Origin of the sequence: Sporosarcina koreensis (assembly GCF_042655825.1) — a bacterium.
In the GTDB taxonomy this organism is placed as follows: Bacteria; Bacillota; Bacilli; order Bacillales_A; family Planococcaceae; genus Sporosarcina; species Sporosarcina koreensis.
The window spans coordinates 115343-172352 of sequence record NZ_JBHSNP010000010.1; the positions used below are offsets into that span (position 1 = coordinate 115343).

Below are 57010 nucleotides of genomic sequence, written 5' to 3' on the forward strand. Positions count from 1 at the left end.
TACCCGATAATTGCCCCAGGAACTGTCTTTTTGCCAGGTCGATCCTTTAATGTCCAGTCCTTTATCGGGTTGAAGGTTGCCGATTTCCATCCCGATTGCCGCAGTTATGGGTTTCACCGAGGAACCGGGAGCATAGGCGCTTGCAAACCGGTTGAACAGCGGTTTCAATGGGTCTTCCGATAAGGCTGCGTAGCGTGCAGAGCTGATGCCTAACATGAACTCTGTCGGATCGAAACCGGGAGAGCTTACAAGAGCCAATGTCTCACCGGTATGCGGATCGACCGCTGCCGCTGTGCCCGGTTCCCCCTTCATGGAATCAAACAGCGCCTTCTGCAAGCTAGCGTCGATGGTCAGAGAAATGTTTTCGCCGTCCCTGGCGGGGGTTTCGACAATTGGAATCGGTGTGGCACCTACTGCCGGCTCTTTCTTATAGATTCGCACGCCGTCATGTCCCCGAAGCCTTTCTTCGAGTACTCGTTCCATGCCCTGCCTGCCGATCAGATCTCTTTCCGTGTACCCTTCGCTTTCCAGCTTCTCTAACTGTTCAGCCGTAATCTTTCCGATATAGCCCGTCAGATGCGCCAATGATTCGCCGAATGGATATTCGCGCATTTCAGCTTTCTGATAGGTGACACCAGGCAGTTCAATCAGCCGTTCCACGACATCTTTCGCACTACTTGGCAAGACTTTGACAGTAACAAAATAATTCGGTTTCACCCAACTCTGATTCAGCTGTTTATCTATAAAATCAACCGTCACGCCAAGCAATTCAGCTACAATCTTTTTGTTGGCACTGTCCGTGAACCGTTCAGGCACGATGCCAATCTCATAGCCGGCGCCATTAATGGCGATTGGTCGACCGTGCCGGTCCGTTATTTCTCCACGCTTGGAAGGGAGTGTCATGATGCCGACCGTATCTTTTGTGTCCAGTCCAGGGAGGATGAAGGAAGGATCCCACTCCGCATACCAGTTTTCTTCTGTTTGTTCTCCATCTTCGCGTACTTCGTGCACCATCAGCAGCTCTTTGTCGTACGTAACCGGTCCTGCTGCAGTATCCATGGAGATATGGACGGTGAATGAAGCGGGCTCTTCAATTGACCATTCCGTTTCTTCGGCGGGTTCGTCATAGGTCACCCGGATATTGGTGATGTCAAGGTCACGCTGCAATTTTTCCTGTCGGTCAATATAAAAGTCTGCTGGGAAATTAGCAATCGTGTCTGCTGAGAGATAGTCTTTATAGATTTTCCGATGTTCATTTTTCTGCCAAAGCTCCACATATTCCTGAAGACGTTCTTCCGGAGTTGGCTTCGCATCCTCTTTGGTGCATCCCGCAAAGAGGAGTGTCAGCATGCATAGTGTCAAAGCGGCTAGCCATTTTTTCATGCGCATCTGCATGGATGAGCCCTCCTTTTTTCAAAATGGGTTGGTAAGTTCGATTATTCCGTCTACTCAGTTATACGTTTTCGGTTATCTGAAAGTTTCAATGCCTTTTAATCGCACCTATCCATCGTCCGTCGCTGGATTGAAATGCATCCACCGGCCTAATTGTGCATAATGATTTATCTATCTTAAAGTGATTTATGTGTTAATGTATGTCTACTATAAATCCTTAGGCTCAATTCTTCAAAACTTTAAGTTCATTCAGAACAAATAGATTGAATCCTTTCTTTCGTAAAGGTAAGGTGAGAAATATAGCATAGGAGGGGTTAAGATGAAGTATCGTAAATTAAATAATGGCATTGAAATTCCAAGCGTAGGAAGTGGGACAAATACGTATGGTAAAGAGGGAAACCAATACTCAGGTGCCTTAAGAGGAGACACGCAAGAAATCGACTGGGCCATTGAAAACGGCTACCGTCATTTTGACTCTGCTCAATTATATTTAAATGAAGAAGTTCTTGGAAATGGGTTAAAGAAGTCATCTCTGCCACGTGAAGATTTCTTTATCACCACGAAGCTAAATACATTTGAAGGTTTCGGTGGTGCAGACTGGGCCCATGCTGAAATTGAAAAAAGCTTAGAGAAATTACAAACTGACTATATTGATTTGTTCCTTATCCATAAACCATGGGATGATCATGCAGAGATGTTGGAGGCATGGACTCTTTTAGAAGACTACTATAACCGCGGTGTGTTCAAGTCGATTGGTGTTTCGAACTTTGAAAAAGAACATCTTGATTTACTTCTTGAACAGGGCGGTATTATACCAGCTGTCAATCAAATTAAATCTCAAGTCGGGAATTGGAATGAAGAATTAATTGCTTATAATGAAAGTAAAGGTATTGCAACTGTCGCATGGTCTCCATTACGTGGTATCGATGAAAAAGCCAAGCAGGTTTTAGATGAAATCGGCAGCCAATACGGAAAAACATACACACAAGTTGTTTTACGCTATCAAATTGAACGTGACGTGATCGTCATTCCAAAGTCTCACAATAAAGACCGCCAAGCACAATGTTTGGATATCTTTGATTTTGAACTGTCTGCAAGCGATCGAGACCGTATTGCTGCCTTATAATGGAGTTTCGGGTACTCGGTTCTCATTGAACCTGGTACCCTACATTAATTTTCATTTACATTACTAAAGTATCAAAAAGGAGACTCCGATGACCCTATCTCACCAATTAAAAAAAACAATCCAACACTACCTCGATAAACATTACATAGAAGAACTTTCCCCAAGCTATCAACTAAAAGAGGACCCCCATGAGCTGTTTGAAGCGGAAATAATCATCAATGAAAGCCGCCGCAGTTTGGAGGACCTTTTGGAAAATATGGATGAGACCTTTTCGCAAATGCTACTGCGCAAGATTGATGAAAAAGGGATGACGGACAGCGAAACGTATAAGAGAGCGCGTATCGATCGGAAGCTTTTTTCGAAGATCCGGAATGATCGTGAGTACCGGCCGAGTAAACCGACCGTGCTTGCTTTTGCACTTGCGCTGCAATTGAGTTTGGATGAGACGCACGATTTGTTGCTGCGGGCAGGGTTCGCTTTGTCGCCTAGCAGCAAATCGGATTTGATCATCGAGTTTTTTATTGAACAAGGGAACTATGATCTGTTTGAAATTAATGAAGCGCTGTTTGCATTCGGGCAACATATGATAGGGGCATAAATTTGTCGCTTCATAAGCGACCTGGCCGTCATTTTGAAATGGTATTCTCAACTTACAATAAGGTTGAGGGGGAAAATAAGATGAAAACATGCACGACGGAACTGGTTTTATTCTGGATCGAAGCGGTTCAATGAGCGGGCTGGAAAGTGACACGATCGGCGGCTTTAACGGGATGCTGGCAAAACAGAAGAACGAGGCAGGAGAGGCGCGCGTCACGACTGTTCTGTTTGATGATGCCTATGAAGTGCTGCATGATGGTGTGGATCTTCAATCCATTCAACCGATAACGAGCAAGGAGTATTATGTAAGGGGTACGACTGCTCTACTGGACGCAATCGGGAAGACGATTCTCCGCATCAGCCATGCGCAAGAGAAACGTGCAGGGGATGTGTTGTTTGTCATTACGACGGATGGATTGGAAAATGCGAGCCGTGAATTCACCTATGAAAAGATCCGGGAACTCATTGACGCACGTAAAAGTAAAGAAGGCTGGGAATTCATCTTCCTTGGCGCCAATATCGATGCCATTGCAACCGCCAGCCAATTCGGTATTTCTAAAGACCGCGCTGCCAATTTTCACGCGGACGGAGACGGAACAGAACTGAACTACAATGTGATCAGTGAAACGATCAGTTCGTTTAGATCTCATAGCGAAATCAGGGAAGATTGGAAAGAGAAAATAGAAATGGATTTCAACTCGCGCTGTTTAAAGCGCTAATGCTCACATTTACATTCGGAGTATTAAGGAAGGCAGTCTAAGGCCGCGACGTCCTGTCGCAACGACTGCATGACCCGTATCCTGCGGGCCTCAATATTGTCATTTACCCATAAAAAATAATCCATCCTTGAGTGTCTAGCTCGCATAGGATGGATTATTTCACCTCGGGCTGATCCCCCTTGAAGGGAACCTGCTAACGCAATTCGAAGTGGATCAACATCAGGCCCTATATTTTATAGCTAACCCTTTTAAGAAGTTCCTAGCGTATCGATCCAGGCACGGTTTATAATTTTTGTGCCCTTCTTTTCTCAATACAGCGCTTAGTTCGCCCTTTGATATAATGACTCCTGCGTCTTCTAAAATCTCCAGCATATCCTCACCTGTTAACGCGAGTGCTATTTTCACTTTCTTTAGAAGGATATTATTAACATTTTCATTCGTCATTATAGATGCGGCTGGACCTTGAGGTTGTCCTGGTTTTGGATCTTGTTTTCCTCGTTTATAGATAATGAGGCCATTTAAAAAAGAATCCAACATCTGATTCGTACACTTCATTTGCAATTCATTTTCAGCTTCATCATCATTTGACTTTGTAAGCAACTGTAGTACATCTTCTTTTGTCACTTCAACGCCGCCAAGTTTAAAAATATCTACCATCGCTGTATTACTTAAATTTAAAGCATATCGTAAACGAATTAATCTATCATTATTATTCATTTGTAGGCCTCCTGTGTATAGTGCTGTAAATACATAATGACTATATCCTTATTATTGCCATTAGGATCACCACTTACAAGTGCAATAGGTGGTCTTTTTGTTTATTCAAATTGACCAATTGTAATGGCCCGATTACTCAGTGATTCGTTGGAAATTAGAACCTCCATCTTTAAACCGATCCAAGCATTCCTTGCAAATACATTTTACCCGAATATCTTTTTCCGGAACCAGTTCAAAAATTTCACTTGGAAACGTCTCTTGGTTGCACCAACAAATGCCCAGCGATTTATCTTTTCCGTAACAACAGTTATTCTTTTTGCCGCATAGCGGGCAATGCTCGTTTAGTTGGGGAGTCATTGTTTTTACACCTTCTTTGCAAGAATGTTCGAAATCCGAACATTCTATTATCTCTGGTAGTGACAGGAACGCATGTATGGTATAATGAAAATGTAATAGAATAGGTGACTCAAGGGTGGTCGGCCATTCCCCGTTAGAAGGGAGGTGGTCGTATGTCAGTATCTGAAGCGCTAATGCTCATGGTAACTTTCGGAGTATTAATCGTAGCAATACTGTCGTTTAACCATAAAAAATAATCCATCCTTGAGTGGCTGCTCATAATGGATGGATTATTTTCATACCCGAGCTGATCCCCCTTGAAGGGAACCTGCTATTACTTATTACAGACCGCCTAATGTTGGTAGCATTAGGTGGTCCTTTTTAGTTTATTCTTTTGAAATAATTATATTACATATATATGTTTAATACAAACCAAATGTTCTTGGCATTGTGGGTGCTTATTGCTTGTTATACTCTGGAGCCATCCGGAGTTTGAAATTGTACCGAGTCTTTTTCGCATTTTGTTTTGGTTCAACACGCAGAATAATATTATCTTTCGCATATACATACATTTCGGTTTTCGTTACTACGGTTGTCTTCTGAGGAAAGGCAAACGAACAACCAAGTATCAGCACCATTATTGCTAAGATTACTTTTCTCATCTGAACCACTCCTTACTAGAGTTACTTAAACTTTTTATCATATATTCCATTAAATAACACCGGTTATTCTGAATATAAAATTCATTTTTGGGATAATCTTCAATGGATGAAAAGACTTGGAGGTGCAGTAATGTTTGAGAAAAAATTAGCGCTTCATGAAACTTTGGAATTTCATGAAGTAATAAATTTTAAGACAGTATGTCTACTTAAATCTAAAATGATGCAAGGTATCGTTTTTGACCAAGATCTCAAAGCTCTAATGGAGAAGGACGTAAAACAATCTATACCTGCTTTAACTGCAATGATAAAGGTATATTCAAACTCTGAGTTAAAAGAAACGGGGATCGGTTCATATGAATGATTATTTAGATCCTATAAATTCTGTTGGAATGCCCGAACTTACTGATTCAGGTATTGCCCTTGAATTTTTGTTATCAACAAAAACTGGGGTTAGAAATCTTTCAATTGCATTGACAGAAACAACAACCCCTACAATTAGAAAGTTTTTACAGGAACAACTTGATGTAACCATTGCCTTATATTTCGAAATTGCAGATCTCATGATAAAAAAACAATGGTTAAACCCTTATGATTTGGAACTTCAAAAGCAATTGGATATTAGATCCGCTCAAAATGCAGTAGATATAGCTAATTTAAATCTCTTTCCGGGCGTTACAAATCGGAAAGGAATGTTTCCGAGCCCACCGAAAAAATAATGAATAAAGAAGGAGTTTTAAATAATGAAAGCCGTTACTTTTCAAGGCGTTAAAAATGTTCAAGTGAAAAACGTGAAAGACCCAAAAATCCAAAAAGCGGATGACATCATAGTTAAAATAACTACCTCTGCCATTTGCGGATCAGACTTACATTTAATTCATGGGATGATCCCAAACCTTGGAGAGGATTATGTTATTGGACATGAACCTATGGGAATTGTTGAAGAAGTTGGTAAGGATGTAACAAAAGTTAAAAAAGGGGATCGCGTTATAATCCCATTTAATATAGCATGTGGTCAATGCTGGTACTGTAATCATGAACTAGAAAGCCAATGCGACAATACGAATGAAAATGGTGAGATGGGCGCATATTTTGGCTACTCAGACACGACAGGGGGGTTCCCAGGTGGCCAAGCGGAGTTTATGCGAGTTCCATATGCTAATTTTACACCTTTTAAGATCCCGGAAAACAGTGAAATAGCGGATGAAAGTTTAGTGTTACTTGCTGATGCTGCATCTACAGCATTTTGGAGTGTAGACAATGCGGGAGTGAAAAAAGGGGATACAGTCGTAATTTTAGGATGCGGTCCAGTTGGTCTGTTAGCACAAAAATTCTCGTGGTTAAAAGGTGCAAAAAGAGTTATTGCAGTTGATTACGTTATGTATCGTTTAAAACATGCAAAACGTACGAATAACGTGGAGATTGTTAACTTTGAAGATCATGAAAATTGTGGCGAGTTTTTAAGAGAAATAACACAGGGGGGAGCAGATGTAGTCATTGACTGCGTAGGAATGAGTGGAAAAATGACTCCGTTGGAATTTCTTGCATCTGGTCTGAAATTACAAGGAGGAGCAATGGGAGCTCTAGTAATTGCAAGTCAAGCTGTTCGCAAAGCTGGAACTATTCAAATTACAGGAGTTTATGGGGCACGTTATAATGCATTCCCATTAGGTGACATCTTTCAACGAAATGTGAATATTAGGACAGGTCAAGCTCCAGTTATTCACTACATGCCGCATGTTTATAATTTAATTGCGGAAGGTAAGGTTGATCCAAGTGATATTGTCACTCATGTACTTCCTTTAGATCAAGCTAAGCATGGTTATCAAGTATTTGACACGAAAATGGAAGACTGTATAAAAGTTGTCCTAAAACCGTAAATGTAACGGGTTAGTTTTCGAGCACTTCTTATGAGGTGCTTTTTTAAATTTTGAAGAGAATAATAATTGAAGGATAGAAAAAATTATCAAGTACTAGGCATTTAAAAATTTTTTTAACATATATAGGTGATATTCGTTCGAATTTGATGAGGAGGATATCATGCAACCTATATTACCTATGGAAAAATATTTTGGGCAGTTTGAACTGGTACATGCTTTTTATGGGGCTATGCCTACAGGTGTCAGCGTTTCCGAAACTGGTCGTATTTTTGTTTGCTTTCCGAAATGGGGAGACAACGTTCAATTTACTGTGGCTGAAATTGTTGGGGGTGAATTGCAGCCTTATCCCAGTTTAGAAGCTAATTTGGTTGATGCTGGAAATATTACGATGTCTTTCGTCAGTGTCCAAAGTATCGTTGCTGATGGAAGAGGAACCCTTTGGGTACTAGACACAGGGGCACCAAATTTTTCTGAGCCTATTCAAGGCGGAGCAAAATTAGTTGCTGTTGATTTAAGCACGAATGCAATAAGGAGAGTATATACCTTTACAGAAGATGTTGTCTTGCCAACAACTTATTTGAATGATGTCCGTTTGGATTTTCGGGTTGGAAAAGCAGGCTTTGCATATATAACGGATTCTTCTTCCAGAGGGCCAGGGGGCATTATCGTCGTAGATTTAGAAAGTGGGAACGCGTTCAGACGGTTAAGTGGGGCAATATCAACTTCACCTGATCCCTATTTTTTACCGAAAGTAGAAGGTGAAATTTTGATGAATCGAAACCCGGACGGTTCGACTTTCCCATTTAGGTTGGCTTCCGATAGTTTAGCAATTTCTCCTGATGGAAAGGTTTTATTTTATGCTCCGCTAACCAGCCGTCTGCTGTTCTCGATCTCAACAGAAGCCCTAAGAGACAGAAGGATACAGGACATTAATTTATCCCAATATGTGCAGTATTGGGGGGAAAAAGGCGCGTCTGATGGAATGATCACCAGCGCAAAGGGAACCATTTATGCGGGAGACTATGAAAACAACAGTATCCGGAAGATATTGCCGAATGGCGTAATGGAAACCATCGCACATGACCCGAGAATTTTATGGCCGGATACTTTTTCGATTGGCCCCGATCAATACTTATATGTCATAGTGAATCAATTACATCGGCAGGCGAGATTTCATTATGGAAGAGACCTGCGGGAAAAACCATACAGTTTACTTCGTATGAAAATTGATGAATTCCATGCTCCAACCTTTTCATAATATTCTTAAACGAAGGTAGCTATCCCTCATGAGGGAGCTGCCTTTTTTGTCAGTTAAAATAAGAAACAGGTATCTGTGTAAGAAACGATTCAGATAGTAAACTATAAAAAGAACGCCCGTATGGACGTTCTTCAAATCAATAAATACTTTCTTGAATTTCTTTTACGTGATAATCATTAATTTCCACTTTTTCATCAACATATTGAGTAACTCCTGTTACTCTTACTACTTCCTCACCTATATTGAACCTGTCTCCAATATCTAGTTTTCCATCCCAACCCGGAAATTCATTTAGCAGTTCTGTTTCGGTGTACTCTGAAAACAATTCGCCGCTCCTGAAGAATCTATATTTACATTCCAATTTACTCCCTCCTCAACTCCATAATTCGACATGCAAGTAGAAACTCCTTCAATATAAGCCGCTCTTTAAAAAACTACACTTCTGCTATTTAAAATAGGAATAGGTATAAACAGTAAAAGGTCATTTACTATTTCTATAGTAAACGACAAATTAGGTTGATTACTCGTAAGAAATCTACAAAAAATTTAGAGAAAGTATGTAACATCTTTTCTATTATATGGTACTATCTAATTAATGAGAATTTTGTAATTTAGCTTTTTAAAATCGAAATGTGGAATCTGCAAAAGGAAAATTTCAGACTATCAACGTTATAGATTACCGAATAATAAGGTAGGAAAGGTTTGTTTAGCTTGCTGTGTGTATGTAGAAAGACGGGCTTATCGGAAGTGTTAAAACAGCACTGAACCTGAACGATTGAACTTAGTTATCTACTTAGCTCATGGGGTGAGTTGAATGTCTTTCATACTGTTGAAAATTACGGTCCCCGAATACTGGATAGTTGCTGCTTTATTGACGATTCTGATTTGTTTACTTGTAGAATGGTTTCGCTCTACAAAGCTTTCAGATAACAAAGTGATAACAGAGTTTGTAGATGCTATTGACCCGGAACAATTAACTTCATTTGTACCCAGTAGCAAAGATATAAGAGAAATCGAACAAAAGCTTCAAGAACAGCGACTGTATTTTTCGGGTCTAACGATTCGACAAGCGTTAACAATAGCTGTATCAGAAAGATTCCCCAATCGACCGAAACCGATTGAGCTACTAGATATTATGTCAGCTTATCAATTTGAAAATTATGTATCAGATTTTTTTCGGAGCAAAGGATATAGAGTAGAATTGAAATCGACGTCTGGAGAACACGGCGTGGATTTGATTTTAGTGAAAGAAGACAGAAAGATTGCTGTTCAGTGCAAGAGGTATCAACCGAGCAAAAAGATCAGCAATCGAGCAATTCAAGAAGTGGTTGCTGGCAAATTATATTATGCATGTTCGGAGGCTTGGGTAATCACCACATCATTCTATGCATCTGATGCAATGCAATTAGCACAGAAACATGAAGTTAGATTAATTGACCGTAGTAACCTTTTAAATTTCTTGATGGCCGATCTGCCGACATGAAGATTAAAATTCATTTTCAGCACTAGTAAAAAGATGCACTATTAATGACATAAACACCAACCCATCGACAAAAATGTCGATCAAGGGGAGGTGTTTTTTCGTTCTAATAAAATATTTTTCTTCTTTGAGTATCCTTTTTGTGAACACAGGTCTATAGATGAAGAGGTCGCTCAAGCGGGTGAAACAGCAGTCGAAGAGTACTGGTCGCGTCAATTGCGTATATGTTAAAGTGTAAAATGCCATAAACCCTTTATTCTCAAAGGCATACGGCATTTTAATTAAACTTTTAATCACGAATAAATTTTAGTTCTACTAGTGCCTGCTGCAAGGACCCTTTTGTCATTAGATCACTAAAGTCCAATCCAAGACTTACAGCAGTCAAAGCAACTTCAGGCCTAACACCTGTTATTATCGTTTTAACTCCCAGCAATTTTAGGGTAGAGCTCAAATTAAAGATATGTTGTGCCACCATTGTATCGACAATAGCTACCCCAGAAAAGTCGAGTATTAAGTAAGATATTTTTAATCTCCCTACTTCTTTCGTCGTATTCTCCATCAACATTAACGCCCGTTCAGTATCAATGTTACCGATTAATGGCAGTATGGCGATATCATTAGAAATGGAAACAATAGGTACTGATAATTCGATAAATGCTCTTCTTGCATTATCGAGATTGACTGTGTAGAAGTTAACAAAGGTTAAGCTAAAACAGTAAACAGCATGATCAAGCAAAGGGTCTATGATCTTAGACGCTGCTAACAATGATTTTACCGACATATCATGTGTTATTACCGTGTTTTCAATTACTTCATTGATATAGGTTCGATAAAGTGTTGTATCTTTCAAGGCCTCATCTAATGGTACTCCGAGTTTATATACATACTCTGAAGTTTCCTCTGCCCATTTTTCTATTAGATCATAGGCCATTTCCCTCTTTTCTGGTTTGGCCAAGAATTCTCCAAAGAGAGCTATAAAGTTTGCTCTCATCCTTATTATTTCCTCTTCAATATGTGAAGGAATTAATTGTCTTTGATCATCCGGAATCTCTGATAATCTTAGCTCATGGATTTTACGTGCTATATTAATTTTTTCTTCTAATAAAGTTTTTCCGAGTAACTCCATTTCATTTATCATTAGCTCATTCCCCCTAAAAGAAATATATATTTTATTTACCATTTTATTGTAATGCATTCAGAATATTTCTGCAAACTAACTATCAATCATACAAAGGTTTGTTACCTCCTTATTTATTCATGTTAACGCAGTACAATGGCAGCCCTGAAACGATTCCGAACAGTTCAGTGGAATGGGGAAGATCAGGTGGAGGAATTGCCCGTCGATCATTGGAAGGCTTTCACAATAAAAGATTCCGAAAAGAATATTCAAAAAATGATAAATGTGTTAAGGTTAATAAAAAAGTGGTTAACGATGATGCTCTTCAACATTGAGGGGAGAGGGAGGAAAAGAAATGTTGGAAACTAGGAAACTCCATGACTTTTTAATGAGTAAGGCAGAGCAAATGACGGAAGAGTGGTACGAAAAATTAGATAAAAATGATCCGTCAGGCGTGTATTCTTCGACCGATTCGTTGGAAATCGAGAAATTGAAAGGGCAGAATTTTGCGTTTCACGAAATTGCTTTTAGAATATTGATTGAAGAAGAATGTGAAGTTATGAAGCGGATGGAAAGTTGGATTTTGGAGACGACTAGCGACCCGGCACATGTAGGTACCCCTATTGAATTTATCATAAGAGAGTTTATGAGAACCCGCAATGTATATTTTGGTTTTATTAAAGAGTTTGTCGATGCGAATAAAGAGTCGATGACCATTGAATCAGCTTTACACTATTACGAACTGATTATAAAAATAACGGATCAGGCGATTGTTTGGTATACACATGAACGAAACAGGCATTTAAATGAAAAACTGCGATTCCAAAAAGAAGTGATCAATGAATTAAGTTCTCCGGTCATCGTGCTAAGTGAACATACAGCCTTACTTCCGATTATTGGAGAGATCGATGCTGACCGGGCACAATTACTCCTGGAGAACACATTGGATCAATGTGTGGCGAAAGGGATCAGCAGCCTATATATAGATTTGTCCGGAGTGGCAATGATGGATACGATGGTTGCCCAACAGCTATTTGGGCTCATACAGTCTCTAGAGCTAATCGGTGTCACAACAACATTGTCCGGCATCAGGCCGGAACTTGCCCTAACGGCGATCCAGTTAGGCATTTCTTTTAAAAATGTACGAATCACGTCAAAACTGTCGCAAGCGATACAACAGCGATACTAAGTATATCAATAGCAATGAGTGGTGCTCGCGATCAATACGCAAGCTAATCCCTCTATTCTTTCGAAACTTTCCGACAGACCTGTTCGTATAACCTAATACGTGGGCTCTGTCGTTTTTTGAATGCTATCTAATCGAATGGGGGATGGGTATGGGAATATCTAAAGGGATGATCATGGGGGTTTTCGCTGCTAGTATGGTTTTACTTGCAGGGTGTGAGGAGGAAGAGAAGGCCGTTGCCGACTTGGTGGCAACGGAAATTGTTGAAAAGGTCCATCCAGTAGATGAAACTGTGGTCGATGAGTACTGGTCGCAGCCGATTGAGTCGGAGATATGTCAAACAGTAGGGGAATGCCGCGATGTAGGGGATACATACGGAAGCGAGTTTTTTACTAGCTTTTCAGGTGATCTCAAAAATTCAAACAGTATGTCGTATTTGAATGTACAAGCGGAGGAAGATGAATCTGTTCTTGCTTTTGGTGCCAGCGATGAGGAGGACGAAAAGTCCCTCATCGCACGCTACGAGGTAATAGAAGATCAATTTGTTTTGACGCAGGGTGAAGAAGCGAGCATCTTCAATGGTATTGCTGATATTGTGCTTGCGTTATACGATCGAGATAAAGTGAATCTGCAAATCCTTGAATTTCAAGAGGACGTTTACCCGTATGTTAATAGTTATGAGGGGAAATTGGTGCTGCCTTCTAATTTGATACCGCATTGGCTTCAATCCTCCACGGTGGCAATACTGGTTCATGAGTATGGACATCTGCTGACATGGAATGAGGCGGATCTGGTAAATTCGTATACTTGTCCAGCGGATCAATTTCATTTAAAGCTGTACTGGGAGTGTTATAACGCTGACAGTTACATGAATCTTTATTATCAAGCTTTTTTGAAGGATTATGAAGAGCAGTGGTTAGATGCAGGTAATAAAACTATAAAAGAAAGAATTGCTTTTTACGAAAAGAACAAGGATTCATTTATTAGCACGTATGCTACGGTGAATCCATATGAAGATATCGCAGAGTCTTTTGCCCACTTCATATTAACGCCGTACAATGACAATCCCCAAACGGTGCCAGAGAAAAAAGTTAATTTCTTCTATCAGTTTCCGGAACTGGTCGAGTATCGGGCGTTTGTCCTTAAAGAGTTGAAAGATCGGAAAGACGAGATGTGGTCTTTTTATTGAAGATAAAAGAAAGTTGGACTGTGCATGGGTAGAAAACAAACACTCATTACTTGGGAACCTACTAATGAATTTAAAATAGAATTTATTGAAGTAGTCAAATTTGATATGAGATTAAGTGACAAGGGGCTAACGATAACTTTAGTTGATAAAATGAGAACTACAGTAGACATCACTTATGATAAGGGGATTAGATACTTGGGGGATTATATAGCATCTTTTCGTTATACAAGTGAAATACCGATGTCCATGCTTGCCTCACTTGCAGAGGAAGCTAGGGATACTAGTAGTCTAAAAAATTTCGAGTCTTGTTTCTATAAAACATTACACTCTGAGTATCTAGACTGGTTCAAGCCACACTTTCCCGACGGTTTAGCAGACGGTTTGGAACATCACATATTTCCGGTAGGGACAGGAATAGTCGAGGTGATTAGTGACTATGAACCAAGTGTTATTTTAACTAAGACCACTTAATAATTAGCAATCCAATTTAACCATAAAAAATAATCCATCTTTGAGAGACAGCTCATAACGGATGGATTATTTTATTCTACTAGCTGATTCCCCATGAAGGGGTATCTATTGCACATTACAGACTGCCTAATGTTACTAGCATTAGGTGGTCCTTTTTAATTTTTCGTTTTGTTTCAGGCTAAAGAGTAGCTTCTATTTCACATTCGCAGCATGGAGTTGTACTACATAAATTCGGGTATACTTCTCCGAAAAGGAGTTGCATGAGCTGATGACTGTGAAAAATTCAGAACGTTTTATTGTCGCTTATAACCGGATTGAAAAAATACTTGCTGAAAAAGCGGATAGCGATGAGTATTGCCCGTTTTATCGCCTGATTGATAAAGTGAAGATTACTAACTCTGTTGTTCGGAAATACGAAGACGATTTACGGGAGTTAGGGGATTTACGTAATGCGATTGTCCATAATCGAACAGACATCGACTATGTCATTGCTGAACCCCACGATGAAATTGTGGAGCGTATCGAACTGATTGAACAGAAATTAAGCAATCCCCTACGTGTAGGTGCTCTTTTCGGCTGTAAAGTACATACATTGCAAGCGGAGGATTCTCTAACTACAGCCTTAAAGGTGATGGCCGATAGCAGGTTCACCCAAGTCCCTATTTATCAAAATGGAAAATTCACAGGCTTGATAACGGCAGCTGACATTACCTATTGGTTGGCCGCCCATTCGACAGAAGACACCATTCCCCGGGAAATACCGACACTTTCCGAGGTTTACAATCATGAAAATCGTAACGAGTCGTTTGAATTTGTCGACAAAGACCTTTCTGTGTATGAAGCTGAAGATTATTTCAAACGGGCGATTACAAAAGGTGTGCGTTTGGAAGCATTGCTCATTACAGAAAACGGTCATTCTGATGGAGAATTAATTGGGGTCATTAGACCTTTTGATTTGTTGAAAATAAAATGATGACATGGAAAACTTGGAAGTATGAGCACCACCCATCGACAAAAAAGTCGGTTAAGGGTCGGTGTTTTTTTATGAGGAACAGCAGAAGTGGTATAATGGTATTTAGAAAAGTGCGAAAATATGAGTCGTGATGCACAGAACAGGAAGATAGGAGGGACAAAGAGTGGGTTTTCTGAAACTCAAATTTTATATAGAGGTGATGGCTATTGCTTTTGGTGTAGTCGGCCTGCTGTATATCGTACCCGTGCAAATTATTGTCGACGGCCAACCGAGAATTTTGACGGTCACGATTCTTATGTTCCTATGGTTTGTGATCATGACGCATAACATTACCTTTTATGAGCTGCTGGACAAGTGGTTTAAAAAGAAGTAGATGAGAATATAAAAAAAGAAAAGCCGGGGAAAACCAGCTTTTCGCAATAGTGCACTGCCAAACTTATTTCGGTGCCAACAGGTTAATTGTCGTGATGATGATCGGTGCGCTGAAGATGACGTCCATCAGGAACGCACCGACAATTGGAACGACTAGGAATGCGGTGCGTGAAGGTCCGAATTTATTCACAGTGGCACCCATATTGGCCATGGCGTTTGGTGTTGCGCCCAGTCCGTGGCCAAGGAAACCGGCAATCATTACCGCGGCATCATAATCCTTGCCGAGCATGCGGAACATGATGAAGACGGAGAAGCCGACAATGAAGACCACTTGAACGAGGATAATGCCGACGAGCGGGAGTGCGAGACCCGCGAGTTCCCATAGCTTAATGCTCATGAGTGCCATGGACAGGAAGATGGCGAGCGACACGTCTCCGATCAAATTGATTTCCTTCATGTTGATGGTTCCCGGCAAGAAACGGTCCACGATGTTGCGGATGAGTACCGCGACGAACATCGCACCAATGTATCCGGGCAAGACGAAACCGGTTGCTTCCGTGAACAAGTCGCCAAGGATTGTCCCGCCTGCCATTGATAGAGTGATCATCGTCACCTGAATCATGAAAGAATGCTGGCCGATCGGCTTTTCATCCTCTTCCACATACTCTGCAACTGTGCCTTCTTTCGGCTTCAGATCATATTTGCCGATCAAGTGCCGGGCTATTGGACCGCCGGACAGGCTTCCGCAGATCAATCCAAGTGTCGCTGCGGCCATCCCGATTGTTACGGCGGATGTGACGCCTAGACCCTCGATCGTCGTCCCGTATGCAGCCGCTCCTCCGTGCCCGCCGCTCATCGACACTGCGCCGCTCATGACGCCAAGCAGCGGATCGATATGGAACACTTTCGCAAGAGAGACGCCAATAACGTTCTGCATGAAAACGGTTACGCCGCACAGCAGCAAATAGATGATCAAGAGCTTACCGCCAAGCTTGATTAGCTTAAAACTTGCGCCAAGTCCAACTGTCGTGAAAAAGGCGACCATGAACAAGGATTGCAAGGAAGTATCCAAAGAAATTTCGACAATGCCGGACGATTTCAGGATGAGCGCGACAATCGCGAACAGTAGACCGCCGACGACCGGGGCAGGAATGAGGAACCGGTCAAGGATGCCGATCCGGTTGACGAGCGCCGTACCGAGCAGGTACAGGGCTGCCGCTAGAAATAATGTTGTTATCTGGTTAAGTTCAATCATGCAATTTCACCTTTCCTTTACGTTGAGAGGACGATTGGATGCTGCTATTTCCTCTCCATTAAACTGGCCATATCTGTGTACGATACCCGTTTCGGAAGTAAACAAGCATGGGCCCATTCTAAAAATGTAACAAATCTATAGACGACATGAAACAATATAGGAATATAAAATTGTCTTAGCAATTTTCTATAAAAATAAATAAATCGTGCTAGCACGGCTGCGACTGTGGGCTTGCACCCTAAATAAAAGATTGCTTGCACCACAACAACTATCAAGCGGCGAGAGGCTCTGCCAGGTATACTTTGAAACAGGAGGGGTTTACGTGGATGAGTATATTCAAGAGATGATTGATTGGATCGAAGGGCGGCTGAAGTGCCATTTTTCATTGGATGAATTGGCGGCACATATGGGCTACTCGCCTTATTACTGTTCCTTCAAATTTCATCAGTCGACGGGGATGAGCCTGCGGCGGTACGTTTTGCATAGGAGGTTGTACGAGTCAACAGGGGACTTGATGGAGCAGCGAAAGATCATGGATGTGGCTTTGGATTATCAGTATTCATCCCAAGAGGCGTATAGCCGTGCGTTCAAAAGCGAATTTGGCGTTAGCCCGCGCGAGTATCAGATGCAAGGAATGCCCATCCAGTCATTCCCGAAGATCTTCGTGAACCCCACAGAAAGGATGAGTGCGATGAACCGATGTAGAGAGCAGGAGGTTGCCCGATTGCAGGCCGAGTCCGGCGAATTATTTGAAAAAGATGTCTTGAACATATTGAATGGACAAATGATGTATGAGGAATTTGCCAGCAAGAAGCTGATGGGGGATGCAGCCTATGCGCCGTTCAATGAAGCGATGTGTGTTCATAAAACGGCAGATTTGGTGTTCGGAAAGGAGTTCATCGACATCCGTTCAGCAGGACATGGCGAAACACCGAAGGCTTATGAAGACCATGTAATTGCACCCTTGAAACCACTATTAGAGGGGGAGTACAACCATATTGTCCTCTGGTTCGGCGAGGACATGTTCTGCCAGATGAACATGTTGACGGTACTTGCCTTTCTAGAACAGAGCCGCTATCAAGGTAGGGTGTTCCTGAACAGTTTCCGGGAAGACGAATTCAAAGTGGAGCAGACCGAGCTCGTATTAGGGAGTTACGAAGACGCATACCGAAGTGTGCTGATCGAACATCGAAAGCCGAACGGCAACTTCCTTCCTATCCTGCACCAGGCAATCGGCTGGTACTTGGCCATGCAGCAAAAGACAATCCGGTCACCTGCTTCATCGGACAAAACCGGCAACTGCCGAATGGTGAATTGCTGCGAAAGCTGATGGATACATTTCCGATGATCGGCTATGGGGATTTGCAGTATATGGAACTGATGAATTGGGAACAGAAGTGAAAAGGATTCCCAACACCAACCTATCGACGAAAATGTCGATCAAAGGTTGGTGTTTTTTTGTGGAATTGATCAATTTCGGCGGGTTATTGATCATTTCCCAAGATTTATTGATCATTTCCCAAGTTATATGGTCATTTTGTGACTTTAGGCCCGGAAGGTTGAGGCGTTGTGTTGGAAGCAGTAGAATATAGTAGTGCATAAAAGGTAAGATTCAAAAAGTTATAAAGAGAAACAGCAAAGGCTTGCTGCAGAAAGGGGGATGATTGCATGGACCGGGAGAAATGGGGAGAACAGTTGCGTAAAAATCAAGAGTTATTCATTGGCGAGTCGACTGCTTTCCGTTCGGCCGTTTTAATTCCACTTGTCGAGGTGGAAGGGGAATGGTGTGTGTTGTTCGAAGTCCGTTCGTCGACGATGAGGAGCCAGCCTGGCGATATTTGCTTTCCTGGCGGCCGGATTGATCCTACCGATGAATCACCTCTTTTTGCGGCGTTGCGGGAAACGCATGAAGAGCTTGGGGTGGATTCCGATACTGTAGAAGTGCTGGGCCCGCTAAGTCCGTACATCGCATCTCCATCATTTGTTGTCTATCCATTTGCTGGAATCGTCGATTATAAGGAGATTATTCGTTCTTACAATCAATGCGAGGTTGAAGAAGTGTTCACCGTCCCGCTTGATTACCTGCTCGATCACGAGCCGTATATGCATCCAGTCATGGTGAACCCCGCACCCGATTCGAATTTTCCATACGATAAAATCCGGAACGGTACGAACTACCAGTGGAGGGGACGCAAGATAGAGGAATGGTTCTTCGAGTACGGAAACTATACGATTTGGGGACTGACGGCGAGGATTTTAAAGCATTTTATTGATATTATTCGTAAATAAATCAGAAGAATTGCATGGTAAGTGCTTCAAAAAGAAGTAAAAATCCCCCATCCAAAGATTGGATGGAGGACTGTGCCCCTCTCATATTACAATGGAGGGGCTTGAATGATAAATTATTATTTAACGTATCTTCTTGCACCCGCATACTCTTTTCCGTATCCAGCAGCTTCGATGTCATCGATACGGACGTGAGTTGATGAGTTTGGAGAATGCAGCATTTTGCCGTCACCAATATAGACGCCGACGTGGTGGACTCTTCCTTTCCCTTCTTGGTAAGCGAAGAAGACAAGGTCACCGGGCTGAAGATCCTTCCTTTCTACAGATGTGCCATGTGTAGCCTGTACGGAAGAATCTCTTGGGATGACAATGCCATTCGCATGATAGATTGTATGTGTGAATCCTGAGCAATCAAATCCAAAGCCTGATGTTCCTGCCCATAAATAAGGAAGGTTTAAAAACTTCATGCCGGTTTCGACGATATCATTGCCGGTTGGGGATGGGATGTCTTGTTCGTGGTTGTAGATAGCTACATCAGACTTTTTTAGCCACTTCTTGCCGTCACTTGGTGTAGCAACCAATACTTCGTTTTCGAATTCTTGCATAACAGGTAATCTGGTGTTGAAGCTAAGCTCAAGGAATTCATTCTCTGCTCTTTTTTCATCATATAACCAAGCTGTAGGAGAAGTGACGAGAGCAAACGGTCGGTGCAACTGATTTTCGAAGCTTTTATCCTTAGCCAATTGGACTGCAGGCATCCAGCCAGGATATCCAACTTCGCTTTTAGGGGTTGGGTGTGTGTGGACAGCTACCTTCACCCAATCGCCATTATTTTCGAGTACCGTCACTTTGGCCCCGTATAAGGCTTGTGTTTCCAGTTTTCCGACAAGACCAAGTTTGTCTTGATACGTCATACTCGTTGTCCATTTTCTTAAATCAACAGGATTCGTTGCAGAATACTTGTCTACTTCCCTTAGTAAATTCGGAGCGGTCCAAATTGTTGCCGCGGTAACATCAATGTAATACGTACCGCCGACTTCTTTGCCTTCCGCCGACGCACTGCCTGTCGGGAATAAATACAAACCCGATAAAACTACTACAACTGCGAGTAAGAACTTGAAGCATTTCTTCATTACAACCATCCCCCTTTTAGTTGGTAGTGACACTTCAATCCGTCATACATTACCAGTATATATCCAAGTCTTCCATAGTTAATAGATGAAAAATAACTACTTTTCAAATATACGCCCAAGTGTCTATTTTCTGATTAATTTATGAGAAAGAGGTACCAGCCAGGTGAACTGAAAAGAAAAAGAACGCTCGACGCGTTCCTTAACGGGTTCGGTTGATGGGGAGAAAACAGTAAAATACACAGGGTTCAGGGACACAATTCACATATGAATTGGTGTCCCTGTTTTGTTGTTGCATCAACATTTAGATGCTTTATATTGATGAATTGGTACCACAATTGGCGCAGGAATTAACGAAGGCACATAAATTTATGTGCCTTCGTTAATTCCTTCGTTAATTCCTTTGTTAATTCCGTTGTAAAAACACTTGCTAATTGGATATTGGAAAGAAAAATATAGAAGGGAGTTGAGAAATCTATGTTAAAATATATTGAAGATTGAGAAATAATGTTCATGAACTGACGCAATTGGTTAGTCGAATAAGGAATTTCTCTAATCTCGAAAGGATTTAAATTCAAAATAGGTTAAGGAGCTTGTGAATTATATGGAATCCATTAACAAATGCGAAGTGAAGCTACGAGATATCATAGAGGAAGATATTCCTATCTTTTTCGAACAACAACTAGATTCAACGGCGAACTATATGGCTGCCTTTACAGCTAAAGACCCCACTGATAAGGACGCATTTTTTGACCATTGGAAAAAAATTATCGCCGACGAGACCATCACAATTAAGACAATATTATTCAATGGCATTGTTACTGGACACGTCTCGAACTTCGAACAGTTCGGCGAACCCGAAGTAAGCTACTGGATTGGGAAGGAATATTGGGGGCAAGGTATTGCAACTAAAGCGTTGTCAAAGTTTCTGGAGTATATTATGGTACGCCCGCTCTATGCTCGTGCTGCTAAAGATAACCTCGCCTCCATCAGGGTATTGGAAAAATGCGGGTTTAAAATCATTTCTGAAGATAAGGGTTTTTCCAACGCAAGAGGCAAAGATGTTGAAGAATTTATTTTGAAGCTTGAACCTTGAACCTTGAACCTTGAACCTTATTACAAATAATTTAATATCTTAACACGATTGTAGGGGTACTTGATTAAGAAACCTTCTGTCATTTAACCATCTGGGGGCTTTACTTCATCATCAAGTACTTCTGCTCTTTTTTCTTATTGAACTAAATGGGCAGTTTAGTTGAAGAAAGCATGTAACAATTATTCAAAAATAGGAGGCTGTGATTATCATGAGAAACTGGATTTTAACACTTTGTGTGGTTGTAATGCCCACTTTGTTTTTGGTAGGTTGTAGCAGTGATGAAGAAAAGACAAATAAAGTCGATTCAACAAGCAGGACCATCTTGGATGAAATTGAAGTCCAAGCAAATGACTTATTGGAAAAAGACAAAGAGATTGCAGCGTTTACAATTGATAGTATCGAATATAGCCATGAGAATCAGGACTCCGATAAAGTGTACATTCTTTTATATTCAATGAAACCTTCAAATCCCGAAAGTTTCGTTTTAGCAGGTAGTGGTGTTATGGGAAATGACGGATGGATAAAGGAGCGAGTGTATTACGTTAATGTTAAAGATAGTGGCGAATTGATTTTTAGCACAAGTCCTTAATTAGCATCTACGTTCATCTTCAACTAACGGGTGCTTTACTTGAAGATCGTTGAGCGGCTTCAGGCAAATTAGATACTGGATTCCAATTTGTGGTTCTAATTGAAGATTAGTGATTCAAAAATGAACGGATTAGGTCACTAGACCATCCCTTTTTTTTCATTTTAGAGGAGGAAAGTAATTATGTTAGATGGTCTTTTTGATTGTAATCCAATTGCCATAATCCGTTTTGAGATTGACGACGAAAAAGAAGAGCATGGGGAGTATATGGGTGGATTTTCAACTTGGGTTCCCGATGAATTAACTGAACACCTTGAACATAATTTCGGTAAGGTCACACTTGTTCAACAAACCGAAACCAGGATTCGGTACACTTACAAGCTTGGGGAAAAAGGCGGGAATAGAGAAGGGAAAATACTTGTGACGTTTGATTACTTATGGGATCAGAAAGTGGAGAGGGTTAATAAACTTGTCCCCTATTGGATTGCAAAGGGGCGGCAGTAGCATAGGACAGTAATTAGGAAATTAATTCGTACGCCTAATTACCGAATGCTCAATTTTTCTTGGACAATCAACGGGTGCTTTGCTTCAAGAAGGAGTAGAAGATTTTTCCTTATTGAACTAACGAGGCAGAATAGTTGAAGAAGCTTTGTATTTTATTGTCAGAAATTGCCCAAAGACTTTAAATGGGAATAATATTATTATTGTATTTAAGATTAAATTATGTAATGCAGAGCGAGGGATTTATGGTTGTCTTCAAAAAAAGAATTGATAAAAATTATTAGTGCCTTGATGTATTTTTTAAAGCCCAATCCGCATTTTAATATTTGGATTACTATTACTTTATTAGGTCCTCTTTTAAATCTTTTCTTAACGTTATTTGGAAAAGAAAATCAGCATCCATTCTTTTTAAACCTAATATCTATTGTTTCAGTATTCATCATTACTTGGATATGGATTAAATATGCTAAGGAAGTAAAACAGTTTCGGCATAAAAATTTTCCGTTTTGGGAGGAACTTTCCCTTTTAAAAAAACAGGCTAAAGAATTAAGTCCTGTGGAAATTGAACAAAGGTTTAAAACAATTTTAGAAAGGTATGAAACTTAATTATTTTGTTTACTAAATATGGATGTTTGGCAACTGTACTCGTAGACAATTGATAAAGGAGAAATCCCATCTTATGTTTAGTTTCCTAAATAGAGCGAAATTAAAAAAAGACGATTTAAAAGGCATTGCAAAATTAATGTATCAGGATGTTTCGGATGATTCCTGGGAGAAAGAGAACCTTACTAAAAGAAATTTAGACTTCACTATTGAAAGCGTCCGTTATATTGATATGTATACAAATAAATTAATGAATACGGAGTTTGGAAATGAACTTTTAAATAAGCATTTTGACAAATTAGTGCTTCGTGTAGGTGCATATATTGGTGAGGTTATCAAAAATAATATTAGGCAAGACCTTTACTGGTATGAGTCTGATTCTGTATACAATTATTCTCCCAATTTTGATGGAGCGTATAGTATTACCAAAACACAGAGTGTTCTTTATTCTAAAAAGAGAGATATAGTGATAATACCTTTGAATATGGTTTCGCATTTTTTGAAAGGGAACTCCCAATACTGTAATCTTCTTACTTACGTAGAAGAAACGATTGAGCAGAATTCTTAATAGTATCGCTTTTTTTCATTGAAATAATTTTAAAATGATACTCAACTAACGGGTGCTTTACTTGAAGATTGAAGCTGCTTAGAAGGCTCTTTTACTTGTTCAACTAACGTGGCAGTTTAGTTGAATAAGGAGTTCCAACAATACCCCGTAAAAAAATTAAAGAATATATTATTGGAGGTAGACTTATGAAAAAATCTTTATTCCTTATCTTAACGTTAAGTTTATTTATAGTATCTGCTTGTACGGATACGAAAACACAGTCTTTAGAAGAGTTTTATAAAGATGCGAAAATTGAAAATGTAGATAAAGTCATCATTCAAGATGGTTCAACTGGTGCTTCAAAAGTGATTACTGAACAAGAGCAAATTGATGAATTTCTATCTATGATTAAAGATATAGAGTTTACTCCACAAGACAATCAAGAAAAACGGGTAGGATGGCGTTATAGTATCACCCTTTTTGATAGTGAAACAGAATTTAAATTTACAACACATCAAATTGGTGATACTTATTACGATTCGAATCCAGATATTCTTCCAGTGGTAGATGGCTACTACCAACGGTTGAAAATTGATGAAAAGTAGAATTTATTTAAGAGAACATCTTGCAAACTTTTCTTCTTCAACTAACGGGAGGTTAGCTCAAAAAAACGTACGGGTAACCTTATTGAAAAGTAAATAACAATCCGAATAGAAAATGGCAAAAGAGAGTATTTAATACTCTCCACTTAAAGTCGATAATCAATGATCGTAATATTGGAGCCTCTCCTTATTGGAGGTGCTTCAACTGTAACCTCGATCACAAGGACAAAGAGTTTTGTTTACATCCTTACTAATCATAAAAATTCAAACCACTAAGAAACGGTTGGCTCAATCACAGTTAATGTATTATCTGTGGAATTTAGATTTACATTAGCACCTATTGGAATAGCAGCTTTATAAAAGCCGTGACCTGTCGTAAGGTTGATTATCAGTGGTTTTCTTAAGGGGACTAATAAATTATTAATTAAATCATCATATGTTGTCCCATAAGATACAGGGCAATTCGTACATTCTCCTATAATAATACCAAGACAATCTTGAAATTTTCCTGACATTAATAATTGAGTTAGATACCTAAAAATCATTGTAGTTGGAGAGTGGGTTTCTTCTAAAAAAAGTATTTTTCCTTGTGTATTAATTTCATATGGTGTACCGAGTGCATTTACTAACGAAGTCATATTTCCACCTACTATTGGACCTGTTACATTTCCCGGCACTAAACTCCTTAGGGCTACATCTGGTGGATTTTGGATTATTCTGGGAGAATTCAACGTAGAAGTTGCTTCAAAAAATTGATTGAAGTTATAAGCGGGAGTTTCTAGTCTAAAGTCAATAAGCATTAAACTATGGAATGTTATTAAATTACTAAATTGATATAAACTATTTATTAATACTGTTAGGTCACTATAACCAGATATAATTTTAGGACTCTGTCTTATGACTTCAAAATTCAGATACGGAAGAATGGTCTGAACCCCAGTCCCTCCACGGGTGGCAAGGATCATTTTGACAGAAGGATCTAAGAACATATTCATTAAATCATCTGCTCTTTGTTGAGCTGATGCCGCTACAATGCCACCAGAAGAAAAAACATGTCTGCCAAAAACGACATTAAAGCCCATACTTCTCAAGAATTGGGCTCCGGTATTAATAATAATTGCATCAAGAGGGCTGCCAAGTGTAACTAATCCAATTGTATCTCCTCTTTGTAACAACGGGGGTCTTATTGCCATATTTTCCACACTCCCTCCACAATTAAAATTTATTAATAACAAGGTATTATAAAGTGATTTGGAATATGTCTTGTATGCAGTTATTTAAAGATGATTGAAGTTCTCGTCAAAACGAATATCAGTTTTAAATGGGAAGGGTGCTTTACTTCAAGATGGGGTAAAGCGTTTTTCTTCTTGGACTAACGCGGCAGTTTAGTTTAATAACCATAAGTGAAAATTTAATTAGAAATTATCGACTTATTACGGAAGGGGTGGATTTTTGTGAGATTAAAATACTTTTTCTTTTCTTTAATAGCTATTGCTTTTTTATCGGGTTGCTCCAACGATTCATCAGCTAATATTAACAATTCATCAGCAGAATGGGCTTTTAAATTTGTCGTTTGGGATGGTTATATTTATCGATTAAGTGATGAATATGTAGACGATATAGTTGAAGAAATCGGTGAAGTAACAAACCATTCAGTTATAGAGGACACGTACTCTGGAAACTTCTCGAATGTGTATGAAAAAGGTACAAAATATTACGCTATACAAGGAATAAGCACAGAAGAAGCAATTGCTATTGAAGAAGAAGGGAAGTATAGAAAAGCGATTAGGGATGGAAAGTATGGAGAAAAATAACTTTTATTTTTTACTAACGGGTGCTTTACTTGAGGATCGGTGGCTCAGAAGGCTTTTTTTCTTGCGGGTAGTGAAGCCAATAAAATAAAGGAGTGATTTCAATCTTTAGTAAAATATTTGTAAATAAAATCCTTCTTACCATTGCTGTCTTCTGTGTTTTAGTTTCCAGTATATTTGATACTATCCCCTGGATTTTAACTTTGTTTGGTTATAATGATTTCTACAATTCTCGAATTAGAGCAACTTATAATAGTACGCATCTCTATATACTCATCCCGCTATTAGGGACATTGTCTTTGCTTCCTTTATTAATTCAAAACTCCAAAAAAATAGGTTTATGGATTTTATTAATACTCCAATGGTTTATGTTTTTAGTTATAGTAATTTTATCTATTTTAATAGCTTTTAGAATAATACCTGGTGCACCATAAATATGGAAGTACGTTGAGTCCGCCCTTACTAATATTCAAACGAACGCCGGGTGCAATTTTAATCCGTTTTTGAAATCGAAATCCCAATGTATTTCACCATCCTATTGTTATTGCATTATTTTCCATTATACTAATCATAGTCTAGTGCCTGTTTGATTTCAAAATATCAAATTTCAATATCCATATGTATAGTGTGAATGAAATGCGAAGGGAGCCAATTGTGTTGAATTGGCTCCCTTCTTTTATAACTATTTATTCGACACTCACATTATCCATCCAGTCTTTCCCTTCCAACTGCCTTGTCACAATCATACTTGCGACGGTGTCTCCTGTTGCGTTGACCATTGTTGCAGGCGGGTCAACAACAACACCAATTGCTGAGATCATCGGCAATGCCTGGATCGGCAGACCGTATAATGTGACAATGACCATTTCACCGATAAATCCGCCGCCGGGAATTCCGCTCATCACGATACCTGACAGTAAGGAAACCGCAATCGCTGTTACGAATGTGCCGAATCCTGTGAAATCCATATTGAACACGCCGAAGACGAACGCGATTTTGAGAATGGCAGAAAGACAAGATCCATCCATATGAATGGTCGCGCCAAGCGGCAAGACGGTTTCCCGAATATCCTTTGGCACGCCGATTTGTTTTGCTGCCTGCAAGTTGATCGGGAGGGTTGCAAAGCTGCTTCCCGTGCCAAGTGCAGTTGCCGCTGGGGCAAGGATGTTTTTCCAAAAACGGACAACTCCTTTTTTCCCGCCTGCGATGAATGCGTAAAGCGTGAATCCAACCAGGAAGTATAGAAATGCAACAGGGTAATAAAGGATGAAGGCTTGCGCGTAATCACCAATCAGTTCCGCGCCAAAAGTGCCGATAAGCGCTGCAAAATAGGCGCCCAAGCCGATCGGCGCATAGTACATAACGAGTTGAATCACTTTCATGAAGATTTCGGAGCCGCTTTCTAAAAAGCGGGCAAATGGCTTACCGGCTTCGCCAGTCAACCCCGTCGAGATTCCTAATAGCACCGAGAACACAATTAAAGCAAGCATATGTTTACGTGAAAATAAATTTACGAAGTCCGGCACTGTAAAGGTATTGACTAATTGATCGGAAAGCGACAGTATTTCCGTGTCTTCTACGGCCTCGATTGGAATATTCACCCCGGATCCAACAGGGAAGATAAGAACGGCTACTAGCATCACAAGGGATGCAATAATTCCTGTAATAATAAATACCGATAGCATGGAGCCCATGATTTTTCCGAGCCGTTTCATACTGTCCATATTCGCGACAGCTGATGCAATCGAAAAGAACACAAGCGGAACAACAATCATGAACAGTAAATTTAAGAATAAATCCCCGAGCGGTTTAATGACGCTGGCCTTTTCTCCAAAAATAAGCCCGATAATGGACCCAATAATAATGGAAGCTAGAAGAATGAGTGGAAAACGATACGCTTTCAATTTTTTCGCCATGCAATTGCTCCCCCTTTGAATGATTTGTCTATGAACGCTTCCAGTGGAAGACTCCTTGAATCGTAGTCTCCGCCGGCCCGGTCATCCAAACATGATCATCGTCTGCCCATTTAATGCATAAATCCCCGCCGCTCAAATGGACAGTGACGTCGATCCCTCTTTCGATATAGCCGTTTAAAATTGCAGCGACTACAGCTGCGCTTGCTCCCGTACCACAAGCTTCCGTAATACCAGAACCTCGTTCCCACACTCTGTAATTCATTTCATTGCGAGAAAGGATTTCAACAAATCCCACATTCACGCGATCTGGGAATCGCGGATCTTCTGTAACGATTGCGCCCACCTCATGTAAAGGGGCCCCCTCAATCTCATCCACAAAAAACACAGCATTTGGATTGCCCAAAAATAATGCCGTCACTTGTAAGGTTTGTGAGGCAACCTGAAACTCTTCTGCAATCACTCGGTTATCGTCAGGACCGTGCATCGGAATTTGACTCCGGTTTAATAAGGGCGTCCCTAAGTCAACTGTCACTTGTTCTATACATTCTCTTTCGCCGTACACTTCGACAGTTACGATCCCCGCCTTCGTTTCTATCCGGAAGACGCTGCTAGAGACGAGATGATTTTCATAAACATATTTTGCTGTGCAACGTAAACCATTGCCGCAACTTTGTCCTTCCGACCCATCCTTATTGAAGATCCGCATACCGACATCCGCTACGTCACTCGGGTGGATCACAATTAGTCCATCTGATCCTATGCCTGTATTAACATTTGAGACGTCTATCGCCAGTTGATTGAAAGTCGAGGCGTCGAATTCATGTGTGATTGCATCGATATAAATATAATTATTTCCTATGCCATGCATCTTCGTAAAAGGTATTTTCATAGGCTCGCCTCACTTCCGATAGAGCGTTATAAAACAAACAAATCCTCATTGAACAGGGTAGGATTTGCATATAAGGACGGAGATCCACCCGTGTGGATAAACAGTACGTTGTCTTCTTTCTTGAATGCTCCTTTGCGAACCAAGTCGATAAGTCCTGCCATCACTTTTCCGGTGTAGACGGAATCGAGTAGGATCCCTTCCGTTCTCGCTAACATTTGTACCGCTTCGATCATTCCCTGTGTCGGAATGGTATAGCCTTCACCGACATAGCCGTCGTAGCAGTGAACACGATCAGCTAACTGGTTGTCCGCTACGTTTAGATAACTTGCTGTTTGCTGCACCAAATCCGTGATTTTCGGAATTTGTGTTTCGTTTGGTCTGGAAACATTGATGCCATGCACTTTAATCGGCGCACTACTTGCATGAAATCCGACAATCAACCCTGCCTGTGTTCCGCCGCTGCCGCTCGCAACGACTACATCGTCAAGTACAAGCCCAGTTTCAAAAGTTTGTTGAAGGATCTCTTGGGCGCACGCCACATATCCAACCGAGCCCAATTCATTCGACCCTCCGATAGGAATTACATAAGGTTTCCTGCCCGCTGCGGCTAATTCCTCGCCCAATGCGTGCATGTCCGCGATCATATCTGAGCCGTACGGCACAACCTTGATAAACTCGGCACCTAGTAATTTATATAGCAGGTTATTGCCGTTTGCATCCGGATCATAGGGAGTCGCAACGCCTTCCTCCAAAACGAGGTGGCATTTTAGCCCTTCCTTTACAGCGGCGGCTAGCGTGAGTCGGCAATGATTTGATTGGAGTGCGCCACCAGTGACGATCGTGTCTGCTCCTTTTCGAATAGCATCAGCAAGTAAGTATTCCAGTTTTCTCGTCTTATTCCCGCCACCGGCAAGCCCTAGTAAATCATCCCGTTTTATATAGATGGAAGGACCATCCAAGAGCTTGGATAGATGCGTTAACTTTTCGATGGGGGTCGTTGCATGCGTGTAACTTCTTCTTGGCAACTTTGCTAGTAACATTTCGGCATCTCCACCTTTTAAGTTAATCAATTAATTTTGCTCTGCATCTCATCTCCTTTTGATAGTTAAGTTAACTCAAAGTATCGACTAGACAAACTCTTCTGTCAATAAATTTCGACATTCTTCTACATAAGTGCATGGGGAAGTGCTCACAGGTGTACTCCAGTATATTTTATGGGTTTATTTAATATGCTTGGCCCTGTTGCAAGGGAAGGGGATACACAAAGTTATTCAGTGGGGGCTTGTCTGAAAATTAAACACTGACAATTTATTATATAGAAATATAATTGACAAATTAAAAACATTCGTCTATTCTGACGATAGTATACTGTATACGGTCGACGAGAAGTGAGGTGTCCATACTATGTCGCAGTTTGTTGTGAAAAAAACGACTTTGAAGGAACAAGTCTATGAATATTTGAAAAGCGGAATCATCATGGGGCAAATCGCACCGGGTGAGAGGCTGATTGAAGAGAAAATCTCTGAAACGTTGAAAGTGAGCCGGAGTCCGATTCGTGAAGCAGTCAGAATGCTAGAGAAGGACGGACTGCTGATTGTCAATGCAACCGGTGGGGTGAATGTCGTCAATCCATCGAGGGATGATTACCGGAATCTCTACGAAATCAGGGTGGAAATGGAATCACTGGCTGCCTATTATGCCGCGCATCGCAGAAATCAGGAAGAAATTGCTGTGATGGCATCCTTTGTACAGGAGATGAAAAAGGAAGTCACTGCGAATAATTTGAAAGAGTTGCTAGATGTCAATTTCAGATTCCATGAATCAATTGTCTGTGCAAGCAGGAATCCATTTCTCGAAACGATGACATTGCAATTGCGAGGGGTGAACAGCTTTTACAGAAAGTCGATTTTGGAAAAGAATCCGGGGTACGCGCAAGAAGCACTCGAAGACCATGAAGAGATCTTTACTGCGATTGTCGAACAAAACCCGGATAATGCCAGGGAATTAATGAGGCAGCATATCGAACATGACTATCAATTGTTCATGAAAATGGCTGCCAAGTAGGGGGAATTGCATCATGTTGAATAAAAGAAAACCTCTGGAAGGCGTAAAAATATTGGAATTGGGCAATTTGGTCGCGGCACCCTATGCCGGGAAGCTTTTTGCTGAATTCGGAGCAGAAGTGATTAAAGTGGAGGAACCTACGAATGGCGATCCCCTCCGAAATTGGCGGGTGATGCATGGGGATACGTCCGTCTGGTGGTACGTCCAGAGCAGAAACAAGAAATCGGTAACCATCAATCTGCGTGAACCTGAGGGGCAGGAAATCGTAAGGTCATTGATTGGCAAGGTGGATGTTGTTCTTGAAAATTTCAAGCCGGGCACATTGGAGAGATGGGGGCTAGGCTATGAGGACCTTCAGAAGGTGAATCCATCGATTATCCTCACCCGGATATCCGGATACGGACAAACAGGCCCTTATAAGGAAAAGCCGGGTTTCGGAAGTGTCGCGGAAGCGATTGGCGGTCTGCGCTTTTTGACAGGCTATCCGGATCGCCCGCCAGTACGTGCAGGCATTGCAATCGGTGACATGATTGCAGGCTTATATGCGGTGATCGGAACTTTAATGGCACTCCGTGCACGGGATGAAGACCCAGAAAAGAACGGGCAGGTCGTTGACGTTGCGCTCTACGAAGCGGTATTCAGCCTGCTGGAAGGCATTCTTCCGGAGTATGACTTAACAGGATTAGTCAGGGAGCGGACGGGAAGTACGTTACCGGGCATAGCCCCTTCGAACACATACAAATGCGCCGACGGAAAGCATATTGTTATCGGCGGAAATGGAGACCGTATTTTCCAGCGTCTTATGACAGCCATCGGCAGAGAGGATTTGGCGAATGATCCGCTATACGCGACGAACCAAGGCCGCGCGGATCATGCGGAATTCATAGATGGAGCGATTGAAGAATGGACGTTGCAGCACTCGATGGATGAAGTTCGGCGAATCTTGGATGAAGCGTCGGTGCCAGTAGGTCCGATCTATGGCATCAATGACATCGTGAATGACGAACATTATCAGGCCCGCGATATGTTGAAGGAAATCGTATTGGAGGACGGAGTGAAAATGACTGTTCCCGGGATTGTGCCGAAGCTATCGGGGACACCGGGTGATATCGATTGGATCGGCCCGGTTCTAGGTGCCCACAATGAAGAGGTCTATACGGACTTCATCGGCCTTTCGGAAGAAGAAGTCAAGCGTCTGAAAGAGAAAGGGGTCATTTGAATGGAAAGCGTGAAGATCATTGATGTCAGCCCCCGCGATGGTCTGCAAAACGAACCGAAATCAGTATCCTTGGAACAGAAATTGCAACTGGTCAATCAACTGCTTGCTGCCGGCATTCACAAAGTGGAAGTGACATCTTTCGTCCACCCGGTGAAAGTGCCTCAAATGGCGGATGCGAACGAATTGCTCCAAGCGCTTTCCGATAAGGAAAATCTCGAAGCGATTGCATTGATTCCAAACCTGAAAGGATATGAACGGGCAAGGGAACATCGTTTATCCGAAGTGAACTGGGTGAGTGCTGCTACGGAAACATTCAATGAAAAGAACATCGGGATGACGATCGAGGATAATATGTCCCAGTTCCTGAAAGTTTTGGAGGAGGCGAAAAAAGACGGCATCAAGACTTGCTTTTCAGTCGCCGTCAGCTTCGGCTGCCCGTATGAAGGGGATGTCGATGAAGAGAACGTGCTGCAAATCGTCCGGCGTATCAAAGAGGCCGGTGTCGATAGGATTGGAATCGCGGATACGATCGGAATTGCAACACCCGATCATGTTGAAAGTCTGATGAAGAAGGTGCTCGCCATCGCAGGTGACACGCCAGTAGCCATTCATTTGCATGACACGCGCGGACTGGGATTGACGAATGCATATGCGGCTTACAAGGCAGGCGTGAGAGTTTTTGAAACGTCCGCAAGCGGCATTGGCGGCTGTCCATTTGCGCCGGGCGCGGCAGGCAATTTAGCAACAGAGGATCTTGTTTATTTATTCGAAAGGATGAATATATCAACAGGGGTAGATTTTCAAAAGCTATTAGGTGCCGCTGATTATGCGGCAAGTTTATCAACAAAAAATCCATTGGGACGAATCCGCCACGTGGAAAAACAAAGGGAAGAGGGGAATGTACGATGAAAAAATGGTTGCTAGGTTTGTTTGTATCAATTATTGGGGTTGTCTTGCTTTCTGCATGCAACAACGAAAAAACGGATGATAAGGCTGTTGCCGACAGCGGGGATGGATACGAAGCTACGACAATCCGCCTGGCTTATAACTTGCCGCAAGATCACCATATCTCGATCGGAATCGAAGACTTTGCAAAAAAGGTAACGGAAAAATCCGATGGCAAAGTGAAAGTGCAAGTTTTTCCAGCGGGGCAATTACTAAGTGATAAGGACATGAACCAGTCGATCCTTACCGGTGGCGTTGAAATGGGTGTGAACTCTTCCACTCTATGGGCTTCCACTGTTCCAGCAATGGGAATTTTCGATGTACCTTATGTTTTCAATGACTATGCAGCTGTAGGAGAAGCAGTGAATGGTGAATTCGGTGATAAGCTTCGTGGTGCAATGGAAGAAAAAGGCGCGAAAGTTCTTATGTTCGCTGACTATGGCTATGTCCAGTTTGCCAATAACAAACGACAATTGAAATCTCCTGCGGATTTCAAAGGATTGAAGATCAGAAGTATCGGAGATTTGCCGTCCGAGTTGATTCAAGCATATGGAGCTTCACCAGTGTTCATGGGTGGAGGAGAAGTGTATATGGCCCTTCAACGTGACACGGTGGATGGTGCAACATCGGGTACGACTGCGATGCTTCAACGTAAATATGATGAAGTTACGAAATACTTGACGATCAATAACTACGCATACCTTGAATTCCTATTGGCTGTCAATAAAGACTACTGGGATGGCTTGCCAGCGAAGACGCAAGACCTTCTAACAGAAGTGGCTGCTGAAACGGAAGCTTGGATCCGTGAGCAAGCTGAAAAAGAAGATAGCGAATCTGCAAAAGCACTTGAAGAAAAAGGGATGGACGTATACGTCGTACCTGAGGACGAGTTGGATGTATGGAAAGACGCGGCGGCACCGGTACGTGACGTATTCGTGAAAAATGCAGGAGACCTAGGACAAGAACTCTTAGACATGGTAGACAAGAAATAACAAGATTTAGGGGGGGACCGCTTTGAAAAAGGTCTATAATTTTTTGGATCTGCTCATAAGATGGGGCGCATACATAGCGGGTATACTTATTTTAATTACAACCGTTATGACGTTCTATGAAGTTGTTTCAAGATCCTTTTTCCATAAACCGACTTCTTGGGCGACGGAGCTATCCATCTATGCGATCATTGGCAGCTGTTTCTTAGGTAGCGCCTATGCGGTTCGGACCTATTCGCATATTACTGTTGATTTACTGATCAATAATGTTAATGATCGAATTAAAACCTTGCTCGCTTACCTGACGAATTCTCTCGGGTTGGTATTCAGCATCATCTTTACACTTTACAGTTACTTGCATGTCATCAAGACTTTCAACTTGCATGTGACATCCGCATCACTGTTGAGGATTCCGATGTATATTCCGGAATCCCTCCTCGTGATCGGGGGCGTTCTTTTATGCATCGCCTTCATACTGCAGATAATCGATGGCGGCATCCATAAAGGAGGGGAACACCTATGAATTTATTTTTTACAGGTGGATTGGGGCTTCTTCTTCTCATCGGGTTGCCTGTCGCCTTTACGCTCAGTTTGCTGGCAGTTGCAGGGATGTATTTCTTCAACGGGGGCACATTCGCCTTCATGCAGATTCCGATCATTTCGTACAAATCGTTGGATGATTTCAGTTTGACTGCCTTGCCGATGTATGTGTTGATGAGCCAAGTGCTTGTCGTCAGTGGTGTCGGACGGGATCTGTATGAAATGGCAAGCAGATGGTTCAGGCATTTCCCTGGCGGACTTGCGATTGCGACATTGTTCTGCTGTACCGTTTTCTCAGCGATATCGGGATCCAGTGTGGCGACCGCCGTTACGGTCGGTGCTGTAGCACTTCCCGAAATGGTCAGAAGGGGATATAACAAGCGTCATGTATTGGGGCTGTTGGCTGCGGGCGGAACATTGGGCATCCTGATTCCGCCGAGCATTCCAATGATCATCTACGGTTCGGTAACCGGGGAGTCCGTTGGAAAGCTCTTCATTGCTGGAATCATACCGGGTGCAATCATGACAATTGCATTCATGGTTTTCTCCGCCTATCAAACACGCCATATTAAAGATAAACCGGCGACTTGGAGTGAGCGGATGGAAGCTTCCAGAAAAGCGATTTGGGGATTATTGCTGCCCCTCATCATTATCGGCGGAATCTATTCGGGTATTTTCACTCCAACTGAAGCGGCGGCCGTCGGCGTAGTGCTCAGCTTTTTAATCGCGATTTTCGTTTATAAAAACGTGAATATGACCACTTTGAGGGAAATCCTGATTTCAACGGTGAAGACGAATGCAATGATTCTATTCATCATTATCGGTGCAATGCTATTGGGCTATATTTTGACAATCCTTCAGATTCCACAAGGCATCGTCAACTTTGCGACATCCCAAGACATTTCACCATGGATCATCTTCATCATGATCAATATCGTGCTATTGATTCTCGGTATGTTCTTGGAAACTGTTTCGATTCTCGTCATCACGTTGCCAATTCTGTATCCGATTATCATGGCACTTGGCTTTGACCCGATCTGGTTCGCTATTATCATGGTTATCAATATGGAACTGGCCCTTATTTCACCGCCAGTCGGATTGAACCTGTTCGTATTGAAAGGGTTGAATAAAGAAAACACCATCAGTGAAATCGTGAAGGGCGTCATCCCGTATGCTGTCATCATGCTCGTCTTCATGGTTATTCTTTCATTCTTCCCTGAAATCGCAACGGTGTTGCTCCATAAAGATATTAAATAAGTAAAGCCCACGAAGAAAATTCCTTTGTGGGCTGTTGTATTTATTCTACTAGGAGAATTTTTGTGCGAAATGTTCATATTAATCTCACTATGGTAAAATCAAATGATCAATAACATAAGCGAGGGTGCAGATATGATGAAAGAAAACGAAACACCAGTCTTTTCCCATAAACAAATAGCCGCGACCTGTTTTAATCAAGTATGGGATCTTCTGGAGAAGGAAAGTTTGACACCAGAGGAACAAGAACAGATGATTCACCTTTGTCATAGTTCTTTCTGGCATTGGACGCAAGCAGAAGAATGTACTGAAAAGAATCTCTCTATCGGTTATTGGCAGCTTTCACGTGTGTATGCAGTGACAGGACAGGGAGAAATTGCCTTGAATTATGCCAAACGCTGTATATCTATGAGTGAAGAGACGGGCCTTGCTCCGTTTTATATTGCATACGGATATGAGGCGGCGGCAAGGGCTTGCATCGTATCGGGGCAATACGATGAGAGCCGGAGATATAAGGATTCAGCTTATGAATATGCCAGGAAAATGTCTGATGTAGAAAGTAAAAAGCTGTTATTGAGAGATTTGGAAAGTTTAAAAGAATGGAGTGAGATCAATGACAATGGTCTATAAGCAAATAATTATCGCAATCGATGGATCGAAAGAGTCTGAATGGGCGTTCAAAAGGGCAGTGGCAATTGCTAGCCGCAACGATGCCGCATTGAATTTAGTCAATATTGTCGATACACGGTCTCATTCTTCTATTGAGGCGTATGATCGTTCGATTGCTGAAAGCGCTTTTGCATCCGCCGAGGAATTGCTGAGCAAACATAAGGCGGAAGCTGAACAAGCAGGTGTTCAGACCGTTAATGTAATTGTCGAATACGGTTCACCGAAAACACTGATTGCAATAGACCTGCCGAAAAAACTTGGGGCAGATCTAATTATCTGTGGTGCGACGGGATTAAATGCAGTTGAACGCTTCATAATGGGCAGTGTTTCTGAAAACATTGTACGCTCCGCAAAATGTGACGTACTCGTCATCCGTAAACCCGATCACTTGTGAGGGGAAGTATGAAATAAGCCATCTAGGCGATTCCGAAAAACCGTCCTAGATGGCTTTTTTCGTGAGGCAGCGGGTCTAATTTTTATCGACAAAAAACTCCATTCTCCGGGAAATATCGACACTGAAAAACAAAAAGGGGCCTTTGGATTTGTCGAATAAGACCTTTATTTGATTGCACGGGTACCTGAATCACTCATACTTCCCCCTCAACGGGACAAACCTCACTTCATTCAACACAGTCGTATGGATCTCGCCGTCTTCGTCTTTTTCCAACAGCAGGAGTTCCTGGTGAAGCGGCGTTCCTACTGGGATGATCATTTTTCCTTCGATCGCCAGTTGGTCCATGAGCTCGCGTGGCACTTGGGCAGCGGCTGCAGTCACCATAATCCGGTCATAAGGAGCGTGTTCAACCCAGCCGGTGCTGCCGTCATCCAGCTTGAAATGGATGTTGGCGAAACCGGCTTTTTTCAATCTTTCTTTTGCCTGTTCATGCAAGGCGGCAATCCGTTCAATTGTATAAACGGAGCTTGAGAAGGGAGCCAGCAGGGCGGTCTGGTAGCCGGATCCCGTTCCGATTTCGAGCGCTTTTGAATCGGGCTGCAAATCGAGGGCCAATGTCATCTCCAGCACGAGGGAAGGTTGGGAAATGGTCTGTTCGTGCCCGATCGGAATGGCCTCGTCCATATATGCGAATTCTTTGAGTTCATCCATGAAAAAGCTGCGATCCAGCTTTTGAAAATACGTGATGATGTCTTCGGTTTGATCGGCCATTGGTTATGTCCCTTCGTCTCATAGTAGCTTACACTGCACATGTACCATTTCCTTTATTAAGTGTTCGTAAACACCTCAAACCAATTGAACTCAGGAGGAACCGCTACGATTCACTTTGCATTTTTCGTATCTCGACAATTCGTCTCCAAATTGCTTTATTCTCGATTTTAGCGAATGAACGGATACTCGGTGTCGTATTTACTTCAAATATGATAGGTGTGCCCTCTTGATTGACCCCGAAGTCAATTCCATATTCTCTATTAGGTAAAATGGAATGGATGACTTCCGCTGCTGCGATTGCAACCTCTTCTATTTTCCTTACTGTATCCTTTTGATTAGCTTTGAATTTTGTTAGTGATAATACTTCGGAAACGGTCATTACTTCAGCGCCCGTGTGGGGATTCACAATCCCGCTTTCTGTTACTAGGTTGGTTTCGGTGGTCCCGCACATCCCGTACATCCCGCCAATCACCCAATTGTTGTTCAGTTTTTGAATATGAACCCGAATGGAAAAAGGCTGTCCCTTTTGGGTGTAGCTTTGTATTTCCTCTTGAATAATATAGAGGCCGCTTACTCTGCCTAATTTTATAAATGGATGAAGGAGCTGCTGAATTTCATCAACTCTCGATATGGATTTTTGTATGGATGTTCCTTGAATTGTAAATCCATTTACGTAGTAGCTCCCGCCGCTACGTTTACGAATCTTGAAAATTGCTCTGCCCTGGCCTGTCGTATCATGTTTAACATATACAGACGGATAGCGGTTCAATAAATCATCCAAGTTTTCCTCACTGTATGTGAGCGTTTCTGGAATATGGTTTACGACTTGAGGATTGTGCTGTAAAAGAATACTTTGCTCCCATTTCCCCATACTTCTCATCATGTTACTTGCCTCGTTTCATCTTGAATTAAGTGTCGTCGTTGTAACTCTTCTCTTTCTATTCTATGCATACGTAGTAAATGTACTTGGATTTTAGGGAAAGGTTGAAAGAATCCATGAGCGGCTGCATCGGAAGGGTAATTTCACCTAAACGTGCATGATGATGACCAAATTTATATCTGTTGCAAGACTACTGTACAGTTGAAGACTTACAGCAAGCATAACGTACTGTATGAAGAGATTAGGAGGGAACATACATGAAGCCAATTTCGGCGAGAACGATCTGCCTATATGTGAATGGACAACTTATTAAAGGCTCTGATAAATTCAGGATTAATGATGTTGTTTATCATCTCCAGAAGATGGGGCCGAATAAATTACTATTTTTAAAACAGAAATGGCAAATCGATTGGGAGAAAATTGCCCAGTCAGTCCCTTGTGTGGTCGTAACAGATACTGTTTTTGCTGAATTAGAGCGTATTGAAAATTGTACGATTATAAAGGTTGAAAATATTGAGCATGCCTTTTGGGGGTTCGTTAATATTTATCGCAACCAATTTTCGATTCCCGTCGTTTCTGTAACCGGGACAAATGGGAAAACGACGACGAAAGATATGATTATGCATATCCTCAGTTTCGATCGTACTGTCACCGGGACTAAGAAATCAGCGAACTCGAGGACCCATCATCTAACCTATTTACTTTCCATCGAAAAGGACACAGATGCTGCTGTGTTTGAATCGGCAGTAGGGGAGCCGGGAGATGTGCTGCTCGCTTCCCGTTACTTTAAGCCGACCATCGGAATTATTACAAATATTGGCGTGTATCATCTTGATGGATGTAAAACTCCGGAAGCGTATCTCCTTGCGAAAGCGGAAATGGTTCAAGCTGTTGGATCCAAAGGCACGCTCATCGTCAATGCGGATGACAAGAATACGAAAAAGCTAGGGCTTAAAAGATTTAAAGGAGTCGTACATACCTTTGGCGTTACGAACCGTGCTGATTTTAGGGCGGCTAACATTACGTACGGTAATAAAGGAATGCACTTTGAACTAAAAGTTAAAAAAAAGAAAATGTTCTCCTTTAACGCTAAAAAGAAATACTCAGTTTTTGTGCCCGGGTATGGACATCATCAAGTGTTAAATGCGCTCGCTGCTATAGCGGCTGTTCATGAAATGGGCATTGACATCAATGACGCCGCGAAACGGTTGCGGTCATTCAAGAACTTGCCCGCCCATCTGGAAATTAGCCCGGGAAAGGGAGGCTGCACCATTTTGGATGATACATGGAGTTCAACTCCTTCTTCTCTCGCAGCGGCATTTCAAACGTTGAATGGGATTTCGCGGGGGAAGATAAGAATCGCCCTCGTTGGCGACATTAAGCGTTTAGGTGAATTCAGCAAAGAATTTCACCGGCAAACAGGGGAGATGATCGCAGATAATGGGGTCGACGTCTTGATTACTGTTGGATCGAAGGCTGCCGAAATTGCGAAACAAGCAAAAAGAAAAGGTTTAAAAGGCAAAGTCTATACGTTTCCTACCATTCACGGGGTTGAGGAATTATTGACAAGAATTTTAGATAAAAATAGTATATTGCTCGTTAAAAGTTCATCAACGAATGATGAAATTATGAAATTAAAGACCAAATTAAAGCTTCGTTCGGCCAAAAACAAATGACCTCCATTGTTCGGAGGTCATTTGTTTTTTCATTTAGCTTGCAGAATGAAAACCTATACGTTGAAGATACGTTTCCAATAAGGTTAGGAAGAGCTCAATATCATCTTTCGTTAAATCACCTATATTGGCCACTCGAAAGGAATTCAAATCTTTAAGCTTTCCAGGATAGATCGTTATACCGTTTGTGTAGAAATAATCGTGCATGCTCTCAAAATTATACCCCTCACATGCCGGCTCCACGATTGCAGTAACAATTTTCGAATGGTGCTCGGGAGCCACGAGATGCGTTAAGCCAAGTTTTTTGATGCCAGCGATGAGCGTTTCCCAACAATGGGAATAGCGTTCGTATCTTTCGTTCACACCTTCTTCTTTTAGTTCAACGATAGCTTGTTGTAATGCATACATTGTTTGAACAGGAGGGGTGAACCGCATTTGCCCTGTTTCCTTGAAATGTTTATATTGCGCATACAGATTTAAGTAATAATTTGCTGGCATTATCTTTTTTTCTTTCTCTACTTCATCTTTCTTTGCCACAACAAAAGAGATGCCTGCCATACCTTGCAGGTTTTTATTGGAGCTGGCCGCTAAATAACTGATGTTCATTCTATTCATTTGAATTGGAATCGCAGCGAATGAACTCATGGCATCTACCATCATTGTCAACTTGTTTTCCTTGCAAATGGATCCAATGGATTCAATATCATTCAATAAGCCCGTTGTTGTTTCATTATGCACAACAGCAAGATAGGAAACGGGACGTAGTTGTTTTTGAATAAATAATTGCAATTGGTCGAGTTGAATCGGTTGATCCACTGGGCTTCCATACTCAACCCAATCGAGCCCGTATGCTTCTGCAATTTCACACATTCGTTTTCCATATGCGCCATTATTAATGATGACGATAAGCCCGTCATTCATAACCGAACTCAAGATAGCTTCAACTGCAGCGGTACCGGAACCACCGAACGGGACAGTTGTATAGTCCTCCGAATCTGCAACGAGGTTCGTAAGTTCGGAAGATACGAATCGCATGATTTCACCGAATTCACTTTCACGGGGACAAATATCCGGGACGATTTGAGCGAATTTAACCGTATCTGATGTCGTGGCGGGACCAGGATTCAATAATATATTTCTCTTCACTTTCCGCATGCTGCTCATCCTTTATCATTTATGAATCGTTGAAGTCGTTTTTTCACTTCACTAGGCGTCACTTCAGGGCGTCCTAAGTTCTGTTTAGATCCTTTTGCAATTTTAATATGAAGAAAAGTGAGTCCTTTTGTCTTTTTCCATTCTTGTATTTCTTTTTCGAGTTCACCTAGACTATGAATATAAAATGATTTTTCATAACCGCAACCGGCCGCAATATCGACAAAATGCACATTGTGGGAAACAGTACGTTGCCCCCCGGTTGAATCGTGGGTTTGATTATCCAGAAGGATATGCAACATATTCTCGGGTTGATAGGCACCGTTTGTTGCTAAACTTCCCATTCGCATAAGCAAGGAACCATCTCCATCGATGACAACTACATTGAGGTCTTTTCGTGCAAGAGCTAATCCTAATCCAAGGGAACTGACACATCCCATGGAACCAACCATATACAGGTTGTTCGGGCAATCTTCCACTTCATAAAGTTCCCTGCCCGTTTTACCTGTTGTGGCGAGCTGCAAGGTCTTCCCATCTTTGCATCGATTGATCACGTTCAGCGTTTCCATTCGACTTGGTAGTTCATCCGAAAAGGATTTCTCGGTTTTTTTCTTATTAGTCCGAATGGGTTGTTCCTCTAGTTTCAAGTTCTCTTTTTCAAATGTATCTTTTTTTACGACAAAGAAAAATGGTCGTTCTATTTCAATCCACTCGTTAGCGGTTTCAAGCTGTACCTTTGCATCGTCGAAATCACTTGATAAGTATTGCCATTTTATTTGCATAAGGTCTAGCATTTGGGTTGTAATTTGTCCCATTAATTCATGCTGTGGTTCATCAACCAAACCGGGTTCTCCTCGCAGACTAACAAACCCAAGCACGGGGAGCTGGAATGGATAGGTTAAGGAAGTAAGGGGAGAAACAGCATTCGTCAGGCCTGAGTTTTGCATCAAGACAATTGTCTTCCTTCCTCCTAAGCAAGCGCCCGATGCGATTGCTACAGCATCCCCTTCATTAGCCGCAGCAATATAGTTACACTCATTGATCGAGTAGTTAATAAGGTTTTTTAAAAATGAACAGGGGACACCGCTGTAAAAGTCAAAACCAAGTTTTTTAAGTTCCCTTCCAAATTCCTTTGTGTTCAACAAAAAAATCACTCCGTCTCCGGCTATTCTGGGCTAGCAGTAGGTGGTAAGTATTTCTTCTCCGCTCTTTGAAGCTCCTCCGCATTTTGGAGTCTGAAAATCTCATGTACATCTACGATTGAATTCTCAACTTGCATAAGACTCCCATCTTTTAGGATCTGCTTTGAAATGTCCTGCATGGCCGTAATCGATGCGCGTAGGTTATGGTTAGCCCAAATGACTGCCTGTACTCCTGATTTTGCGAATTCAGCAGTTGGAGTCGAATAATATTTTGTAGGAACGATAATGACCGGATGTCTCCTCTTCCACTCTTTCATAAAAGCTGCAATCTGTGTAAAATCGGCATTTTTACTGTGAATAAGAACCGCATCGGCGCCAGCTTGCCTGTAAGCCTCCGCCCGGGCAAGTGCCTCTTCTACACCCCAACCTGCAATAAAAGCTTCAACCCTCGCTACAACTACAAAATCTTCATCCATTTGAGTATCTTTCATCGCTTTTATTTTCCCGCAAAACTCTTCAATCGGTGCAAGGGGCTGAGCCGTTCCGATAAAGGAGTTTGTCTTTGGAAAGAGTTTATCCTCAATGCATACGCCGGCTATATCGATCTGTTCCAGTTTCTTAACTAACCTTCGAGCGTTGTTGAAATTTCCGTATCCTGTATCCCCGTCTACTAGAATAGGGATTGTCGTAGCATCACTCATAAACTCAAGAATATCTACTACTTGCGTCCATGAAGCTTCATTATTATCACGAACGCCCATGGACGCCGCTATTGAAAGTCCACTTGCCCAGATTCCTTTGAAGCCGGCTTCCTCTACAATTTTCGCAGATAAACCGTTATGAGCTTCCATTAAAAACTCAAGTTGTTGTGAATGCAGCAAACTTTTTAACTGAGTCGTTTTCTTCAAAATCATCCCTGCCTTGCATCTACTTTAACCCCCTGCACGGGTGCCTTTATTAACATACGTGCGAATTGTGTGAATTGACAGGGCATCTAGTCGAAGGCCGCTCTTTATAGGATGTATAGTTTTGATGAGCTGGACGTTTCACGGACGTCCAGCTTTAGGTCGATTTACACTCTCTTCCGTATCGTAAAGTTGTCTCCGAGCAATAGCCAGTTTTGCGGGAAGGGGTATCCGAGCACCCAGTAACTGATGCCGCGGAGCTTATAGTCTTTCACCATGTTGAACTTCGCTTGTGCGCTGCGGGCATCTTCGAACCAGACTTCATGGGCTCGCCCTTGTTCATCGGTGTAACGGAAAAATGGAGCTTGCGCTTTCGTATCATATTGAATCGCTACTTGGTGTTGAATGGCCCGGCGGACCGCTTCCTGCTGGCTGAACGTTTCAGCTTCGGCCCCCCGAACGAAAGGAAGAAGCCAGTCACGTGCATAAATTTGAAAGCCGAAAAAGATCTTGTCGCGCGGGATGACCGTGACGGCATAGTCAAGAACCTTTTTTATCTCGTTGAGAGGAGAAATCGCTTGGGCAGGTCCCTTCCGATAACCCCATTCGTATGTCATCAAAATAACAAAATCGACGATTCTTCCGTGCGCTTCATAATCATGTGCTTCAACGAGCAAACCTTTTTGTTCACTGCTCGTTTTCGGGGCAAGCGCGGAAGATACAAAATACCCCTGTGGATGCAGCCGATCGACTGCCAGCTGCAGAAATTGGTTGTAATTCTCCCGGTCACGGGGAAATACGTTTTCAAAATCGATGTTCAGCCCCTGGTACCCTTTCTCTTTCATGACAGCGAGGATATTTGTGATGACCTTCTCCTGAAGTTCCTTACTTGACAGAATGGTATGGGCAAGGGCGGATCCGGTTTCTGTGGCACTGAAATTTGTGATTGCGATGACGGGCACGACTCGTTCAGCCGCAGCGGATTTCAGCATTTCCGTATCATCGAGCGTCGTTAAAGTCCCATCTTCTTTCACGCTATAAACAAATGGCATCCAATACGTCAAGTATTGGCCGACCTCTTGGATCTCCCTCGCGCCTGTTTCCCCAGCATTAATTGTATAGGCATTCACATCAATGACAGGCTTTGGAGCGGTTGACCGGCGGACGGTCGGAATGACAAGAGCCTGACCAACCACTAATGCATTCGGGTTTTCCAATTGGTTAGCCGATATGATTTGATCCATTGTAACCCCGTACTGATGGGCAATTGTCCACACGGAATCTCCCTTTTTGACAACATGAATCTGCAATTCACTTCTCCCCTTATTCTTCATCTCCTCTAGGGTATTCCAATGGAAAGTTGGATGTCATTCAATGTGGCGTTTTATGGTAAAATTGATGTAGGAATATTTACTGATTTTAAAAAGTGAGTGGTAAAGATGGAATTACTGATCATCAGGCACGGCCAATCGGAAGCGGATTTATTGGAAGTTCATGAAGGCAGAGCGGATTTTCCGTTGACAGATTTAGGCAAGGCACAAGCTAGAAAGATGGCGGCGGCTGTTGCGAAAGAATATCCTCCAGAAATCATCCTATCGAGCACATTGAAGAGGGCGAGTGGCACAGCCCGGATTTTACAGGAGGCAATCGGGTGCGAGATCCGGTTTTATGATGATTTGAGGGAATTCAATAATGGGGTGCTAGCTGGAATGTCGAGAAAAGAAGCAGCAGTCAAGTATCCGTTGCCTAAGGGCGGCAGGCCAGTACATATCCCGATACAAGACGGAGAATCCGCGCTTGATCTCCGCTATCGGGCAGAACGGATCCTCCGGGAGATTGTACATGATTATCGGGACTATCAAAGAGTGGCCATCGTCTCCCACGGTGGATTGATTTCGAATCTAATTAAAGCGTTTCTCAATCTGCCGGTTGGGGACTTCGCATTTCCCACGGGGGATACGGGAATCCATCTGCTTGAAATAAGGGATGATATTCGAGTTGTAAGGTTTATGAATCGGCAGGGGCATTTATCTTATGAATAATGCTTGAGGTAGACCCAGATTGCTAGGGGCGGGGTTATGGTATATTGGATGCTCGTTTGAAAGCTAGTAATAGAGTTACGAAAACAGCCTCACAACAATAACAGCCTTACCATTCAAGATTCGCTCAAATGGTAAGGCTTTTCTATTTGCTCATTCACTCGTCCTGCTTAATTCCTTCGCTGCTGCAAATAAAATTTCGACAGCAGGGAGGAGGGTGTCTTCGTTAATATCGAAGCATTCGTGGTGATGTCCTGCAGCAAGGTCGGTGCCGAAGATGCAGTAGGTTGCCTGACCGCCGTGCTTTTGGACAGCTTCCAAGAAGTACGTGGCGTCTTCTGAACCTGCGTTTGCTTCACTCGTGACTTCTACATGTTCGATGAATTCGTGCTGGCCGGCGATGTTGGCTAATTTCTTCGCCAAGTCATCGGAGCATTTGCAGCTAATGGCTTCACCTGCAGTTTCAATCGAATAGTCGATTCCGTACATTTGTGCCGCGCCTTTTACGATGTTTTCCACTTGTTCTTTCATGTAGCTGTTTACTTCACTCGTTTCACCGCGTGTTTCGGCGATGAGGGTGGCGTGGTTTGCGATGACGTTTCTTCCTGATCCTGCGTGCAGCTCTCCAACATTTATGCGTGAGTCTCCACCGGAATGACGGCAGATTGCGTGTATATTCAAAGCAGCGCTAGCAGCGGCAAGCAATGCGTTTTTACCGGCTTCCGGTTCACCTCCAGCATGCGCTGCTTTTCCTGTAAACGTAATATTTAGCTTTGTTGTTGCCAAAAAGCCGTTATTGGCAGCGACAAAATGTTGCTGCGGGACACCGGTTCCGATATGGGAAGCGATGAAGAAATCTGTATCGTCAACGACTCCTGCACGAGCCATCGCTCTTGCCCCTCGCGTTCCTTCTTCAGCTGGTTGGAAAATCAGCTTGATGACACCATTTAGCTCATCTTGCTTTTCAGCTACCAGCGTCGCGAGGCCGAGTCCGATGGAAGTGTGGGCATCGTGTCCGCAAGCGTGCATGGACCCTTCGGCAGTAGAACGGAATCCTAACGTTGCAGGTGTATGTTGGGATGAATCGGATTCGATAATCGGCAATGCATCCATATCCACTCGGAATGTAACGGTAGGGCCTGGCCTCTTCGTATCGATTGTTGCGACGATTCCGGTGAACCCTTCCTCAAAATAAGGGAGGAAGCGTTCCACTGCGCCGTTTTCTTTTGCCCACACGACATGCGCTTTTGTCTTTGCAGCGTCGGGTTTCCCCATGCATTCGTCTTCTTTCATGACTTCTTTGCCTAGCTGTAAGTCAAAACCTAAGGATTCTAATATGCTTGCTACGATGGATGCTGTGCGTATTTCTAGAAAACCTTGCTCGGGAAAACGGTGGAAGTCCCGTCTCCAGTTAATCAATTGCTTTTCTAGTTGCATGATATTGCCTCCTGTCATGAAAGTCTACAGTTCTATCAATTAAAAACGTGCGTGAATACCAGGTCCAAACGGAATACCTAAGTAGAAGAATACAAGGATCAAAATAATCCAAGTTACCAAGAACACAAGGCTGTATGGAATCATTAAGGACATATACGTCCCGATGCTTGCCTTCTTATCGTAACGTTGCATGAATGCCAATATGATGACCATATAAGGGAAGAGCGGCGTAATAATATTTGTTGATGAATCGGCAATCCGGTATGCGACTTGCGTGAATGCCGGATGGTAGCCGAGTTCCATGAACATTGGGACAAATATCGGTGCTTCAATGGCCCATTTCGCTGAACCGGATGTAATCAGGAAATTCAGCAAGGATGTGAAAATGATATACCCAATGATGAGCGGCATTCCTGTAAAATTGACGCTTTCCAGGAATTCTGCACCGTTGACAGCTACCCATGTCCCTAAATTGGACCAGTTGAAATAGGCGGTGAATTGTGCGATCGCAAAAACGAGTACGATGTAGCTGGACAAGTCTTTGACGGATTCGGACATGTAATGGCTAATATCTTTACTTGACTTGATTTTGCCGACAGAAATTCCGAATGTCAACCCAATAATGATGAAGAAGAACAAGATCATCGGAACGATGCCAGTCAAAAATGGAGAGCTCGGAATCAAGCCACCCTCTTCATTCGTTAATGGGCTGTTCGGAATGAAAATGGCTACGACGATAATTGCGATATAGATAAGACCTGCTAGGACAGAGTTTATGAATGCTTTCTTTGCATTCGGATGTTCTTCGGTTTCTTCTTCTTCCAATGCATCGCCTTTATACACACCGAGGCGCGGTTCGATAAATTTGGACGTTAACAGACCGCCGACAATCGTCAAGACGATAACAGAAGCGATATTGAAGAACCAGTTATCCACAGGTGACACTGTGAATGTTTCATCCATAATACGCGCGGCTTCTGTAGAGATACCAGCAAGTAATACGTCTGTTCCAGCAATGAATAAGTTTGCCGTGAACCCTGCACCTGCGCCGGCGAATCCAGCGGCAAGTCCGGCCAATGGATGGCGTCCGACTTTATAGAAGACGAGTGCTGCAAGTGGTGGAATGAGCACAACGGCAGCGTCGGAAGCAAGGTTCCCCATGATTCCTACAAATACGACAGTGTATGTCAGTAAGACAGGGGGTGATTTCAAAATCGTTTTCCGTACTGCATAGTCAAACAAACCAACTTTTTCTGCTAAACCAATCCCGAGCATCATAACGACTACAAGGCCAAGCGGTGCAAAGCCGGTGAAGTTACTGAGCATCGACGATAAGATGAATTGTAAACCTTCAGCGGAGATCAAGCTCTTAATCGGCAGGACTTCTCCTTTGCCTGGATGGACAACAGAAGCATTGAATAGGCTGAAAATCCATGACGTGAGTATCATCAGCACTGCTAAACCGACAAACAGTGCGAAAGGATCGGGAAGTTTATTACCAACCCTTTCTACAATGTCTAGAAATCTCTGGAAGATGCCTTTTTTCTTTTTCATCATTTCACCTCGTTAGTAGATTCTTTTTCCGCCCAGCGTAGATGGACTGACATCTTTCGGGATCGGAGGGTTGTAAGGATTTTGTTTTTCAAACTGAGCATGTTCTTCTTTTACTCGTGCAAGTTTTTCGGGTGACGTAAGAAGGTCAATGCCCGTCAGTGCCATAGCTGAAGCTGCACGCCTCATGCCGCGATGTGCAAAATCCGAAAGTCCTTGTGCGGTCATTTGCCACGTATGCAAAGGAGTTCCAAGCGTGCTCGTGGCGGCAGTTAGTTGGGCAGTCGGGAGCACCCAGCTGACATCGGCGACATCTGTCGAGCCGTAGAAGATTTCCTCCGACGCTACATAATCCGAAATGCTGTCATTCAAATATTTACCTTCGAATTCGCTGCCGTCACCGACATAGCCGAATCCATCCATGATGTCTGTGAAGAATTGCTGCTCATCCGATGAGAACGTATCCCAAATCTGTTTTGCATACGCATTTTCTTCGGCAGAAGGAACGCCTGCGCCTACTTCTACCAGATTTTTGTGTAGAATCTTCTCCAGACTTCGATTCGGTACATAGTTGGAGCAGGCTTTGATGAATTCAATTTCCACTTCGGTTTCCGTCATTAAGGCAGCGCCCTCTGCTATTTTGCAAATCCGCTTATAAATCCCTTCCACCTGATTGTTTTTCGGTGCACGGATCAAATAGAGAACTTCTGCTTTAGGTTGCACGACAGCAGGTGAAAAGCCGCCTGTATCTGTGACTGCGTAGTGAACCCTGGCATCTTGGATGATATGCTCGCGTAAATAATTGACGCCGACATTCATCAACTCTACGGCATCCAGTGCACTGCGGCCTAAATGCGGGGAGTTTGCCGCGTGGGCAGCAACACCTTTGAAGCGGAAGGAAACTTGATAATTTGCCAATGTTGGCCGGCTCATAATGGAGTTTCCTGGTGACGGGTGCCATGTCAGTGCTACATCGACGCCTTCAAACGCACCGTCTCGCACCATGAACGTTTTCCCGGATCCGCCTTCTTCACCTGGACATCCGTAAAAAACGACGGTTCCTTCCAAGTTGTTTTCTTCCAAATAAGCTTTCGTGGCGCATGCTGCTGCAAATGCCCCTGTACCGAGCAAGTTATGGCCGCATCCGTGTCCGAAGTCAGGGGATTCTTCAACTTGCTCCTTTTTTGACAGGTTAGGTGTTTGGCTTAAGCCGGGCAATGCGTCATATTCACCTAGAAACGCAATGACAGGTTTACCGGAGCCAAACGTTGCTTTGAAGGCGGTTGAGATATTTGCGACATTGCGCTCCACTTTAAATCCTTGCTTTTCGCATTCTGCAGCTAAAAATGCAGCGGATTTGTATTCTTCAAAACGTGTTTCTGGATGGCGGAAAATATAGGCGGATACCTTATTGAAGTAATCTGCTTTTTTTTCCATATACTCTTTGATGAATGTATACATTTGATGTCCTCCTAGTTAGTACATTTGTAAACGCTTTCTTTAAACTGATGCAGCGCCGTTTATTCCTCCTTTCCAAAGAGGTGTTCTTTGTCCGAAAATCGGTACACATTGCTAGGACGTCCTCTCGGTGTCGTTTGCGTTTTATCGTAGATCTCAATGATGCCGGCTTGATGCAATTCCAATAAGATCCGGCGTGCGTTTCGCTTTGTATTCGTGAACCATTGCGCCACATCGTCAGCTGTAAATTCCTGTTTGTTATATCGCTGACAATTAAAGGCCAACCGCAACACATCGCGTGTGTTGCTGTCCGTCAATTGGAACCGTTCCTGCAAGAATGTCCGCAACTCTGTAGTGTTCAATATATTCGAATAATCGCTTTGCGTTTTTTGCGTAATATCTTTTTTGGTTTTCACAATGAGCAGGTAAGGCTTTTCATCCGCTTTTAATTGATTGAGCCCATGTCGTACATGTTGTTCGGCTTCTAAAACGGTTTGTCCGTAACCGATTGTAAAACCGATATCCAACTGATCATTCAATTTGAACGTTTCGATCGTACTCAGCAAAGATGATTCAGTGTCTTCATCGATTTCGCCCTTCGTCGTATAGATCGAGTAAAGTCCGTCCGCGATTTCCACGAAGGAGCCGTTCAATTTTTGCGTTAGCGTCAGAAGATGTTTCTTTACGAGTAAGTCTTGGTGCTTCCACTCAAAGATCGAATTTACGATAGTTTCATTGGCATTCAACACTTGGCAGCCAATCACAGCCATCTGTAAGTTCTCAAAGCGTTTGGACTGCGCTTTTTTAATGAGCAGTTCAATCGACAACTTAATGGCAATGTAAGAAGGAGTCAGCCGATAGACTGGAATCTTGGCTTCTATTAAACGATCATATACTTCCTTCATCGCTGTAATCGCAACTTCGGTCTTTTGATCTTTATACAGCTTTTCGTGAAGACGAGCGATCTGTATACCATTCCCGTAGGAGGAAAAAGGAATGGCCTGAAGATTAAGGTAGTTCAAGTCGTAGAATGAAAGTACTTTTTGCACTTCTTCAGCCGTAATATAATCAATGCTCACAGATTGAATGATTCTACCTTCATTTGCTTGTATTTCTAATAGCTTTCCAAAAAAGCTTGAACCGTGCAAATAAGGAAAACTCGCTTGCTCTTCCTTCACTAGGTCATGTTGTATGGCGTACATATGATTCATTAATCCGGAAAACAACCATTGGTCCACGATGGGACGTCCTTGATCAATCAGTGCAGGCAATTCGGTCACGGTTTCATAGATAAAAGGGATGCATTTTGTATTTGGGAACTCCTCTGCAACTGACAAAATCTTGCCAACTGATTCCGCCGGCCCTACAACGCCGATTGTCACTAGCAATTTTCCACCTCCAATGTATGCAACGAATCTATTTAAGGCAAAATTCCTTAAAGTTTCCTTATACATTACTATAAAGCGCTTACACTGTCTATATTTTTTTCTTTGGAAATATTAGATAGTTCTCAAAAGACCTATTGCATTGCGATTTATTAGGAGGTAAACAATCAGTGTATTGAAAATAGTTAATTGAAAATCTTTTCTGAATGTTGTATAGTTGGTAATACCAAATAATATAATGGTCTTACCAATTGGGCTGCTTACTTAAACAGTAGGGCAGTTCAACTGACGGACGGGGGGATGTCAATGAATACAAAATACTTTAAAGAGTTTCTTACGTTTCCGGACATCATGATTATGTTGGTTCTGTTAGTTTCGCTCATGGGCTATACGTTTTTCCATGCACTCTCTTTTAGTACATGGTTTGCGTTTTTGATCGGGATGGCTATTTATGGAATGAGTGAGTATGTCATCCATCGATTTATTTTTCATATGAAAACGCCGGAAAACCCATTTTTACTAAAAGTGATTAAGCGTTTACATTTTGATCATCACGCCGATCCGGATGATTTGAAATTGCTTTTCCTGCCGATTTGGTTCAGCTTGCCGGGCTTCTCCATCTTTGGCGTCATTTTCTACGTAATCACAAATAATCTCACGTTAACGATTGCTTTTCTTGCAGGAATTGTCGTCTATTTTATGTATTATGAATGGAAGCATTACATTGCGCATCGGCCGATCCAGCCGCGCACGGCACTCGGGAAAAAGATCAAGAAGGCGCACCTCTGGCATCATTTTAAAAATGAAAACTACTGGTTTGGTGTCACGCATACCTCTGTAGATAAAACATTCGGAACGTATAAAGACCAGAAGCTCGTTGAGAAAAGCGAGACGGCCAAGAATTTAGAGAAGCGTGTGAAGTGAATCAATCACGCTACGGGTTGCGCAGTTTAAAGGAGATTTAGCGATGAGTCGAACAGCAATGGTTGAAAAAGAATTGATTAAAGCAATCCTTCAAGGGGACTATCCCGCTAGAAGTCAGTTGGAGACGGAAAGGGAATTGGCCGTGATGTATCAAATGGGGCGTCCTGCGATCCGGGAAGTCTTGCAGCGCTTGAGCCACGGCGGATGGCTGACGCTTAGAAAAGGTCAGCGTGCCGTAGTGAATGATTATTGGCATGAAGGTAACAGTACGACAATCGTCGATATTATCGAGTACTTCGATCAGGTGCCGGATGCTTTTGTCCTCTACTTTTTGGAGATGCGTATTGCACTGACACCCCACTATGTAAAAAACGCGTTGACGCTCAATCATCCTAAAGTCGTCGGATTGCTAGCGGAAAGCGATGACTTGCCCGATACGCCGGAAGTTTTCGCCTCTTTTGATTGGGAGGTCCAAAAGGAGCTGGCAAGATTATCGGGGAATCCCCTTTTCTCGCTCGTGCTCAATAGTTTTGAACCGGCCTATGAGAAAATTGCGGTCAAATATTTCAATAGCGCTTTTCGGCGCCAGGCATCGGCTAGCTATTACAAGAAATTGATGGACGCTGCATTGAAAGGGGATGCTCGCCTTGCGGAAGAGATCGCGCGCGAAATGATGGTAAAAAGTTATGCGTTGTGGAAAGAACAACTATCGCCCTACGAAAAAGTCGGTGTGAAGTTCAGGTTTGAAGATAGTTAATAAGCAGGCTATAGGCTAGAGAGACAGTTGGGGGAGGGGAATTCCGATTCGTAAACGATTGCTCAGTGTAGTTTCAATCATCCTTATGACATCAACAATCTTCTTGATGCATATTCCGGAAGGCAGGGCAGCGTCAGTGGGAGATTCCGTGACGATTTTATTTACACATGACCTGCACGACAATTTCTTGCCGTTTGAAGTTGAAAGAGAGCAACGGAAAATGACCGTCGGCGGATATGCCAGATTATCAAGCGCCATTCAGGAACAGAGGGAAAAAGATCCGGATGCAATTGTAGTGGATGCCGGTGATTTTGCGATGGGGACATTGTTTCAAACCATCTTTACATCACACGGCCCGGGCCTCACAATGCTTGGCCAGATGGGATATGACGTGACCACTTTAGGGAATCATGAATTTGACTTTCGGGCAGACGGGCTGGCGAAAAGCTTATTCGCTGCAAAAGACAGCGGTGTGCGACTTCCTAGCATTGTTGCTTCCAATATCGAATACCCAAGGGATGAAGATGGAAATATAGACGCCGGTGTACAAGCTTTAAAAGAAGCGATGGATGGGTACGGCGTAAAGGAATATGTCGTCCTCGAACGTAAGGGCATCAAAATCGGCGTCTTCGGACTTATGGGAGAAGAGGCCGCCGGCAATGCCCCTATGTCCGGTGTAACTTTTCATGATGCGATAGAAAGCGCCAAGTCAACGGTCGATCTGTTGAGGGATAAAGAGGGTGTCGACCTTGTGATTGCTCTTTCCCATTCAGGTACAGCGACGGACCCGGCCAAATCGGAAGATGAGCGAATTGCAAAGAAAGTATCTGGAATTGACGTCATTATTAGTGGCCATAGCCATACGACGCTCACGGAACCGATTATTGTAGGGGACACTGTTATTGGATCGGCGGGGGAATATGGAGAGCATTTGGGCATCCTCAGCATCTCGCGGGATAGAGAGGGCAAGTGGGCAGTCATTCATTATGAATTGCGGAAGATAGACGACTCACTCCCAGCTGACCCGATGATCTCCAATAAAATTGATGCATATAAACAGGCGATCCAGGAAGACTATTTCCACCGCTTCGGGATGGAATTTGATGAAGTGCTTGCCACTTCACCTTTCGATTTCACCCCGTTCATAGAGCTCGGAGTTGAACAAAGGGAAGAACCGATCGGCAATTTGATCGGTGACGCATTTATTCACACGATACGGGAATTGGAAGGAAGCGCGTATAAGCCGATCGCTGCAGCTGTTGTACCTTACGGGAATATCAGGGATTCATTCAGCAAAGGGGCTATTACGGTTTCACAAGTTTTTAAGGTGAATTCATTAGGCGTCGGGCCGGACGGAGTTTCCGGCTATCCGTTGCTTGATATTTATTTAACGGGGAAGGAATTGAAAACCGTAGCGGAAGTCGATGCCTCGATCACGCCGATTATGAATGAAGTCCAATTGTATATTGCCGGTTTAAGTTATACGTTCAATACAAACCGTTTCATCTTCAACAAAGTGACAGACATCCATTTCCAGTCTTTTGATGGCACAAAGGAAGAAATCGATGATGAGAAGCTTTACCGTGTCGTGGGCGGCTTATATTCCGTTCAAATGCTGCCCTATGTAAATGAAAAATCCTTTGGCATCCTGTCGGTTGTGCCGAAGGATGAATACGGCAGCCCTGTCACCAATTTTGAAGACCGAATCATTTATATGAAGGATCAACAGGAAGTGAAAGAATGGTATGCGATAGCGAATTACTTCAAATCCTTCGAGAAAATGGACGGCGTTGCACAAGTTCCTGCCTATTATGAACATGCAAAAGACAGGAAAATCGTAGTGCACGATGCGAATATTTTGGCGGTCCTTAAAAAACCGAATGGCATTATCTTGACCGTGTACGCCATTATGCTCACTTTTATCGGCATGTTTGCTCTAGTGATTGCTATTATGCTGAAAAAGAGGAAGCGTAATGCAGGGAAGGCGACTGTGCCACTCTAATTGGATAAAATAAAAAAGAAAAAGCTGGATTGATCAGCTTTTTCTTTTTGGCTATTAATGGTGAAATTAATCCAGCCCTTTATCAAACAATTTTCTTAACAATTGCTTGTCGCCAAGGTATGACATTTTTGCGATTTTGTCGTCGCGCATAATGGCAACACCTGTTACTTCAATAGGCGTTTTCTCCCCGTCTTTATTGACGTAATCAAGATCGACTGTAAAGTTATAGTTTGTTGGCGTCACTTCGTTTTGCTCCACATCGACTTCGTTCACCTTCAATTGATAACCATTTCTGTCGGCTGCCCAATGGAAAATGACGAACTCATTCGTTAGAATGTATTGCTCGAACGTGCTTTCCGTAAAATAAGGGGCGTATGTTTCCTCTAAATACGCATGGTATTGATCGAATCCAGTCCCACTGTCCTCTATACGATCCGACATGTAGTTCTGGAAAATTGCTTTTTCATCGGGTGCATTCATTTGCAGTTCGACAACAGTTTTGATGGATTCCTTGATTTGTTCTTGCTCATCAGGCTTGGAACAACCTGCAAAAATAAGACAGATTACACTAAGTAATATAGCTGCGCCAGTTTTCCAGCGGGAATTCCTCTTTTTCATCCTCTCACCTCAAACATTCACATTTTTTATCTGCTATATATACGGAATACGGACGAAAAACGATTCACTTATTTCGCGCTGGAAATATATCGGTCAATTCCGGGAAGTTATCGATCATTTTGGAAGAGTTATCGGTCAATTCACGATAGTTATCGGTCACTTTCACAATTTTATCGTCATTTCGTGACTTTGGACCTATGATAAAACGCATCATAAGGCACAACGTTACATGAAAGGCGGATTAAACAGTGCTGTATAAAAGTTTATAGTTTTTTATAACGGGTATAATTGATTGCTATATCTTTAACAATGCATGGCAAATTGCCGTCTATGACGATTTTTTAAATCGAATAGGCGGCTCATTTTATAGTGCGTTACATATAGCTGAAAAGTGCTTCTGCTAATGAGAAAGGGGAATTACTGTTGCATATTACAAGGGTGTTTTGGTATGCAGTCGTTATTTGTATAGCGATTGTGCTATGGGGTTCATTTGCCCCAGATAGTTTGAACGAGTTGACAGTATCTGCGACCGAATTTATTTATGATCACTTTGCATGGTTTTACATATTTGTCATCGTTGCGATGATTAGTTTTTGCATTTATATCATGTTTTCGCGTTTTGGCAAGGTGAAGTTAGGAAAACAGAATGAGAGGCCGGAATTTAGTTTGCTTGCATGGTTTGCGATGCTGTTCAGCGCTGGGATGGGCATTGGATTGGTGTTCTTTACAACAGCGGAAACCATTTCGCACGCTTTCATCAGTTCGCCGAACGGGGCGCCAGGGTCTGATCAGGCGATAATTGAGTCGCTCCAATACGCGATGTTTCACTGGGGCCTTCATGGCTGGGGGCTGTACAGCATTGTTGCACTCGTACTCGCTTACTTTAAATTCCGCGTTGGCGCACCAGGGTTGATTAGCGCAACGCTAGAGCCATTGTTTGGTAAGAAAATCATGCGTGGCACAGTTGGACATATTGTAGATACGCTTGCAGTTTTTGCGACGGTTGTCGGTGTCGCATCCACGCTTGGTTTCGGGTCAGCGCAAATTAATAGTGGGTTGACGTATCTGTTTAATGCCCCTAAAACGTTTTGGTTTCAATTGATTATTTTACTCATCTCTACTGTCTTATTTATTGTATCCGCATGGTCGGGTATTGGACGGGGCATCAAATACTTAAGTACCATTAATATTGTCGTTGGATTTATCCTTTTACTTCTTTTGTTTATTGTCGGCCCGTCCATGTACATTTTAAATCTGTTTACAACTTCAATCGGTAAATATGCAGGGAACTTCATTGAAATGAGTTTTGAACTGAAACCGCTGAATGGGGAGGAGCGCCAGTGGATTAATGATTGGACGATATTTTATTGGGCATGGTGGATTTCATGGGCGCCATTTGTAGGCATGTTCATTGCACGTGTTTCAAAAGGCCGAACAATAAGGGAATTTGTCGCAGGCGTATTACTGGCTCCTACACTTGTGACATTTATCTTCTTTGCCGTTTTTGGCGGCTCGGCATTGTATCTGGAGCAAAACGGGATTGCCAAG

At 42.5% G+C, this 57010-nt stretch carries 60 protein-coding genes and 1 pseudogene (2 of these 61 cut by a window edge); 37 read left to right on the plus strand and 24 right to left on the minus strand.

Annotated elements, in window-relative coordinates; all coding sequences use genetic code 11:
* Positions 1–1395, minus strand: partial view of a penicillin-binding transpeptidase domain-containing protein gene (locus ACFPTP_RS05675; protein WP_381442881.1) — the 5' portion only. 663 nt of this gene lie to the left of the window's left edge; the window shows 1395 of its 2058 coding nt (coding positions 1–1395); it begins with the start codon at positions 1393–1395; its stop codon lies off the left edge, out of view.
* Positions 1396–1711: 316 nt separating this feature from the next.
* Between ACFPTP_RS05675 and ACFPTP_RS05680 the strand changes: the two genes are divergently transcribed.
* The 3 genes from ACFPTP_RS05680 to ACFPTP_RS05690 all read left to right on the plus strand — a co-directional run bounded on the left by ACFPTP_RS05680 (position 1712) and on the right by ACFPTP_RS05690 (position 3834).
* Positions 1712–2518: an aldo/keto reductase family protein gene (locus ACFPTP_RS05680; protein WP_381442883.1), complete on the plus strand. Its 807-nt coding sequence runs from the start codon at positions 1712–1714 to the stop codon at positions 2516–2518.
* A gap of 88 nt (positions 2519–2606) precedes the next feature.
* Positions 2607–3116 (plus strand): hypothetical protein, encoded by a 510-nt coding sequence (locus tag ACFPTP_RS05685; protein ID WP_381442885.1) that lies wholly within the window; start codon positions 2607–2609, stop codon positions 3114–3116.
* Positions 3117–3204: 88 nt separating this feature from the next.
* Positions 3205–3834 (plus strand): vWA domain-containing protein, encoded by a 630-nt coding sequence (locus tag ACFPTP_RS05690; protein WP_381442886.1) that lies wholly within the window; start codon positions 3205–3207, stop codon positions 3832–3834.
* Positions 3835–4053: 219 nt separating this feature from the next.
* Here the strand turns inward: ACFPTP_RS05690 and ACFPTP_RS05695 are convergent, their stop codons facing one another.
* Positions 4054–4551, minus strand: coding sequence for a YehS family protein (locus ACFPTP_RS05695; protein WP_381442887.1), 498 nt, complete (start codon positions 4549–4551; stop codon positions 4054–4056).
* A gap of 132 nt (positions 4552–4683) precedes the next feature.
* On the minus strand, positions 4684–4908 hold the full coding sequence (locus ACFPTP_RS05700; RefSeq protein ID WP_381442888.1) for a cysteine-rich CWC family protein: 225 nt from the start codon (positions 4906–4908) through the stop codon (positions 4684–4686).
* Between the two features lie 152 nt (positions 4909–5060).
* Between ACFPTP_RS05700 and ACFPTP_RS05705 the strand changes: the two genes are divergently transcribed.
* Entirely contained in the window at positions 5061–5144 is an 84-nt protein-coding gene (locus tag ACFPTP_RS05705; RefSeq protein WP_381443117.1) for a putative holin-like toxin, read from the plus strand.
* Between the two features lie 201 nt (positions 5145–5345).
* On the opposite strand, the gene ACFPTP_RS05710 is transcribed toward ACFPTP_RS05705, so the two are convergent.
* Positions 5346–5549: a hypothetical protein gene (locus ACFPTP_RS05710; RefSeq protein ID WP_381442890.1), complete on the minus strand. Its 204-nt coding sequence runs from the start codon at positions 5547–5549 to the stop codon at positions 5346–5348.
* Positions 5550–5679: 130 nt separating this feature from the next.
* Here ACFPTP_RS05710 and ACFPTP_RS05715 point away from each other — a divergent pair, with 130 nt between their 5' ends.
* The 4 genes from ACFPTP_RS05715 (at position 5680) to ACFPTP_RS05730 (ending at position 8684) form a co-directional block, all read left to right on the plus strand.
* Positions 5680–5910 (plus strand): spore coat protein, encoded by a 231-nt coding sequence (locus ACFPTP_RS05715; protein WP_381442891.1) that lies wholly within the window; start codon positions 5680–5682, stop codon positions 5908–5910.
* Positions 5903–6265 (plus strand): spore coat protein, encoded by a 363-nt coding sequence (locus tag ACFPTP_RS05720; protein WP_381442892.1) that lies wholly within the window; start codon positions 5903–5905, stop codon positions 6263–6265. The genes ACFPTP_RS05715 and ACFPTP_RS05720 overlap by 8 nt, the downstream gene beginning before the upstream one ends.
* Positions 6266–6289: 24 nt before the next feature.
* A complete protein-coding gene (locus ACFPTP_RS05725) occupies positions 6290–7426 on the plus strand; it encodes a zinc-dependent alcohol dehydrogenase (RefSeq protein WP_381442894.1) in 1137 nt (378 codons plus the stop codon).
* A 160-nt stretch (positions 7427–7586) separates the two neighbouring features.
* Positions 7587–8684, plus strand: a complete 1098-nt coding sequence (locus ACFPTP_RS05730; protein WP_381442895.1) for an L-dopachrome tautomerase-related protein — start codon at positions 7587–7589, stop codon at positions 8682–8684.
* A 136-nt stretch (positions 8685–8820) separates the two neighbouring features.
* Here the strand turns inward: ACFPTP_RS05730 and ACFPTP_RS05735 are convergent, their stop codons facing one another.
* Complete coding sequence (locus tag ACFPTP_RS05735; RefSeq protein WP_381442896.1) at positions 8821–9045, minus strand: hypothetical protein; 225 nt, start codon at positions 9043–9045, stop codon at positions 8821–8823.
* A gap of 453 nt (positions 9046–9498) precedes the next feature.
* Between ACFPTP_RS05735 and ACFPTP_RS05740 the strand changes: the two genes are divergently transcribed.
* Complete coding sequence (locus ACFPTP_RS05740; protein WP_381442898.1) at positions 9499–10167, plus strand: restriction endonuclease; 669 nt, start codon at positions 9499–9501, stop codon at positions 10165–10167.
* 286 nt (positions 10168–10453) lie between these two features.
* Here ACFPTP_RS05740 and ACFPTP_RS05745 read toward each other — a convergent pair whose 3' ends face one another.
* The gene (locus ACFPTP_RS05745) at positions 10454–11302 is read right to left on the minus strand and encodes an STAS domain-containing protein (RefSeq protein ID WP_381442899.1); all 849 of its coding nucleotides are present in this window, start codon (positions 11300–11302) and stop codon (positions 10454–10456) included.
* 334 nt (positions 11303–11636) lie between these two features.
* Between ACFPTP_RS05745 and ACFPTP_RS05750 the strand changes: the two genes are divergently transcribed.
* The 5 genes from ACFPTP_RS05750 (at position 11637) to ACFPTP_RS05770 (ending at position 15473) form a co-directional block, all read left to right on the plus strand.
* Positions 11637–12470, plus strand: coding sequence for an STAS domain-containing protein (locus ACFPTP_RS05750; protein WP_381442900.1), 834 nt, complete (start codon positions 11637–11639; stop codon positions 12468–12470).
* Positions 12471–12618: 148 nt separating this feature from the next.
* Complete coding sequence (locus tag ACFPTP_RS05755) at positions 12619–13656, plus strand: hypothetical protein (RefSeq protein WP_381442901.1); 1038 nt, start codon at positions 12619–12621, stop codon at positions 13654–13656.
* Positions 13657–13680: 24 nt separating this feature from the next.
* Positions 13681–14127, plus strand: coding sequence for a hypothetical protein (locus tag ACFPTP_RS05760; protein ID WP_381442902.1), 447 nt, complete (start codon positions 13681–13683; stop codon positions 14125–14127).
* A 268-nt stretch (positions 14128–14395) separates the two neighbouring features.
* A complete protein-coding gene (locus tag ACFPTP_RS05765; RefSeq protein WP_381442904.1) occupies positions 14396–15100 on the plus strand; it encodes a CBS domain-containing protein in 705 nt (234 codons plus the stop codon).
* Positions 15101–15263: 163 nt separating this feature from the next.
* Positions 15264–15473 carry a hypothetical protein gene (locus ACFPTP_RS05770; protein ID WP_381442905.1) on the plus strand — a complete coding sequence of 70 codons (210 nt, stop codon included), beginning with the start codon at positions 15264–15266 and terminating at the stop codon, positions 15471–15473.
* 63 nt (positions 15474–15536) lie between these two features.
* On the opposite strand, the gene gltS is transcribed toward ACFPTP_RS05770, so the two are convergent.
* Complete coding sequence (gene gltS, locus ACFPTP_RS05775; protein WP_381442906.1) at positions 15537–16727, minus strand: sodium/glutamate symporter; 1191 nt, start codon at positions 16725–16727, stop codon at positions 15537–15539.
* Between the two features lie 322 nt (positions 16728–17049).
* On the opposite strand from gltS, the pseudogene ACFPTP_RS05780 reads away from it, so the two are divergent.
* Both ACFPTP_RS05780 and ACFPTP_RS05785 read left to right on the plus strand, forming a co-directional pair.
* Positions 17050–18128: pseudogene (locus ACFPTP_RS05780) on the plus strand (helix-turn-helix transcriptional regulator).
* 267 nt (positions 18129–18395) lie between these two features.
* Complete coding sequence (locus tag ACFPTP_RS05785) at positions 18396–19016, plus strand: NUDIX hydrolase (RefSeq protein WP_381442907.1); 621 nt, start codon at positions 18396–18398, stop codon at positions 19014–19016.
* Between the two features lie 116 nt (positions 19017–19132).
* On the opposite strand, the gene ACFPTP_RS05790 is transcribed toward ACFPTP_RS05785, so the two are convergent.
* Positions 19133–20146, minus strand: a complete 1014-nt coding sequence (locus tag ACFPTP_RS05790; protein WP_381442908.1) for a C40 family peptidase — start codon at positions 20144–20146, stop codon at positions 19133–19135.
* A 601-nt stretch (positions 20147–20747) separates the two neighbouring features.
* On the opposite strand from ACFPTP_RS05790, the gene ACFPTP_RS05795 reads away from it, so the two are divergent.
* From ACFPTP_RS05795 to ACFPTP_RS05820, 6 genes are all read left to right on the plus strand, one after another.
* Positions 20748–21239: a GNAT family N-acetyltransferase gene (locus ACFPTP_RS05795; protein ID WP_381442909.1), complete on the plus strand. Its 492-nt coding sequence runs from the start codon at positions 20748–20750 to the stop codon at positions 21237–21239.
* 208 nt (positions 21240–21447) lie between these two features.
* Positions 21448–21828 carry a hypothetical protein gene (locus tag ACFPTP_RS05800; protein ID WP_381442910.1) on the plus strand — a complete coding sequence of 127 codons (381 nt, stop codon included), beginning with the start codon at positions 21448–21450 and terminating at the stop codon, positions 21826–21828.
* 180 nt (positions 21829–22008) lie between these two features.
* Positions 22009–22329 (plus strand): hypothetical protein, encoded by a 321-nt coding sequence (locus ACFPTP_RS05805; protein ID WP_381442911.1) that lies wholly within the window; start codon positions 22009–22011, stop codon positions 22327–22329.
* 246 nt (positions 22330–22575) lie between these two features.
* Positions 22576–22932, plus strand: coding sequence for a hypothetical protein (locus ACFPTP_RS05810; protein ID WP_381442912.1), 357 nt, complete (start codon positions 22576–22578; stop codon positions 22930–22932).
* A 73-nt stretch (positions 22933–23005) separates the two neighbouring features.
* A complete protein-coding gene (locus ACFPTP_RS05815; protein WP_381442913.1) occupies positions 23006–23497 on the plus strand; it encodes a hypothetical protein in 492 nt (163 codons plus the stop codon).
* A gap of 185 nt (positions 23498–23682) precedes the next feature.
* Positions 23683–24081, plus strand: coding sequence for a hypothetical protein (locus ACFPTP_RS05820; RefSeq protein ID WP_381442914.1), 399 nt, complete (start codon positions 23683–23685; stop codon positions 24079–24081).
* A 269-nt stretch (positions 24082–24350) separates the two neighbouring features.
* On the opposite strand, the gene ACFPTP_RS05825 is transcribed toward ACFPTP_RS05820, so the two are convergent.
* Complete coding sequence (locus tag ACFPTP_RS05825; protein WP_381443118.1) at positions 24351–25271, minus strand: S66 peptidase family protein; 921 nt, start codon at positions 25269–25271, stop codon at positions 24351–24353.
* A gap of 261 nt (positions 25272–25532) precedes the next feature.
* Between ACFPTP_RS05825 and ACFPTP_RS05830 the strand changes: the two genes are divergently transcribed.
* On the plus strand, positions 25533–25892 hold the full coding sequence (locus tag ACFPTP_RS05830) for a hypothetical protein (protein WP_381442915.1): 360 nt from the start codon (positions 25533–25535) through the stop codon (positions 25890–25892).
* A 395-nt stretch (positions 25893–26287) separates the two neighbouring features.
* Here ACFPTP_RS05830 and ACFPTP_RS05835 read toward each other — a convergent pair whose 3' ends face one another.
* From ACFPTP_RS05835 to cuyA, 4 genes are all read right to left on the minus strand, one after another.
* Positions 26288–26410, minus strand: a complete 123-nt coding sequence (locus tag ACFPTP_RS05835) for a DUF4236 domain-containing protein (RefSeq protein ID WP_381442916.1) — start codon at positions 26408–26410, stop codon at positions 26288–26290.
* 165 nt (positions 26411–26575) lie between these two features.
* Positions 26576–27805 (minus strand): dicarboxylate/amino acid:cation symporter, encoded by a 1230-nt coding sequence (locus ACFPTP_RS05840; RefSeq protein WP_381442917.1) that lies wholly within the window; start codon positions 27803–27805, stop codon positions 26576–26578.
* Positions 27806–27833: 28 nt separating this feature from the next.
* The gene (gene dapF, locus ACFPTP_RS05845) at positions 27834–28694 is read right to left on the minus strand and encodes a diaminopimelate epimerase (RefSeq protein ID WP_381442919.1); all 861 of its coding nucleotides are present in this window, start codon (positions 28692–28694) and stop codon (positions 27834–27836) included.
* A gap of 26 nt (positions 28695–28720) precedes the next feature.
* Positions 28721–29734 carry a D-cysteate sulfo-lyase gene (gene cuyA / locus ACFPTP_RS05850; protein ID WP_381442920.1) on the minus strand — a complete coding sequence of 338 codons (1014 nt, stop codon included), beginning with the start codon at positions 29732–29734 and terminating at the stop codon, positions 28721–28723.
* Positions 29735–30098: 364 nt separating this feature from the next.
* On the opposite strand from cuyA, the gene ACFPTP_RS05855 reads away from it, so the two are divergent.
* From ACFPTP_RS05855 to ACFPTP_RS05890, 8 genes are all read left to right on the plus strand, one after another.
* Positions 30099–30758, plus strand: a complete 660-nt coding sequence (locus ACFPTP_RS05855) for a GntR family transcriptional regulator (RefSeq protein ID WP_381442922.1) — start codon at positions 30099–30101, stop codon at positions 30756–30758.
* Positions 30759–30774: 16 nt separating this feature from the next.
* Positions 30775–31977: a CaiB/BaiF CoA transferase family protein gene (locus ACFPTP_RS05860; RefSeq protein ID WP_465269806.1), complete on the plus strand. Its 1203-nt coding sequence runs from the start codon at positions 30775–30777 to the stop codon at positions 31975–31977.
* Entirely contained in the window at positions 31978–32886 is a 909-nt protein-coding gene (locus ACFPTP_RS05865; RefSeq protein ID WP_381442924.1) for a hydroxymethylglutaryl-CoA lyase, read from the plus strand.
* On the plus strand, positions 32883–33914 hold the full coding sequence (locus tag ACFPTP_RS05870; RefSeq protein ID WP_381442926.1) for a TRAP transporter substrate-binding protein: 1032 nt from the start codon (positions 32883–32885) through the stop codon (positions 33912–33914). Before ACFPTP_RS05865 ends, ACFPTP_RS05870 begins: the two co-directional genes overlap by 4 nt.
* A gap of 22 nt (positions 33915–33936) precedes the next feature.
* Positions 33937–34434, plus strand: coding sequence for a TRAP transporter small permease (locus tag ACFPTP_RS05875; protein WP_381442927.1), 498 nt, complete (start codon positions 33937–33939; stop codon positions 34432–34434).
* Positions 34431–35708 carry a TRAP transporter large permease gene (locus ACFPTP_RS05880; RefSeq protein WP_381442929.1) on the plus strand — a complete coding sequence of 426 codons (1278 nt, stop codon included), beginning with the start codon at positions 34431–34433 and terminating at the stop codon, positions 35706–35708. The genes ACFPTP_RS05875 and ACFPTP_RS05880 overlap by 4 nt, the downstream gene beginning before the upstream one ends.
* A 135-nt stretch (positions 35709–35843) precedes the next feature.
* Positions 35844–36335, plus strand: coding sequence for a hypothetical protein (locus tag ACFPTP_RS05885; protein WP_381442931.1), 492 nt, complete (start codon positions 35844–35846; stop codon positions 36333–36335).
* Entirely contained in the window at positions 36319–36768 is a 450-nt protein-coding gene (locus tag ACFPTP_RS05890) for a universal stress protein (RefSeq protein ID WP_381442933.1), read from the plus strand. Before ACFPTP_RS05885 ends, ACFPTP_RS05890 begins: the two co-directional genes overlap by 17 nt.
* Before the next feature lie 189 nt (positions 36769–36957).
* Here ACFPTP_RS05890 and ACFPTP_RS05895 read toward each other — a convergent pair whose 3' ends face one another.
* Entirely contained in the window at positions 36958–37539 is a 582-nt protein-coding gene (locus ACFPTP_RS05895) for a protein-L-isoaspartate(D-aspartate) O-methyltransferase (protein WP_381442934.1), read from the minus strand.
* A gap of 103 nt (positions 37540–37642) precedes the next feature.
* On the minus strand, positions 37643–38422 hold the full coding sequence (locus ACFPTP_RS05900) for a YheC/YheD family protein (protein ID WP_381442936.1): 780 nt from the start codon (positions 38420–38422) through the stop codon (positions 37643–37645).
* Positions 38423–38676: 254 nt separating this feature from the next.
* On the opposite strand from ACFPTP_RS05900, the gene ACFPTP_RS05905 reads away from it, so the two are divergent.
* Entirely contained in the window at positions 38677–40095 is a 1419-nt protein-coding gene (locus tag ACFPTP_RS05905) for a Mur ligase family protein (RefSeq protein WP_381442937.1), read from the plus strand.
* Between the two features lie 33 nt (positions 40096–40128).
* On the opposite strand, the gene ACFPTP_RS05910 is transcribed toward ACFPTP_RS05905, so the two are convergent.
* The 4 genes from ACFPTP_RS05910 to ACFPTP_RS05925 form a co-directional block, all read right to left on the minus strand.
* Positions 40129–41247 carry a 2-aminoethylphosphonate aminotransferase gene (locus tag ACFPTP_RS05910; protein ID WP_381442939.1) on the minus strand — a complete coding sequence of 373 codons (1119 nt, stop codon included), beginning with the start codon at positions 41245–41247 and terminating at the stop codon, positions 40129–40131.
* Between the two features lie 5 nt (positions 41248–41252).
* A complete protein-coding gene (gene aepY, locus ACFPTP_RS05915) occupies positions 41253–42386 on the minus strand; it encodes a phosphonopyruvate decarboxylase (RefSeq protein ID WP_381443119.1) in 1134 nt (377 codons plus the stop codon).
* 23 nt (positions 42387–42409) lie between these two features.
* The gene (gene aepX / locus ACFPTP_RS05920; protein ID WP_381442940.1) at positions 42410–43294 is read right to left on the minus strand and encodes a phosphoenolpyruvate mutase; all 885 of its coding nucleotides are present in this window, start codon (positions 43292–43294) and stop codon (positions 42410–42412) included.
* A 164-nt stretch (positions 43295–43458) separates the two neighbouring features.
* Positions 43459–44601, minus strand: coding sequence for a glycosyl hydrolase family 18 protein (locus tag ACFPTP_RS05925; RefSeq protein WP_381442941.1), 1143 nt, complete (start codon positions 44599–44601; stop codon positions 43459–43461).
* 129 nt (positions 44602–44730) lie between these two features.
* Here ACFPTP_RS05925 and ACFPTP_RS05930 point away from each other — a divergent pair, with 129 nt between their 5' ends.
* A complete protein-coding gene (locus ACFPTP_RS05930) occupies positions 44731–45333 on the plus strand; it encodes a histidine phosphatase family protein (RefSeq protein WP_381442942.1) in 603 nt (200 codons plus the stop codon).
* A 150-nt stretch (positions 45334–45483) separates the two neighbouring features.
* Here the strand turns inward: ACFPTP_RS05930 and ACFPTP_RS05935 are convergent, their stop codons facing one another.
* Genes ACFPTP_RS05935 through ACFPTP_RS05950 form a run of 4 tightly spaced genes read right to left on the minus strand, consistent with a single transcriptional unit; the run spans position 45484 to position 51164 of the window.
* Positions 45484–46767 (minus strand): amidohydrolase, encoded by a 1284-nt coding sequence (locus tag ACFPTP_RS05935; protein WP_381442943.1) that lies wholly within the window; start codon positions 46765–46767, stop codon positions 45484–45486.
* Positions 46768–46806: 39 nt separating this feature from the next.
* Positions 46807–48324: an AbgT family transporter gene (locus ACFPTP_RS05940; RefSeq protein WP_381442945.1), complete on the minus strand. Its 1518-nt coding sequence runs from the start codon at positions 48322–48324 to the stop codon at positions 46807–46809.
* Between the two features lie 9 nt (positions 48325–48333).
* Positions 48334–49779 carry a M20 family metallopeptidase gene (locus ACFPTP_RS05945; protein ID WP_381442947.1) on the minus strand — a complete coding sequence of 482 codons (1446 nt, stop codon included), beginning with the start codon at positions 49777–49779 and terminating at the stop codon, positions 48334–48336.
* Positions 49780–49838: 59 nt separating this feature from the next.
* Positions 49839–51164 (minus strand): hypothetical protein, encoded by a 1326-nt coding sequence (locus tag ACFPTP_RS05950; RefSeq protein WP_381442948.1) that lies wholly within the window; start codon positions 51162–51164, stop codon positions 49839–49841.
* Between the two features lie 303 nt (positions 51165–51467).
* On the opposite strand from ACFPTP_RS05950, the gene ACFPTP_RS05955 reads away from it, so the two are divergent.
* The 3 genes from ACFPTP_RS05955 to ACFPTP_RS05965 all read left to right on the plus strand — a co-directional run bounded on the left by ACFPTP_RS05955 (position 51468) and on the right by ACFPTP_RS05965 (position 54844).
* Positions 51468–52085: a sterol desaturase family protein gene (locus tag ACFPTP_RS05955; RefSeq protein WP_381442949.1), complete on the plus strand. Its 618-nt coding sequence runs from the start codon at positions 51468–51470 to the stop codon at positions 52083–52085.
* Positions 52086–52128: 43 nt separating this feature from the next.
* A complete protein-coding gene (locus ACFPTP_RS05960; protein WP_381442951.1) occupies positions 52129–52842 on the plus strand; it encodes a GntR family transcriptional regulator in 714 nt (237 codons plus the stop codon).
* A 148-nt stretch (positions 52843–52990) separates the two neighbouring features.
* Positions 52991–54844 carry a bifunctional metallophosphatase/5'-nucleotidase gene (locus ACFPTP_RS05965; RefSeq protein WP_381442952.1) on the plus strand — a complete coding sequence of 618 codons (1854 nt, stop codon included), beginning with the start codon at positions 52991–52993 and terminating at the stop codon, positions 54842–54844.
* Between the two features lie 66 nt (positions 54845–54910).
* On the opposite strand, the gene ACFPTP_RS05970 is transcribed toward ACFPTP_RS05965, so the two are convergent.
* Positions 54911–55462 carry a hypothetical protein gene (locus ACFPTP_RS05970; protein ID WP_381442954.1) on the minus strand — a complete coding sequence of 184 codons (552 nt, stop codon included), beginning with the start codon at positions 55460–55462 and terminating at the stop codon, positions 54911–54913.
* Positions 55463–55882: 420 nt separating this feature from the next.
* On the opposite strand from ACFPTP_RS05970, the gene ACFPTP_RS05975 reads away from it, so the two are divergent.
* Positions 55883–57010 carry the 5' portion of a BCCT family transporter gene (locus tag ACFPTP_RS05975; RefSeq protein WP_381443120.1) on the plus strand. It continues 348 nt past the right edge of the window, so only the first 1128 of its 1476 coding nucleotides appear in the window; the start codon lies at positions 55883–55885; its stop codon lies beyond the right edge, outside the window.

What these genes read in the sequence shown, in the direction of transcription:
- ACFPTP_RS05825 (WP_381443118.1), bottom strand. Translation starts at nt 25,271, where the DNA reads ATGGCAATAAGACCCCCGTTGTTACAAAGAGGAGATACAATTGGATTA.
- ACFPTP_RS05905 (WP_381442937.1), top strand. Translation starts at nt 38,677, where the DNA reads ATGAAGCCAATTTCGGCGAGAACGATCTGCCTATATGTGAATGGACAA.
- dapF (WP_381442919.1), bottom strand. Translation starts at nt 28,694, where the DNA reads ATGAAAATACCTTTTACGAAGATGCATGGCATAGGAAATAATTATATT.
- ACFPTP_RS05720 (WP_381442892.1), top strand. Translation starts at nt 5,903, where the DNA reads ATGAATGATTATTTAGATCCTATAAATTCTGTTGGAATGCCCGAACTT.
- ACFPTP_RS05900 (WP_381442936.1), bottom strand. Translation starts at nt 38,422, where the DNA reads ATGATGAGAAGTATGGGGAAATGGGAGCAAAGTATTCTTTTACAGCAC.
- ACFPTP_RS05740 (WP_381442898.1), top strand. Translation starts at nt 9,499, where the DNA reads ATGTCTTTCATACTGTTGAAAATTACGGTCCCCGAATACTGGATAGTT.
- ACFPTP_RS05745 (WP_381442899.1), bottom strand. Translation starts at nt 11,302, where the DNA reads ATGATAAATGAAATGGAGTTACTCGGAAAAACTTTATTAGAAGAAAAA.
- ACFPTP_RS05910 (WP_381442939.1), bottom strand. Translation starts at nt 41,247, where the DNA reads ATGCGGAAAGTGAAGAGAAATATATTATTGAATCCTGGTCCCGCCACG.
- ACFPTP_RS05710 (WP_381442890.1), bottom strand. Translation starts at nt 5,549, where the DNA reads ATGAGAAAAGTAATCTTAGCAATAATGGTGCTGATACTTGGTTGTTCG.
- ACFPTP_RS05930 (WP_381442942.1), top strand. Translation starts at nt 44,731, where the DNA reads ATGGAATTACTGATCATCAGGCACGGCCAATCGGAAGCGGATTTATTG.
- ACFPTP_RS05820 (WP_381442914.1), top strand. Translation starts at nt 23,683, where the DNA reads ATGAAAAAATCTTTATTCCTTATCTTAACGTTAAGTTTATTTATAGTA.
- ACFPTP_RS05840 (WP_381442917.1), bottom strand. Translation starts at nt 27,805, where the DNA reads ATGGCGAAAAAATTGAAAGCGTATCGTTTTCCACTCATTCTTCTAGCT.
- ACFPTP_RS05885 (WP_381442931.1), top strand. Translation starts at nt 35,844, where the DNA reads ATGAAAGAAAACGAAACACCAGTCTTTTCCCATAAACAAATAGCCGCG.
- ACFPTP_RS05955 (WP_381442949.1), top strand. Translation starts at nt 51,468, where the DNA reads ATGAATACAAAATACTTTAAAGAGTTTCTTACGTTTCCGGACATCATG.
- ACFPTP_RS05760 (WP_381442902.1), top strand. Translation starts at nt 13,681, where the DNA reads ATGGGTAGAAAACAAACACTCATTACTTGGGAACCTACTAATGAATTT.
- ACFPTP_RS05815 (WP_381442913.1), top strand. Translation starts at nt 23,006, where the DNA reads ATGTTTAGTTTCCTAAATAGAGCGAAATTAAAAAAAGACGATTTAAAA.
- ACFPTP_RS05695 (WP_381442887.1), bottom strand. Translation starts at nt 4,551, where the DNA reads ATGAATAATAATGATAGATTAATTCGTTTACGATATGCTTTAAATTTA.
- ACFPTP_RS05805 (WP_381442911.1), top strand. Translation starts at nt 22,009, where the DNA reads ATGTTAGATGGTCTTTTTGATTGTAATCCAATTGCCATAATCCGTTTT.
- gltS (WP_381442906.1), bottom strand. Translation starts at nt 16,727, where the DNA reads ATGATTGAACTTAACCAGATAACAACATTATTTCTAGCGGCAGCCCTG.
- ACFPTP_RS05680 (WP_381442883.1), top strand. Translation starts at nt 1,712, where the DNA reads ATGAAGTATCGTAAATTAAATAATGGCATTGAAATTCCAAGCGTAGGA.
- ACFPTP_RS05870 (WP_381442926.1), top strand. Translation starts at nt 32,883, where the DNA reads ATGAAAAAATGGTTGCTAGGTTTGTTTGTATCAATTATTGGGGTTGTC.
- ACFPTP_RS05790 (WP_381442908.1), bottom strand. Translation starts at nt 20,146, where the DNA reads ATGAAGAAATGCTTCAAGTTCTTACTCGCAGTTGTAGTAGTTTTATCG.
- ACFPTP_RS05855 (WP_381442922.1), top strand. Translation starts at nt 30,099, where the DNA reads ATGTCGCAGTTTGTTGTGAAAAAAACGACTTTGAAGGAACAAGTCTAT.
- ACFPTP_RS05795 (WP_381442909.1), top strand. Translation starts at nt 20,748, where the DNA reads ATGGAATCCATTAACAAATGCGAAGTGAAGCTACGAGATATCATAGAG.
- ACFPTP_RS05880 (WP_381442929.1), top strand. Translation starts at nt 34,431, where the DNA reads ATGAATTTATTTTTTACAGGTGGATTGGGGCTTCTTCTTCTCATCGGG.
- ACFPTP_RS05750 (WP_381442900.1), top strand. Translation starts at nt 11,637, where the DNA reads ATGTTGGAAACTAGGAAACTCCATGACTTTTTAATGAGTAAGGCAGAG.
- ACFPTP_RS05785 (WP_381442907.1), top strand. Translation starts at nt 18,396, where the DNA reads ATGGACCGGGAGAAATGGGGAGAACAGTTGCGTAAAAATCAAGAGTTA.
- ACFPTP_RS05800 (WP_381442910.1), top strand. Translation starts at nt 21,448, where the DNA reads ATGAGAAACTGGATTTTAACACTTTGTGTGGTTGTAATGCCCACTTTG.
- ACFPTP_RS05895 (WP_381442934.1), bottom strand. Translation starts at nt 37,539, where the DNA reads ATGGCCGATCAAACCGAAGACATCATCACGTATTTTCAAAAGCTGGAT.
- ACFPTP_RS05765 (WP_381442904.1), top strand. Translation starts at nt 14,396, where the DNA reads ATGACTGTGAAAAATTCAGAACGTTTTATTGTCGCTTATAACCGGATT.
- ACFPTP_RS05865 (WP_381442924.1), top strand. Translation starts at nt 31,978, where the DNA reads ATGGAAAGCGTGAAGATCATTGATGTCAGCCCCCGCGATGGTCTGCAA.
- ACFPTP_RS05685 (WP_381442885.1), top strand. Translation starts at nt 2,607, where the DNA reads ATGACCCTATCTCACCAATTAAAAAAAACAATCCAACACTACCTCGAT.
- ACFPTP_RS05755 (WP_381442901.1), top strand. Translation starts at nt 12,619, where the DNA reads ATGGGAATATCTAAAGGGATGATCATGGGGGTTTTCGCTGCTAGTATG.
- ACFPTP_RS05730 (WP_381442895.1), top strand. Translation starts at nt 7,587, where the DNA reads ATGCAACCTATATTACCTATGGAAAAATATTTTGGGCAGTTTGAACTG.
- ACFPTP_RS05725 (WP_381442894.1), top strand. Translation starts at nt 6,290, where the DNA reads ATGAAAGCCGTTACTTTTCAAGGCGTTAAAAATGTTCAAGTGAAAAAC.
- ACFPTP_RS05970 (WP_381442954.1), bottom strand. Translation starts at nt 55,462, where the DNA reads ATGAAAAAGAGGAATTCCCGCTGGAAAACTGGCGCAGCTATATTACTT.
- ACFPTP_RS05700 (WP_381442888.1), bottom strand. Translation starts at nt 4,908, where the DNA reads ATGACTCCCCAACTAAACGAGCATTGCCCGCTATGCGGCAAAAAGAAT.
- ACFPTP_RS05705 (WP_381443117.1), top strand. Translation starts at nt 5,061, where the DNA reads ATGTCAGTATCTGAAGCGCTAATGCTCATGGTAACTTTCGGAGTATTA.
- ACFPTP_RS05935 (WP_381442943.1), bottom strand. Translation starts at nt 46,767, where the DNA reads ATGCAACTAGAAAAGCAATTGATTAACTGGAGACGGGACTTCCACCGT.
- ACFPTP_RS05890 (WP_381442933.1), top strand. Translation starts at nt 36,319, where the DNA reads ATGACAATGGTCTATAAGCAAATAATTATCGCAATCGATGGATCGAAA.
- ACFPTP_RS05690 (WP_381442886.1), top strand. Translation starts at nt 3,205, where the DNA reads ATGCACGACGGAACTGGTTTTATTCTGGATCGAAGCGGTTCAATGAGC.
- ACFPTP_RS05715 (WP_381442891.1), top strand. Translation starts at nt 5,680, where the DNA reads ATGTTTGAGAAAAAATTAGCGCTTCATGAAACTTTGGAATTTCATGAA.
- ACFPTP_RS05945 (WP_381442947.1), bottom strand. Translation starts at nt 49,779, where the DNA reads ATGTATACATTCATCAAAGAGTATATGGAAAAAAAAGCAGATTACTTC.
- ACFPTP_RS05960 (WP_381442951.1), top strand. Translation starts at nt 52,129, where the DNA reads ATGAGTCGAACAGCAATGGTTGAAAAAGAATTGATTAAAGCAATCCTT.
- cuyA (WP_381442920.1), bottom strand. Translation starts at nt 29,734, where the DNA reads ATGTTACTAGCAAAGTTGCCAAGAAGAAGTTACACGCATGCAACGACC.
- ACFPTP_RS05940 (WP_381442945.1), bottom strand. Translation starts at nt 48,324, where the DNA reads ATGATGAAAAAGAAAAAAGGCATCTTCCAGAGATTTCTAGACATTGTA.